This is a genomic window from Variovorax sp. (genome assembly GCF_035634955.1).
In the GTDB taxonomy this organism is placed as follows: Bacteria; Pseudomonadota; Gammaproteobacteria; order Burkholderiales; family Burkholderiaceae_C; genus Variovorax.
This window is the reverse complement of sequence record NZ_DASQBZ010000031.1, coordinates 1-56181: the sequence shown is the minus strand read 5'-3', so window position 1 is coordinate 56181 and position 56181 is coordinate 1. Positions and strand designations below refer to the sequence as shown.

Annotated in this window: 52 protein-coding genes and 2 tRNA genes (1 of these 54 only partly in view); 26 read left to right on the top strand and 28 right to left on the bottom strand. The window is 68.7% G+C overall.

The genetic code is table 11. From position 1 onward, the window contains the following. The 6 genes in view from phoB to pstS are tightly spaced (at most 31 nt apart) and all read right to left on the bottom strand, a layout consistent with a single transcriptional unit that may run on beyond the window. Positions 1-346 carry the start of a phosphate regulon transcriptional regulator PhoB gene (gene phoB, locus VES41_RS20525; protein ID WP_324820872.1) on the bottom strand. 347 nt of this gene lie to the left of the window's left edge, so the window shows 346 of its 693 coding nt (coding positions 1-346); it begins with the start codon at positions 344-346; the stop codon falls past the left edge of the window. Further along, positions 343-1044, bottom strand: a complete 702-nt coding sequence (gene phoU, locus VES41_RS20520; protein ID WP_324820869.1) for a phosphate signaling complex protein PhoU — start codon at positions 1042-1044, stop codon at positions 343-345. The genes phoB and phoU overlap by 4 nt, the downstream gene beginning before the upstream one ends. A 25-nt stretch (positions 1045-1069) precedes the next feature. Next, the gene (gene pstB / locus VES41_RS20515) at positions 1070-1849 is read right to left on the bottom strand and encodes a phosphate ABC transporter ATP-binding protein PstB (RefSeq protein WP_324820867.1); all 780 of its coding nucleotides are present in this window, start codon (positions 1847-1849) and stop codon (positions 1070-1072) included. Between the two features lie 11 nt (positions 1850-1860). Beyond that, on the bottom strand, positions 1861-2754 hold the full coding sequence (pstA, locus tag VES41_RS20510) for a phosphate ABC transporter permease PstA (RefSeq protein WP_324820865.1): 894 nt from the start codon (positions 2752-2754) through the stop codon (positions 1861-1863). After that, on the bottom strand, positions 2751-3821 hold the full coding sequence (gene pstC / locus VES41_RS20505) for a phosphate ABC transporter permease subunit PstC (RefSeq protein WP_324820862.1): 1071 nt from the start codon (positions 3819-3821) through the stop codon (positions 2751-2753). The genes pstA and pstC overlap by 4 nt, the downstream gene beginning before the upstream one ends. Before the next feature lie 31 nt (positions 3822-3852). After that, positions 3853-4890, bottom strand: a complete 1038-nt coding sequence (gene pstS / locus VES41_RS20500) for a phosphate ABC transporter substrate-binding protein PstS (protein WP_324820859.1) — start codon at positions 4888-4890, stop codon at positions 3853-3855. Positions 4891-5102: 212 nt separating this feature from the next. Between pstS and VES41_RS20495 the strand changes: the two genes are divergently transcribed. Beyond that, positions 5103-6620, top strand: a complete 1518-nt coding sequence (locus VES41_RS20495; RefSeq protein WP_324820857.1) for a Ppx/GppA phosphatase family protein — start codon at positions 5103-5105, stop codon at positions 6618-6620. 6 nt (positions 6621-6626) lie between these two features. Here VES41_RS20495 and VES41_RS20490 read toward each other — a convergent pair whose 3' ends face one another. The 3 genes from VES41_RS20490 to VES41_RS20480 form a co-directional block, all read right to left on the bottom strand. After that, positions 6627-7088 carry a SixA phosphatase family protein gene (locus tag VES41_RS20490; RefSeq protein ID WP_324820855.1) on the bottom strand — a complete coding sequence of 154 codons (462 nt, stop codon included), beginning with the start codon at positions 7086-7088 and terminating at the stop codon, positions 6627-6629. A 22-nt stretch (positions 7089-7110) separates the two neighbouring features. Then, a complete protein-coding gene (gene ppk1 / locus VES41_RS20485) occupies positions 7111-9255 on the bottom strand; it encodes a polyphosphate kinase 1 (RefSeq protein ID WP_324820853.1) in 2145 nt (714 codons plus the stop codon). Between the two features lie 105 nt (positions 9256-9360). Next, complete coding sequence (locus VES41_RS20480) at positions 9361-10221, bottom strand: GNAT family N-acetyltransferase (protein ID WP_324820850.1); 861 nt, start codon at positions 10219-10221, stop codon at positions 9361-9363. 113 nt (positions 10222-10334) lie between these two features. Between VES41_RS20480 and VES41_RS20475 the strand changes: the two genes are divergently transcribed. From VES41_RS20475 to VES41_RS20460, 4 genes are all read left to right on the top strand, one after another. Then, positions 10335-12020: an FAD-dependent oxidoreductase gene (locus VES41_RS20475; RefSeq protein ID WP_324820847.1), complete on the top strand. Its 1686-nt coding sequence runs from the start codon at positions 10335-10337 to the stop codon at positions 12018-12020. Positions 12021-12109: 89 nt separating this feature from the next. Continuing rightward, positions 12110-12814 (top strand): glutathione S-transferase C-terminal domain-containing protein, encoded by a 705-nt coding sequence (locus VES41_RS20470; RefSeq protein ID WP_324820845.1) that lies wholly within the window; start codon positions 12110-12112, stop codon positions 12812-12814. Between the two features lie 35 nt (positions 12815-12849). Further along, positions 12850-12926, top strand: a tRNA-Pro gene (locus tag VES41_RS20465). Positions 12927-13403: 477 nt separating this feature from the next. Then, positions 13404-13835 (top strand): hypothetical protein, encoded by a 432-nt coding sequence (locus tag VES41_RS20460; RefSeq protein WP_324820843.1) that lies wholly within the window; start codon positions 13404-13406, stop codon positions 13833-13835. A gap of 344 nt (positions 13836-14179) precedes the next feature. On the opposite strand, the gene VES41_RS20455 is transcribed toward VES41_RS20460, so the two are convergent. Then, entirely contained in the window at positions 14180-15619 is a 1440-nt protein-coding gene (locus tag VES41_RS20455) for a DUF2252 domain-containing protein (RefSeq protein ID WP_324820841.1), read from the bottom strand. 70 nt (positions 15620-15689) lie between these two features. Next, on the bottom strand, positions 15690-16130 hold the full coding sequence (locus VES41_RS20450; protein ID WP_324820839.1) for a DUF1810 domain-containing protein: 441 nt from the start codon (positions 16128-16130) through the stop codon (positions 15690-15692). 84 nt (positions 16131-16214) lie between these two features. Here VES41_RS20450 and VES41_RS20445 point away from each other — a divergent pair. Further along, a tRNA-Arg gene (locus VES41_RS20445) sits at positions 16215-16291 on the top strand. 283 nt (positions 16292-16574) lie between these two features. Here the strand turns inward: VES41_RS20445 and VES41_RS20440 are convergent. Continuing rightward, positions 16575-17087 (bottom strand): DUF2867 domain-containing protein, encoded by a 513-nt coding sequence (locus tag VES41_RS20440; RefSeq protein ID WP_324820837.1) that lies wholly within the window; start codon positions 17085-17087, stop codon positions 16575-16577. A 328-nt stretch (positions 17088-17415) separates the two neighbouring features. On the opposite strand from VES41_RS20440, the gene VES41_RS20435 reads away from it, so the two are divergent. The 3 genes from VES41_RS20435 (at position 17416) to VES41_RS20425 (ending at position 19084) form a co-directional block, all read left to right on the top strand. Beyond that, on the top strand, positions 17416-17751 hold the full coding sequence (locus VES41_RS20435; protein ID WP_324820834.1) for a hypothetical protein: 336 nt from the start codon (positions 17416-17418) through the stop codon (positions 17749-17751). 103 nt (positions 17752-17854) lie between these two features. Continuing rightward, positions 17855-18358, top strand: a complete 504-nt coding sequence (locus VES41_RS20430) for a hypothetical protein (protein WP_324820832.1) — start codon at positions 17855-17857, stop codon at positions 18356-18358. A gap of 93 nt (positions 18359-18451) precedes the next feature. After that, the gene (locus tag VES41_RS20425) at positions 18452-19084 is read left to right on the top strand and encodes an intradiol ring-cleavage dioxygenase (RefSeq protein ID WP_414719200.1); all 633 of its coding nucleotides are present in this window, start codon (positions 18452-18454) and stop codon (positions 19082-19084) included. A 32-nt stretch (positions 19085-19116) separates the two neighbouring features. On the opposite strand, the gene VES41_RS20420 is transcribed toward VES41_RS20425, so the two are convergent. From VES41_RS20420 to VES41_RS20410, 3 genes are all read right to left on the bottom strand, one after another. Next, the gene (locus tag VES41_RS20420) at positions 19117-19266 is read right to left on the bottom strand and encodes a hypothetical protein (protein ID WP_324820830.1); all 150 of its coding nucleotides are present in this window, start codon (positions 19264-19266) and stop codon (positions 19117-19119) included. Positions 19267-19320: 54 nt separating this feature from the next. Beyond that, a complete protein-coding gene (locus VES41_RS20415) occupies positions 19321-19728 on the bottom strand; it encodes a hypothetical protein (RefSeq protein WP_324820828.1) in 408 nt (135 codons plus the stop codon). Between the two features lie 137 nt (positions 19729-19865). Next, positions 19866-20315 carry a PPC domain-containing DNA-binding protein gene (locus VES41_RS20410; RefSeq protein ID WP_324821072.1) on the bottom strand — a complete coding sequence of 150 codons (450 nt, stop codon included), beginning with the start codon at positions 20313-20315 and terminating at the stop codon, positions 19866-19868. A gap of 217 nt (positions 20316-20532) precedes the next feature. On the opposite strand from VES41_RS20410, the gene VES41_RS20405 reads away from it, so the two are divergent. Continuing rightward, entirely contained in the window at positions 20533-21708 is a 1176-nt protein-coding gene (locus VES41_RS20405; RefSeq protein WP_324821069.1) for an acetate/propionate family kinase, read from the top strand. Between the two features lie 24 nt (positions 21709-21732). Here the strand turns inward: VES41_RS20405 and VES41_RS20400 are convergent, their stop codons facing one another. Continuing rightward, the gene (locus VES41_RS20400; protein WP_324820826.1) at positions 21733-22530 is read right to left on the bottom strand and encodes an IclR family transcriptional regulator domain-containing protein; all 798 of its coding nucleotides are present in this window, start codon (positions 22528-22530) and stop codon (positions 21733-21735) included. A 149-nt stretch (positions 22531-22679) separates the two neighbouring features. Between VES41_RS20400 and VES41_RS20395 the strand changes: the two genes are divergently transcribed. The 5 genes from VES41_RS20395 to VES41_RS20375 all read left to right on the top strand — a co-directional run bounded on the left by VES41_RS20395 (position 22680) and on the right by VES41_RS20375 (position 29351). Continuing rightward, positions 22680-23603, top strand: coding sequence for a shikimate dehydrogenase (locus tag VES41_RS20395; protein ID WP_324820824.1), 924 nt, complete (start codon positions 22680-22682; stop codon positions 23601-23603). Positions 23604-23688: 85 nt separating this feature from the next. Beyond that, a complete protein-coding gene (locus VES41_RS20390) occupies positions 23689-25101 on the top strand; it encodes an MFS transporter (RefSeq protein ID WP_324820822.1) in 1413 nt (470 codons plus the stop codon). A 32-nt stretch (positions 25102-25133) separates the two neighbouring features. Next, complete coding sequence (locus VES41_RS20385) at positions 25134-26057, top strand: sugar phosphate isomerase/epimerase family protein (protein WP_324820821.1); 924 nt, start codon at positions 25134-25136, stop codon at positions 26055-26057. After that, positions 26054-26887, top strand: coding sequence for a shikimate dehydrogenase (locus VES41_RS20380; RefSeq protein ID WP_324820818.1), 834 nt, complete (start codon positions 26054-26056; stop codon positions 26885-26887). The genes VES41_RS20385 and VES41_RS20380 overlap by 4 nt, the downstream gene beginning before the upstream one ends. 217 nt (positions 26888-27104) lie before the next feature. Then, on the top strand, positions 27105-29351 hold the full coding sequence (locus VES41_RS20375) for a polysaccharide biosynthesis tyrosine autokinase (RefSeq protein WP_324820815.1): 2247 nt from the start codon (positions 27105-27107) through the stop codon (positions 29349-29351). 10 nt (positions 29352-29361) lie between these two features. Here the strand turns inward: VES41_RS20375 and VES41_RS20370 are convergent, their stop codons facing one another. From VES41_RS20370 to VES41_RS20340, 7 genes are read right to left on the bottom strand one after another with little or no spacing between them, the layout of a single operon-like run. After that, entirely contained in the window at positions 29362-30378 is a 1017-nt protein-coding gene (locus VES41_RS20370; protein WP_324820813.1) for a glycosyltransferase, read from the bottom strand. A 19-nt stretch (positions 30379-30397) separates the two neighbouring features. Next, positions 30398-31297 (bottom strand): glycosyltransferase family 2 protein, encoded by a 900-nt coding sequence (locus tag VES41_RS20365; RefSeq protein ID WP_324820812.1) that lies wholly within the window; start codon positions 31295-31297, stop codon positions 30398-30400. 13 nt (positions 31298-31310) lie between these two features. Next, entirely contained in the window at positions 31311-33461 is a 2151-nt protein-coding gene (locus VES41_RS20360) for a glycosyltransferase (RefSeq protein WP_324820810.1), read from the bottom strand. Beyond that, complete coding sequence (locus tag VES41_RS20355; protein WP_324820807.1) at positions 33451-34986, bottom strand: oligosaccharide flippase family protein; 1536 nt, start codon at positions 34984-34986, stop codon at positions 33451-33453. The genes VES41_RS20360 and VES41_RS20355 overlap by 11 nt, the downstream gene beginning before the upstream one ends. After that, positions 34973-36430, bottom strand: a complete 1458-nt coding sequence (locus VES41_RS20350) for a hypothetical protein (RefSeq protein WP_324820805.1) — start codon at positions 36428-36430, stop codon at positions 34973-34975. Before VES41_RS20350 ends, VES41_RS20355 begins: the two co-directional genes overlap by 14 nt. A gap of 13 nt (positions 36431-36443) precedes the next feature. Beyond that, a complete protein-coding gene (locus VES41_RS20345) occupies positions 36444-37544 on the bottom strand; it encodes a glycosyltransferase (RefSeq protein ID WP_324820803.1) in 1101 nt (366 codons plus the stop codon). A gap of 33 nt (positions 37545-37577) precedes the next feature. Further along, positions 37578-38993, bottom strand: a complete 1416-nt coding sequence (locus VES41_RS20340; protein WP_324820800.1) for an undecaprenyl-phosphate glucose phosphotransferase — start codon at positions 38991-38993, stop codon at positions 37578-37580. Positions 38994-39459: 466 nt separating this feature from the next. Between VES41_RS20340 and VES41_RS20335 the strand changes: the two genes are divergently transcribed. The 5 genes from VES41_RS20335 to VES41_RS20315 all read left to right on the top strand — a co-directional run bounded on the left by VES41_RS20335 (position 39460) and on the right by VES41_RS20315 (position 44697). Continuing rightward, positions 39460-40491, top strand: a complete 1032-nt coding sequence (locus tag VES41_RS20335; RefSeq protein WP_324820798.1) for a LacI family DNA-binding transcriptional regulator — start codon at positions 39460-39462, stop codon at positions 40489-40491. Positions 40492-40627: 136 nt separating this feature from the next. Then, positions 40628-41587 (top strand): tripartite tricarboxylate transporter substrate binding protein, encoded by a 960-nt coding sequence (locus tag VES41_RS20330; protein ID WP_324820795.1) that lies wholly within the window; start codon positions 40628-40630, stop codon positions 41585-41587. Positions 41588-41598: 11 nt separating this feature from the next. Further along, entirely contained in the window at positions 41599-42930 is a 1332-nt protein-coding gene (gudD, locus tag VES41_RS20325; RefSeq protein WP_324820793.1) for a glucarate dehydratase, read from the top strand. A 46-nt stretch (positions 42931-42976) separates the two neighbouring features. Continuing rightward, positions 42977-43768, top strand: a complete 792-nt coding sequence (locus VES41_RS20320; protein WP_324820790.1) for an HpcH/HpaI aldolase family protein — start codon at positions 42977-42979, stop codon at positions 43766-43768. A gap of 32 nt (positions 43769-43800) precedes the next feature. Beyond that, positions 43801-44697, top strand: a complete 897-nt coding sequence (locus tag VES41_RS20315) for a 2-hydroxy-3-oxopropionate reductase (protein WP_324820788.1) — start codon at positions 43801-43803, stop codon at positions 44695-44697. Positions 44698-44707: 10 nt separating this feature from the next. On the opposite strand, the gene VES41_RS20310 is transcribed toward VES41_RS20315, so the two are convergent. Together VES41_RS20310 and VES41_RS20305 are read right to left on the bottom strand one after the other, a co-directional pair. Then, positions 44708-46342: a phage tail sheath family protein gene (locus VES41_RS20310; protein WP_324820786.1), complete on the bottom strand. Its 1635-nt coding sequence runs from the start codon at positions 46340-46342 to the stop codon at positions 44708-44710. A gap of 188 nt (positions 46343-46530) precedes the next feature. Continuing rightward, positions 46531-47385: a crotonase/enoyl-CoA hydratase family protein gene (locus tag VES41_RS20305; protein WP_324820784.1), complete on the bottom strand. Its 855-nt coding sequence runs from the start codon at positions 47383-47385 to the stop codon at positions 46531-46533. A gap of 109 nt (positions 47386-47494) precedes the next feature. Between VES41_RS20305 and VES41_RS20300 the strand changes: the two genes are divergently transcribed. The 5 genes from VES41_RS20300 (at position 47495) to VES41_RS20280 (ending at position 51340) form a co-directional block, all read left to right on the top strand. After that, entirely contained in the window at positions 47495-47881 is a 387-nt protein-coding gene (locus VES41_RS20300) for a DUF488 domain-containing protein (RefSeq protein ID WP_324820781.1), read from the top strand. A 33-nt stretch (positions 47882-47914) separates the two neighbouring features. Continuing rightward, positions 47915-48841, top strand: a complete 927-nt coding sequence (locus VES41_RS20295; RefSeq protein WP_324820779.1) for a CoA transferase — start codon at positions 47915-47917, stop codon at positions 48839-48841. A gap of 6 nt (positions 48842-48847) precedes the next feature. Then, a complete protein-coding gene (locus VES41_RS20290; RefSeq protein ID WP_324820777.1) occupies positions 48848-49351 on the top strand; it encodes a hypothetical protein in 504 nt (167 codons plus the stop codon). After that, positions 49348-50721: a GAF domain-containing protein gene (locus VES41_RS20285; RefSeq protein ID WP_324820773.1), complete on the top strand. Its 1374-nt coding sequence runs from the start codon at positions 49348-49350 to the stop codon at positions 50719-50721. Before VES41_RS20290 ends, VES41_RS20285 begins: the two co-directional genes overlap by 4 nt. Before the next feature lie 205 nt (positions 50722-50926). Beyond that, on the top strand, positions 50927-51340 hold the full coding sequence (locus tag VES41_RS20280) for a hypothetical protein (protein ID WP_324820771.1): 414 nt from the start codon (positions 50927-50929) through the stop codon (positions 51338-51340). Between the two features lie 6 nt (positions 51341-51346). On the opposite strand, the gene VES41_RS20275 is transcribed toward VES41_RS20280, so the two are convergent. Together VES41_RS20275 and VES41_RS20270 are read right to left on the bottom strand one after the other, a co-directional pair. Beyond that, entirely contained in the window at positions 51347-52075 is a 729-nt protein-coding gene (locus VES41_RS20275; protein ID WP_324820769.1) for a hemerythrin domain-containing protein, read from the bottom strand. Between the two features lie 200 nt (positions 52076-52275). Beyond that, positions 52276-54684, bottom strand: coding sequence for a YgiQ family radical SAM protein (locus tag VES41_RS20270; RefSeq protein WP_324820767.1), 2409 nt, complete (start codon positions 54682-54684; stop codon positions 52276-52278). A 200-nt stretch (positions 54685-54884) separates the two neighbouring features. On the opposite strand from VES41_RS20270, the gene VES41_RS20265 reads away from it, so the two are divergent. Beyond that, on the top strand, positions 54885-55856 hold the full coding sequence (locus VES41_RS20265; protein ID WP_324820765.1) for a bifunctional helix-turn-helix transcriptional regulator/GNAT family N-acetyltransferase: 972 nt from the start codon (positions 54885-54887) through the stop codon (positions 55854-55856). 48 nt (positions 55857-55904) lie between these two features. Here VES41_RS20265 and VES41_RS20260 read toward each other — a convergent pair. Continuing rightward, positions 55905-56181 (bottom strand): fimbrial protein (locus VES41_RS20260; RefSeq protein ID WP_324820763.1); only part of this gene is annotated, 277 nt, incomplete at its 5' end.

The window sequence follows — 56181 nt, the reverse complement described above, 5'->3', positions numbered from 1 at the left end:
GCGCCAGCATCTCCTGGGTGGAGAACGGCTTGGTGATGTAGTCGTCGGCACCGGCGTCGAGGCCGGCGATCTTGTCCGGCTCGTCGCCGCGGGCGGTGAGCATGAGGATCGGCACGGCGCGGGTCCGGCTGTCCTTGCGCCACTGCCGCGCCAGGGCCAGGCCGCTCTGCCCGGGCAGCATCCAGTCGAGCAGGATCAGGTCCGGTACCGCGGTGTCGATCTCGCGCTGCGCGGACTCGCCGTCTTCCGACCAGAGCGGGTCGAAGCCGTTGTGGCGCAGGTTGACCGCGATCAGTTCGGCGATCGATGACTCGTCTTCGACGATCAGGACGCGTGGTTTCTTCATTGAACTGCGGATTCGACTTCGGCCACCGAAGTGTGCCGCACATCGGCACCCTTGACGATGTAGATGATGAACTCGGCAATGTTCTTGGCATGGTCGCCGATGCGCTCGATGGCCTTGGCCAGGAACAGCAGGTCGAGGCTGGGCGAAATGGTGCGCGGGTCTTCCATCATGTAGGTGACCAGCTTGCGCACGAAGCCGTCGAACTCGTTGTCGATCAGGTCGTCGTCCTTGAGGATCGACACCGCCGCCTGCACGTCCAGCCGGGCGAAGGCGTCCAATGCCTTGCGCAGCAGTCCGGCGGCCAGGTCGGCCGCCACGCGCAGCTCGTTGGCCGGCAGCTGGCGTGCCGAGCCGCTCTCGATGATCGACATGACCATGCGCGCCATCTTGTGCGCCTCGTCGCCCACGCGCTCGAGATTGGCCGTGGTCTTGGAGATGGCGATCAGCAGGCGCAGGTCGCGCGCGGTCGGCTGGCGCCGCGCGATGATCGACGACAGCTCGCGGTCGATCTCGATTTCCAGCGCATTCACGCGCTGCTCGACGGCGACCACGCGCGCGGCCGACTCGGCATCGAAGTTGGCCAGCGAGTAGATCGCCTGGTGGATCTGCGACTCGACCATGCCGCCGAGTTCCATCACGCGCGACGAGACGCCGTTCAGCTCGCTGTCGAACTGGCTGGAAAGGTGCTTTTCTGTCATGGGATTCCCCTGGTTGCCGTGCCGATCAGCCGAACCGGCCGGTGATGTAGTCCTCGGTCTCCTTGCGCCTGGGCTTGAAGAACATCTGCTCGGTGGCGCCGAACTCGATGAGGTCGCCCAGGTACATGTACGCCGTGTAGTCGCTGCAGCGGGCCGCCTGCTGCATGTTGTGGGTGACGATCACCACCGTGTATTCGCTCTTGAGCTCGGCAATCAGTTCCTCGATCTTGGCGGTCGAGATCGGGTCCAGCGCCGAGCACGGCTCGTCGAGCAGCAGCACCTCGGGCTTGATGGCGATGCCGCGCGCGATGCACAGCCGCTGCTGCTGGCCGCCGGACAGGCCGGAGCCGCTCTGGTGCAGCTTGTCGCGCACCTCCGTCCACAGGGCCGCCTTGCGCAGCGCCCACTCGACGCGGTCGTCCATGTCGGAACTGCTCAGGTCCTCGAACAGGCGCACGCCGAAGGCGATGTTGTCGTAGATCGACATCGGGAACGGCGTCGGCTTCTGGAACACCATGCCCACCTTGGCGCGGATCAGCGCGACGTCCTGCCTGGACGTGAGCAGGTTCTCGCCGTCGAGCTCGATGATGCCCTCGGCGCGCTGCTCCGGGTAGAGCTCGAACATCCGGTTGAAGGTGCGCAGCAACGTCGACTTGCCACACCCGGACGGGCCGATGAAGGCCGTGACCTTGTTCTGCGGAATCTCGAGGTTGATGCCCTTGAGCGCGTGGTACTTGCCGTAGTAGAAGTTCAGGTCTCGCACCGAGATCTTGGCGCGTTCGGCAATGGCGGCGGTAGCGGTCATTTTCTTGTCGGTCAGTTCTTGGCGCGCGTGAGCACGCGCGCGAGGATGTTGAGGGCGAGCACGGCGACGGTGATGAGGAACACGCCGGCCCACGCCAGCTGCTGCCAGTTCTCGTACGGGCTCATCGCGAACTTGAAGATGGTCACGGGCAGGCTGGCCATCGGCTGGGTGACGTCGGCCGTCCAGAACTGGTTGTTCAACGCCGTGAACAGCAGCGGCGCCGTCTCGCCGGCGATGCGCGCGACGGCCAGCAGGATGCCGGTGACGACGCCGGCCCGCGCCGCCCGCAGCGTGATCGCCGTGATCACTTTCCACTTGGGCGCGCCCAGCGCGTAGGCGGCCTCGCGCAGGCCCGGCGGCACCAGTTGCAGCATGTTCTCGGTGGTGCGGATCACCACCGGAATGACGATCAGGGCCAGCGACACGGCGCCCGCGATGCCCGAGAAGCTGCGAAACCGCGCCACCACGATCGCGTAGACGAACAGGCCGATGACGATCGAGGGCGCCGACAGCAAGATGTCGTTGACGAAGCGCGTCACCTTCGACAGCGTACCGGTCGGGTTGTACTCGGCCAGGTAGATGCCGGCGAGGATGCCGATGGGCGTGCCGACGAAGGTGGCCATGAGCACCATCACCAGCGATCCGAAGATGGCGTTGGCGATGCCGCCGGCCTCGTTGGGCGGCGGTGTCATCTCGGTGAAGATCGCCAGCGACAGGCCACCGAGCCCGAGCCGCAGCGTCTCCCACAGGATCCAGATCAGCCAGAACACGCCGAAAGCCATGGCGGCCAGCGACAGGCCCAGGGCGATGGTGTTGACCCGCTTGCGCGAGGCGAAGCGCACCTGCCGGCGCTCGGCCAGGTCGCGCGCTGCCAGCAGCTTGGCGGCGGTGCTGTCGGGGCTCACGACTTGGCTCCTTCGCTTTTCTTCATGCGCGCCAGCAGCAGCTTGGACAGCGTCAGCACGACGAAGGTGATGAAAAACAGTACCAGTCCCAGGTACATCAGTGCCGCCTGGTGCAGACCGGCGCCGGCTTCGGCGAACTCGTTGGCCAATGCGGACGTGATGCTGTTGGCCGCCTGGAACAACGACAGCGAATCGAGCTGGTTCATGTTGCCGATGACGAAAGTCACGGCCATGGTCTCGCCGAGCGCGCGCCCCAGCCCGAGCATGATGCCGCCGATGACGCCGGCCTTTGTGTAGGGCAGCACCACCTTGGAGACCACCTCCCAGGTGGTGGAACCGAGGCCATAGGCCGATTCCTTGAGCAGCGCCGGAGTGACCTCGAACACGTCGCGCATGACCGCGGCGATGAAGGGAATGATCATGATGGCCAGGATGATCCCGGCCGACAGGATGCCGATGCCCACGGGCGGTCCCGCCACGAGCGCGCCGAGGTACGGCACGCCGGCGAGCAGCTTCTGCAGGGGCTGCTGCACCCAGGTCGACAGCACCGGGCCGAACACCAGCAGGCCCCACATGCCGTAGACGATCGACGGCACCGCCGCCAGCAGTTCGATGGCCGTGCCCAGCGGGCGCTTGAGCCACGCCGGAGACAGCTCCGTCAGGAACAGCGCAATGCCGAAGCTGACCGGTACCGCGATCACGAGCGCGATGATCGACGTGGCCAGCGTGCCGTAGATCATCACCAGGCCGCCGAACTCTTCCTGCACTGGGTCCCAGACCGTGCTGGTGAGGAAGCCCAGCCCGTACTTCGTGATGGCCGGCCATGCGCCGATCACCAGCGAAACCAGGATGCCGATCAGAAGCGCCAGCGTCAGCCAGGCGGCGCCGCGCGCGGCCCACGCGAACAGGCGATCCGCCAGCGGACCCGAACGGGCGCGCTTGATCGGCGACGGGCTGGCGGACGTGGAACGGGCACGGTCGACGCCAAGATCGATCGTGCCCGTGGAGTTGGCTGGGTAAGTGGTTGACACTGTGTGCTCCGTGGACGGCGCGCGCCGCGGCGGCATGGATGCCGCCTTCGCGCGCGCCGCTGGTGGCTTACTTGAAGGAGACCGCCTTGCCGGCGCCGTCCTTCACGTCCAGCCATTCCTCGGTGATGGCGGTCTTCACCGACGAGGGCATCGGAACGTAGTCGAGTTCCTCGGCGGTCTTGTCGCCGTTCTTGTAGGCCCAGTCGAAGAACTTCATGACGGCGGCGGCCTGCTCCGGCTTGTCCTGCTTGGTGTGCATCAGGATGAAGGTGGCACCGGTGATCGGCCAGGCGTCCTTGCCGGCCGGGTTGGTCAGCACCTGGTAGAAGGTTTCGTCCCACTTGGCGCCGGCGGCGGCGGCCTTGAAGGCCTTGTCGTCGGGCGACACGAAGGCGCCGTCGGCGTTCTTGAGCTGGGCGTAGACCATCTTGTTCTGCTTGACGTAGGCGTACTCGACATAGCCGATCGAGTTCGGCAGGCGGCCCACGAAGGCGGCCACGCCCTCGTTGCCCTTGCCGCCGGCGCCCGTGGGCCAGTTGACCGCCGTGCCGTCACCCACCTTGGCCTTCCAGTCGGCATTGACCTTGGACAGGTAGTTGGTGAACAGGAAGGTGGTGCCCGAGCCGTCGGCGCGACGCACCGGGGCGATGGCGGCATCCGGCAGCTTGAGCGAGCCGTTCAGCGCCTTGATGGCCGGGTCGTCCCACTTGGTGATCTTGCCCAGGTAGATGTCGCCCAGCACCTGGCCGTCGAGCTTGAGCTCGCCGGGCTTGATGCCTTCGATGTTGACCACCGGCACCACGCCGCCGATCACCGTGGGGAACTGCAGCAGGCCCTTGGACTTCAGGTCGTCGTCCTTGAGCGGCATGTCGGAGGCGCCGAAGTCCACCGTCTTGGCGTCGATCTGCTTGATGCCGGCGCCCGAGCCCACCGACTGGTAGTTGATCTTCACGCCGGTGGCCTTGTTGTACTCGGCAGCCCACTTGGCGTAGAGCGGCGCCGGGAAGCTGGCGCCTGCGCCGGTCACGGACTGGGCGAATGCCGGTGCATGGGCGGCGGCCAGGGCCAGCAGGCCGGAAGCAGCGACGATCGAGAACTTGGTCATATCTGTTGGCTTTCCTTGAGGGTCGGTCAATACCCGCCTCGGCGGGGTTGCTGCGCACTGTAGGAGGCCTATATGACATCGTTGTGACACGCGCCCCAGAGGGGAAAGACGCTCCGCTGACCTTCTGTTTCATGACCTGTCATGGAGCCGTCATATGGGCGGCGCCGCTGTCGCTACCATCCAGGGCAGTACCAGAAACACATTTCCCCCTTATGCAAGACGGCACCCGCCTGGCCGCGGTCGATCTCGGCTCCAACAGCTTCCGCCTCGAGATCGGGCGGGTCGACCATGGCCAGATCCATCGCAGCGAATACCTCAAGGAGACGGTGCGCCTGGGCAATGGACTCGACAGCCAGCGCAATCTCACGCCCGAAGCCATGCAGCGCGGCTGGGAGGCACTGGCCCGTTTCGGGGAGCGCTTGTCCGGTTTCAAGGGTTCGCAGGTTCGCGCTGTCGCAACCCAGACACTGCGCGAGGCCCGCAACCGCGACGAATTCCTCTTGCGGGCGCGCACGGCCCTCGGGTTCGGCATCGACGTGATCCCCGGCCGCGAAGAGGCCCGGCTGATCTACCAGGGCGTGGCCCACATGCTGCCGCACAACGAGCGATCGGACGCCGAGCGCCGGCTGGTGGTCGACATCGGTGGGCGCTCGACCGAGATGATCCTGGGCCAGGCACTGGAGGCCGAGCAGACCGAGTCCTACCGGGTCGGCAGCGTCGCCTGGTCGATGAAGCACTTCTCCGAGGGGCAGTTCACGACCCAGGCGTTCCGCAAGGCGGAGATCGCCGCCAAGGCCGTGCTCGACGACGCCTTGGGCCGCTACACCCGAGACCGCTGGGACGTCGCCTACGGCGCCTCCGGCACCATCGGCGCGGTCGGCGACGTGCTCGAGGCGGCGGGCGGCACGCCGGGCCTGGTCACGCGCGAAGGCATGGACTGGCTGGTGGACCGCCTGGTGCGTGCCGGCAGCGCCGAGAAGGTGCGCCTGGACGGCCTGCGCGACGACCGCAAGCCGGTCGTCGGCGGCGGCCTGGCGGTGCTGCGCGCCGTGTTCGACCTGCTGGACATCGAACAGATGCACGTGGCACAGGGGGCGCTGCGCCATGGCGTGCTGTACGAGCTGCTGTCGCGCGACGACACCGTGGCCGACATGCGCTCGGCCACCGTGCTGCGGCTGGCGTCGCGCTTCGGCACCGAGCCGGCACAGGCCCAGCGCGTGGCGGATGTCGCCAGCGAGCTGTTCGTGCAGCTCGTGCCCGCAGCGCGCGCCGCCGGCACCACGACGCGCCCGGGCCGCGCCCTGCGCAAGCTGCGCTGGGCCGCCCAGCTGCACGAGGTCGGCACGCAGATCTCGCACAGCGAATACCACAAGCACGGCGCCTACATCCTGGACAACACCGATGCCGCCGGCTTCGACGTGAGCGAGATGCACACGCTCAGCCAGCTGGTGCTCGGCCACCACGGCAAGCTGCGCAAGGTCGAGGCGGCGCTGCAGGAGAACACCTTCGCGCTGCAGCTGGCCGCCTTGCGGCTGGCGGTGCTGCTGTGCCATGCCCGGCGCACGCCGGAAAGCGGCGCACTGCGGGTGGCGGTGGCCGGCGAGCGCGAGTTGCGCGTCGACGCCAAGGAAGGCTGGGCCGAGTGCTATCCGCAGTCGGCCCACCTCCTGCGCGAGGAAGCCGTGGCCTGGCAGCGCGCCGGATGGCGCATGCGCCTGACCGGCTGCTGACGGGAATCAGAGCAGTTCGGGCGACTGCACCGTCAGCACCACGCTCTGGCTGTCGCCGTCGCGCTCGCGCGTGCGCAGCCACCACAGCGAGCCCTTGCGCACCGGGCAGCTGTCCTGGCGCAAGCCCAGCAGCAACGAGATCGCCTGGCCGAGCGCCGGCTGGTGGCCCACCACCAGCACCACCGCCTTGCCATTCGGCCAGCCGGTAGCGGCGAGCAACGCGTCCGTCGTCGTGTCGGGGGCGAGCTCGTTGCGCAGCTTGTACTTGCGCCCCAGGGACAGCACGGTCTGCTCGCACCGGCGCGCCGGGCTGCACAGGATGCGCGCGCCGTCGGGCAACTGGCGGTCGAGCCAGCCGGCCATGCGCTTGGCCTGCTTCTCGCCGCGCGGGGTCAGGACGCGCGCCATGTCGTCGCAACCCTCGGTCCAGTCCTCGGCCTCTGCGTGCCGCCAGAAAATCAGGTCCATGCTTGCTGTTTCATGAAGGGATTCAGGCGCGCGGCGCCACGTGCTGCAGCCCGCGCGAGGCATAGCGGCCCATCAGCGCGCTCTGGGCGCCATGGGCCTCGATCGTGCGCGATGCGCCCTCCTCGCCGGCATGCGTGTCCTGCAGCACGCGGCGATAGATGCCGTCGGCGCCCAGGTCCCAGGCGTCGCGGCCATCGTGCAGGTAGGCCACCAGGCATTCGTCGATCAGGCGCTGGCGCAGGCCGGGGTCGGTGACCGGCCAGGCCAGCTCGACGCGGCGCATCATGTTGCGGTTCATCCAGTCGGCGCTGGACAGGTAGAGCGACTCGTCTTCGCCCTCGCGGAAATAGAACACCCGCGAATGCTCCAGGAAGCGCCCGATGACCGAGCGCACTCGGATGTTCTCGGTATACCCCGGCACCTGCGCCGGCAGCATGCAGGCTCCGCGCACGATCAGGTCGATGCGCACGCCCTTCTGGCCGGCGCCGACCAGCGCCTCGATCAGCAGCTCGTCCGTCAGCGCGTTCATCTTGGCCACGATGCGCGTAGGCTCGCCGCGCGCGGCCGCCGCGCCGAGCTGCCCGATGCGCGCCGCCAGGTTGCCATGCAGGTCGAACGGCGCCACCCACATGCGGTGCAGCTTTGGCAGGCGCACCTGGCTGGCCAGGTGCACGAATACGGCCTCCATGTCGGCCGTGAGAAGCGGATCGGCCGTCAGGTGGCTGATGTCGGTGTAGAGCCGCGCGGTGCGCGGGTTGTAGTTGCCGGTGGACAAGTGGCCGTAGCGCACCAGGCGCCGGCCCTCGCGCCGCGTGACGAGCAGCATCTTGGCGTGCGTCTTGAGCCCCACCACGCCGTACAGCACCTGGGCGCCGATGGACTCCAGCCGCTCGGCCCAGTTGATGTTCGCCTCTTCGTCGAAGCGGGCCTTGAGCTCCACCACGACGGTCACTTCCTTGCCGCGGCGTACCGCCTCGCGCAGCAGGTCCATCAGCTCGGACTCGGGGCCGGTGCGGTAGATGGTCTGCTTGATCGCCAGCACCTGCGGGTCGTGAACCGCCTCGCGCAGGAAGGCCAGGACGCCGTCGAAGCTCTCGAACGGCTGGTGGATCAGCACGTCGCCGCGCTGCAGCCGCTCGAAGAAGCCCTGGCTGGGCGACAGCGTGACCGGGTACGACGGAAGGTACGGCGGGAACAGGAGCTTCGGCTCGTCGAGCAGGTCGATCATCTGCGTCAGTCGCGACAGGTTGACCGGCCCGTGGACGCGGAACAGCGACTCCGGCGGCAAGTCGAACTGCGCGAGCAGGAAGTTCGACAGCGGCTCGGCGCAGCTGGCCGACACCTCCAGCCGCACGGCCCGGCCGTAGTGGCGATGCTCCAGCCCCTGGCGCAACGCGGTGCGCAGGTTCCTGACGTCTTCCTCGTCCACCGCCAGGTCGGAATGACGGGTGACCCGGAACTGCGAGAACTCGCCCACCTCGCGCCCCGGGAACATGCTTTGCAGGTGTGCGCGCACGATGCTCGACAAGGCCACGAACAGCGTCTTGCCGCCCGACACCTTGGCCGGCATGCGCACGATGCGCGGCACCACGCGCGGCAGCTTGACGATGGCAATGGGGTTGTCGCGGCCGAACGCGTCCACGCCGCCCAGGCGCACGATGAAGTTGAGCGACTTGTTGGCCACCTGCGGAAACGGGTGCGCCGGATCGAGCCCCACCGGGATCAGCAGCGGGCGAACCTCCCGCTCGAAGTAGTCCTGCACCCACTTGCGCTGCGCCGGATTGCGCTCGCCGTGCGAAATGATCTGGATGCCGTGGCGCGCGAAGGTCGGCATCAGCTCGTCGTTGTAGAGCTGGTACTGGCGCGCCACCAGGGCGTGCGCCGCCTCCGACAGGCGCTGGAACGACTCCACGCTGTAGACGCCCTTCTGGTCGCCCGCACCATGCGCCAGCAGGTGCGGCGCGGCACGCACCTCGAAGAACTCGTCCAGGTTGGACGACACGATGCACAGGTAGCGCAGCCGCTCGACCAGCGGCACGTCCGCGCGCGCCGCCCAGTCGAACACCCGCTCGTTGAAGGCCAGGATGCTGTGGTCGCGATCGAGCAGCAGCGGATTCGCCTCGACCGAGGCGGCAACCGCCCCGAGAGCGGCTGGATGGGCAGGCATGAACACGTTTTCTTGGGGAGCCGCCAGGCTCCATGAAGAAGATTGCAGGATCATGACAGTGTCCGTGTCATTCATGACGGTCTCGTGACATGAACCTTGCTGCCTTCAGGCCTGTCGCGTGGCGCCCTCCTGACCGTCCAGGAAGTGGCGTCGGTAGCGCGGCGGCAAATCGCGCAGGCGCAGCATCAGCGGCAGGTCTGCGGTGTTGAAGTCCGGGTCCCACGCGGGCGGTCCGAGCACCTGGGCGCCCAGGCGCAGGTAGGCCCGCACCAGTGCCGGCACCGGGCCTTCGAGACGCGCCGGCGGCAGCGGCAACCTTGGCTGCACGTGATAGCGCACCGGCGCCATGTGGGCGGCGGCGAGTTCCCGCCAGATGGTGGATGCACCGTCGCCGCCGCGGCTTCGCATCGGAATGCTGGCGCAGCCGATCATCACGTCCAGCCGGTTGCGGTGCATGAAGTCGGCCAGAGCGCCCCACAAGGCCAGGATCACCCCGCCCTGGCGATGCGCCGGATGCACGCAGCTGCGGCCCAGCTCGACCATGCGGTCGCGCAGGTCGCGCAGGCGCGTCAGGTCGAACTCGGTGTCGCTGTAGGTGCTGCCGACCCGGCGCGCCTGCACCGGCGTGAGCACCCGATAGGTGCCGACGACGGCGCCCGAAGCCCGGTCGCGCACGAGCAGGTGCTCGCAGAAGTCGTCGAACAGGTCGACGTCGTGGCCTGCCAGCGGGGTCGACAGGCGCGCGCCCATCTCGCCGGCGAAGACATCATGGCGCAGGCGCTGGGCGGCGCGCACTTCGTCCTGGTGACGCGCCCAACGCACGTCCAGCTGGCCAGCTTCGGCGCGGCCCGGCACCGTCGCGGCCGGAGGTTCGTGAAATTGCGCCAGCCTGGGCGACGGCCCGTGGGTCGCGCGGTGCGCAGCGTGAATGGGAAACGGGCGGATCGACGTTCGCGGTTCTCTCATGCCGCGGCAGTCTCCCGGCCGGGCATGAAGCCCGCGTTTCAGTGGCGTGGCATTTGCATGACGCGGCCGCGCGCCCGCATCATCGGGGAGCCACCGATTTTTGAAAGAACCCCATGGCCAACGAACCGATCGACCTCGACAAGCGCCGCGACCAGATGTTCCCGACCCTGGCACCCGAAGCCGTCGAACGCCTGCGCCGCTTCGGCAGCCCGCGCCGCCATGCCCGGGGCGAGTGCCTGTTCACCGCGGGCGAGGCCGCGCCGGGCATGTTCGTGGTGCTTTCGGGCCAGGTCTCGATCACCCAGCGCGACGGCCTGGGGCACGTGGTGCCGATCGTGCGACAGGGCCCGGGCCAGTTCGTCGCCGAAGTCGGCCAGCTGTCCGGCCGCCCTTCCCTGGTGGACTGCCATGCGGACGAGGACGTCGAGGTGCTACTGATCCCGCCCGAGCAGTTGCGCGCCATGATCATCGCCGAGGCCGACCTGGGCGAGCGCGTGGTGCGCGCACTGATCCTGCGGCGCGTGGCCCTCATCGAGTCCGGCGCCAGCGGCCCGGTGCTGATCGGCCCGCCCGGCTCCGCCGACATCCTGCGCCTGGAGAACTTCCTAGGCCGCAACGGCCATCCCTATCACCTGGTCGACGCCGGCACCGACCCCGATGCCGCCGCGCTGCTGGAGCAATACGGGCAATCGAAGGTGCTGGTGGTCTGCCCGAACGGCTCGGTCCTGGTCAATCCCGGCGAGCTGGCCCTGGCGCGCTGCCTGGGCATGGTCGACTGCGGCGAGCGCGACGAGCTGTTCGACGTGCTGGTGGTCGGCGCCGGGCCGGCCGGCCTGGCCACGGCCGTGTACGCCGCCTCCGAAGGATTGAAGGTGATCGTGCTCGATTGCCGGCACTTTGGCGGCCAGGCAGGCGCGAGCGCCCGCATCGAGAACTACCTGGGCTTTCCCACCGGCATCACCGGCGGCGCGCTGGCCGGGCGCGCCTTCGTGCAGGCGCAGAAGTTCGGCGCCGAAATCCTCATCCCGGCCCAGGTCAAGTCCATGGACTGCGCGGCGGCCGCCAGCGGGGGGCCGCTGGTGGTGACGCTCGACGACGGCCGGCGACTGCGCTCGCGCACGGTGGTGATCGCCAGCGGCGCGCGCTACCGCCGCCCGGCCGTGCCGCGGCTGGCGCAGTTCGAGGGGCGCGGCGTGTGGTTCTGGGCCTCGGCACTCGAGGCCAAACTCTGCGCGCAGCAGGAGGTGGCATTGGTCGGCGGCGGCAACTCGGCCGGGCAGGCCGCGGTCTTCCTGTCGCAGCATGCGGCCAAGGTCAATGTGCTGGTGCGCGGCCCTTCGCTCGCGGCCAGCATGTCGCGCTACCTGATCGACCGGCTGGACGCGACGCCGAACATCACGCTGCACCCGCACACGGAACTCGTCCGCCTGCTGGGCGAACCGGACACGGGCCTGACCGGCGCCACCTGGTTCGACCGCCGGCTGGACGCCGAGCACGACTGCGCGGCGCGCAACATCTTCCTGTTCGTCGGCGCCGAACCGGAGACCGAGTGGCTGCAAGGCTGCGGCGTGGCGGTGGATGCGCACGGCTTCGTGCGCACCGGCAACGCCGCCCTGCCCGACGCCGTGCAACCGCAGGGGCACGTGCCGCATGCGCTGGAAACCAGCGTGCCGGGCGTGTTCGCCGTCGGCGACGTCCGTTCGGGCTCGGTCAAGCGTGTCGGCGGCGCCATCGGCGAAGGCGCGGCCGCCGTCGCGTCGATCCACCAGTGCCTGGCCAGGACGAGCGCGGTGGCCTGAGCGGACGGGGCCTCAACGGGGCGCCGCGCACGAAATCGCATCTCTGGCTATGCTGCGCCCTCTTGTCCTTTGCACGAAGAGAGCGATTCATGCCTGACACGACCATCGACGTCTATTCCTGGCCCACGCCCAATGGCCACAAGGTGCACATCATGCTGGAGGAATGCGCGCTGCCTTACCGCGCGCATCCCATCAACATCGGCAAGGGCGACCAGTTCGACCCGGCCTTCCTGGCAATCAGCCCGAACAACAAGATCCCGGCCATCACCGACCCGCAGGGCCCGGACGGACGGCCGATCTCGCTGTTCGAATCCGGCGCCATCCTGGTCTACCTGGCCGGCAAGACCGGCAAGTTCCTGCCCACCGGCGACCGCGAGCGCTACGCCGTGCTGCAGTGGCTCATGTTCCAGATGGGCAGCGTCGGCCCCATGCTCGGCCAGGCGCACCACTTCCGCCTGTATGCGCCCGAGAAGCTGCCCTACGCCATCGACCGCTACACCAACGAAGCCAGGCGCATCTACGGCGTGATCGACAAGCAGCTTGGCCGCAGCCGCTTCATCGCCGGCGCCGACTACAGCATTGCCGACATTGCCATCTTCCCGTGGTTGCGCAGCTGGAAGAACCAGGGCATCGACCTGGACGACTACCCGAAGCTCAAGCACTGGTTCGAAGGCATCGACGCCCGGCCGGCGGTACAGCGCGGCGTGAAGGTGCTGGCCGATCTGCGCAAGCCGCTGACCGACGACAAGTCGCGCGACATCCTTTTTGGCAAGAGCCAGTTCGAGCGCCGCTGAACCGCCTGCGCGGCAGGCTACAATCGCAGGCTTGTCGGAGCGTAGCGCAGCCTGGTAGCGCATCTGCTTTGGGAGCAGAGGGTCGCGAGTTCGAATCCCGCCGCTCCGACCATAGAAAGTTGAATGAGGACAGTGGCTTAGGCCCCTGTCCTCATTTCATTTCTAGGCCCAGAACTGTCTACGTTCCTTCACAAGCAAAGAACGCTCTGCCATCAACCTGGCAGCGCTCGATGCGGATGTCGGGCTCGGATGCAGGGCAGCGACCGAGGACGCAGGTCGCGATAACTCGACAGGAACGATCTGAAGAACCGGCGCGTTGCCATCGACTGCAGACGCCGCGATGCCCGTGCGCGATGGCCACGGCCGAGATCGACGCACCGCGATGGCGGTACGCACACCGTTCTCCTGCATTTTCGGATAAGTCTCATAGAGCGGGCGCACGCCTGACGCCTAGACTTGCGCTGCAGATGGCGCTTAGATCGTTTGCGCCAAGGGACTGGGTCACATGCGCATCTTTGCAGGATGACGGAGTCATCGCGCGCGCTTCCCGCTTCGTTTGCGAACCGACGAGACAACCTTCCATGACAGCATGAATACCGCAGTCTTTACGCCAGCGGGCGGACTCTATCCGCTCCTTGGATCACTACTGTTTTGCGCGGGGACGATGCTCGGCATTCCTCACGGCCTGACGAAGCGCAGCGGCGACGCGAAGAGAACCGAGCTATGGCGCGTTGCGCACCTTTCGACTTGTGTTGGGGGGACCTCTCTGATCGCGCTGTCGGTAGCGCTGGAGAGGCTGTTTGGAGCCGATGCGACCTACACGCTGGCGCCGTTCAGCGCCGCTGCCTATTGCTTCTTCATCGCCTGCACACTCAGCGGCTGCCTGAACAAGGCATGGGACGACGATCGCACTCAAACCAGCGTTGCGCTGGTGTATCGCCTTCAGTTTCTTGCTTCGGTGCTTTCGGTCGTTGCAGTCGGAGCCTTTCTGTTCACCTTTGTTTTGAAAGTCGTGTCATGACAGCCGCCACATTTGCAGTGCAGTAGCTGATCCTCTCGCCTTGGAACGCTCTACGTATTGCCGGTCGCATTCGTGGCGACGGCGCTCGGGGCCAACCGGGTATCACATGTGTTTCGCGCACCTCGTCGCTGCCCGTAGCGACCCAAGCCGCCAACCTGCTACAATCGCGCACTTGCCTGCAGGCAACGCCGAATCTCACGGCGGCACGTCGGACAAGAGCCACCACGACGAGAAAAACTATAGGTGACTCCTGCATGTGAATGTGCCGTAACGTGGGTCGCGTAAGTGCCCACGACCATCTTTCCAAAGCCCGCCCTGTGCGGGCTTTTCTGATTCTTCCCTCCTCACCCCTTCGCCACCGCCAGCTTGCCCGCGCGCGCCGCGGCGGCCATGGTGGCGTGGTCGCGCTCGGTCTGGTCGGCATAGGCTTGCGCGAATGCCGCCAGTGCCACGTCCAGTTCGTCGGACTTGCCGACGTAGCCGGCGATGCGCGCCGCGTCCCCGGACTTCGCATGCGCCAGCGCCAGTGCCCAGCCGCACAGGCCGCAGTACTCGGCAAGGTGCGTTGCCACGCCCTCGCCCAGTTCGAACTCGGCGCTGCCTTTCATGTCGCGCAGCTGGCGCACGTAGTACTGCACGCCGTCGAGGCTGCCCCACCCTAGGAAGATGTCCGGCGAACCCTGGATCAGCCGCTGGCCCACCACCACGCGCTGGCCTTCGTGCGCAAACGGGCCACGCGGCAGGTAGGGCGTCAGCACCGACGGCTGCGCTTCCTTGACCTGCAGGAACAGCGGATCACCGGCGTCCTGCCCCATCAGGAACAGCACCCAGCAGCGCGTGCCGACGCTGCCCACCCCGACCACCTTGAGCGCGACGTCCACCAGCCGGTAACGGCGCAGCAGCAAACGCCTCTCGGGCGCCACCGATTGAAGATAGGCCTCGAGAAAACGCGCCGCCACCTCGATCGGCGCATCGCCGCCCGGGACGGGGATGCTGTCCGCACGCACCACCAGCGGATGCTGCTCGATGATGCGGTACTGGTCGTCGACCAGGTCGGTCAGCTTGTCCAGCACCTGCAGGTGATCGCGCCGGCGCGCCTTGCGCATGATGGCCCCGGCGCGCTCGCGTGCACCTAGCGAGAGCGAGACCAGCAGTGCGTCGCTGTCGATGGACTGGTACCACAGCTCCAGGTTGCCCATGCGCGCAAAGCGCCGCATGTGGCGCCGGTAGGCCGCCACCACCGCCTGCGCCGCCGCCTGCTGCCCGGCACGGTCGCGCGCCGTGTAGCGCGCCACCAGCACCGCGCTGGCCACAAGGCGCTTGAGATCCCATTCCCAGGGCCCGGGCTGGGTTTCGTCGAAATCGTTGATCGCGAACACCAGTTGTCGCTCGGCCGACGCGAAGACGCCGAAGTTCGACACATGCATGTCGCCGCACGCCTGCACGTCCAGCCCCGTGCGCGGCGAGGCGGCGAGGTCCTGCGCCATCAGGGCGGCACTGCCGCGAAAGAATGCAAAGGGCGACTCCAGCATGCGCGCATGCCGCACCGGCACCAGTTCGCCGATGCGCGTGCGCGCCTGGGCTTGCAGCAGCGCCACCACGTCGCGCCCGGAAGATGCCTCGCCGGGGGTGAACTGCCCGTGCGCCGTACGCACGAACGACTTGCGCAGCGCCTTGCCGGCCGCCATGCGCTGCTCGCTGGTCAGTGCCGGCGCCAGGAATGGTGCGGGCCGGGGTGCCGCCACCGTCCCCAGTTCGGCCTGCAAGCGCATGGAATGGGGCATCGGCGACCTCGGCCAGTGATGAAGTGAAGGCGGATCATAGGCCCGCGCGTCACGTCCGCCGCCGTCGCGGTCAGGGCGCCGCGCCGGCCAGCAATTCCAGCGTGCGCGCGTCGCCCTGGCCGCCGAAGTAGCGCGCCAGCGCCTGGCCGAACAGCGGCTCGGTCGGCATCACCGCGTCGAACAAGGTCATGCAGGAGCGGAACTTCAGGTCGTCTGGCGAGTGGAAGATCTCATCCGCGCTGCGCCCCTGCACGCCCAGCACCAGCCCGGTGCAATGCCGCAACCGGTCGCCGAGCAGCGGATGGGCCAGGTACGCTAGCGCCTCCGCGCGAGAGTGCAGGCCGAACTGCAGCGCTGTGGCGCTACGGCCCAGTGCCGCCAGCTGCGGAAACACGAACCACATCCAATGGCTGCGCTTGTCGCCGGCGGCCAGCTCCGCGCAAACCTGGCCGTACACCGGCCCCTGCGCCAGGACGAAGCGCTGCAGATCGTGGGGGTCGTCGTCAGGCATGGCGTTGTCCCGGACGTTGCGGTCAGCCCGATCATGCGCGCATGGCAGAATCCCCGATCGGCGCGCGCTCGACGCGACGCCCTTCTGCCCGTAGCTCAGTTGGATAGAGCACCTGCCTTCTAAGCAGGTTGTCGGGGGTTCGATCCCCTCCGGGCAGGCCACATCCATGCAAATTCCGAGGGCAGCGCCAATCAGCATTGTTGGCGTGGCGGGCATGATGGTCCGCGAGATGGACCAATTGCATTGCGCACGGGCACAACGAGCCTCTTCGATCCGTCATCACTCGACCAGCGTTCTACCGTGATTGCGCCGCTCCCAGCGTCAGCGGCTTGGGTACGCTGCTGAAGCGCCAAGAGGAGGCGCGCAGGTTTTCTGGTCTTTGATGCCCGCATAGTTCGCCTGCCAGCAAATTCCTGGACCCCAAACGCCTGCCTGGAAGTAGTGTCAAAGGGTTCCTTCGGGACCCGCAACATTGCGCAGTAACCGGCTAACAATTGGCCCATGGGCAAGCCCGACCGGCAAGATGTACAAACGTCCGAATGTATTGAAATGCCGCACTGATGTAGTTACGGTGAGGCTCGTCACGTGCTCACCCGCCGGCATTGAGTCTATGCACATCATCACCGCCAAATGTGTGTCGCGCGCGGTCAGCACCAATTGACGTTCACTCAGCGCTTCAACGGCAAAGAAGTCCAGAAGGTCGCCCACGGCAGGCACGTGATCCGGGTTGCGCGGTGAAAAGCCATGAATTTCGACAACATTGAACGTGCGCGACACCAAATCCCTGATGCGAAAGGCCACAGCCAGCCATGCAGGTACGTCCGATGTCATTGCGCAGTAGGCCTGAAATGCGGTCAACGGACCCGCAACTTTCACTTCATCGCAATGCAAGAAATTTATGTCGGCAAGATCTGCGACCAGTCGCGCATCTCCAGGAACAGGGGCATGTGACATCATGATTGTTTGTTATTCGCCACCAATGCAATAGCTGACAATTCAGCCTTGCGCAGTGGCTTCTATTGTCAGTGGTCTAGGCGGCATTCTCCATTTCGGTGTACAGAGCGTTTGAAGCCGTTGCCGACTTTGACGGACGTTTGCTGCTTGGAGAAACTGAAAATGAAATGGGTTTGCAGCGCCCCATCCACCTCATAGCGGCCACACTGCGGCGTCACTCGCCACGCGCCCCTCAAACTTTCGTCTATCCGCCAAACGTCGTAGGGCAAAACGCGCATATCCGCTGTCGGGCCCGCCACGTATCCTCGTGCCGTGTAACAAACGGCAACGCATGGATCTCGATTTCGTCTACCAGAAGGTGCAAGTGCTCAGCCCCAAGGCGGCCAAGATCGCCCTGCGCATGCTCGACAAGGATCCGCACATCCCGACGGAATGGGTGATCGCCTTGCGGCCCGCTCTGGCGCAGCGCAGCAGCAGTTCGGACGACTTCCGCAGCACCGACTGGATGACCATGGCCGCCATCGAGCGGCCCGGCATCCGCCGTTTTACCGAGCGCTTCGAAAGCCGCGAGCAGCGCCACGCCCGCCTGTGGGTGATGAGCCTGCGCAAGGGCGCACGCGCCGCCGCCAGCCAGAGCGTGCTGCCGGACGACGCTGCGCTCGAATAGTCCCACGGCGGTTTGCCTGACAGCGCAACGGCCCGCCGGCCGACGCGCGCCCTCATCGGCGGGTGACAGCATCGCAGCCCATGCCCGATGCCCCCTCCTTCCGATGAAGCAGATCCTGCGCCTGTATGCCATTGCCCATGCGGTGATGGCGTTGCTGTTCGCCCTGACGGGCATCGCGCTGATGTTCCTGGCGGCCCGTGAAGGCTGGATTGCCCTGCTCGACGCGGAATCGCCCTCGCACATGTCCCTGTCGCTGATCGAGGCGCTGGGCATCCTGGCGGCGGCCGTGGTGGCCATGCAGATTTCCCAGACGGTGGCCGAGGAAGAAGTGGTGCGCGACGCGCACATCAGCGCGCCGACGCGGGTGCGCCGGTTCCTGTCCCGCTTCATGGTGGTGCTGGTGGTCGCGCTGGCGGTCGAGGCGCTGGTGACGACCTTCAAGGCGCGCGAGGACGCCGAACAGATGCTGCATGCCGCCGCCATGGTGGCCGCCGTCGGCCTCCTGCTGGCGGGCTGGGGCTGGTTCATCCGCCTCAACCGCTACGCCGAGGAACTGGAGCCCGAAGCGATGGCCGAGGCCAAGCAGGAAGACCGCAAGCTCAAGTAGGCCGCGGGGGCTTGGCTTGCGCGCCTGGCCGCCCGGCGCCATGCTGCGCCGGTGCCCAGACTACCCACTCCAGCGCCACGCGCGACTTTGCTCGTGCAGGACGGCCGGCGCCGTCTGGCGGCCTCGCTGGTCGTCTTTCCGGCGCTGTGGCTCACGCGCGTGCCCGCCGCGCGGGCGCAGGCCGCTTCCGCACCGCGCTTGCGGCCCACGCCGGCGCAGACGGAAGGCCCCTTCTACCCCGTGCAGATCCCCCCGGACCATGACAACGACCTCTTGCGCAACGGCAGCCTGCGCTACGCCGCGGGCACGCCGGGATGGATCGAAGGTACGTTGTCGAATGCGGAGGGCCGGCCGCTTGCAGGGGCCGAAGTGGAAATCTGGCAGTGCGACGAGACCGGGCACTATCACCACCCGGGCGACGGTGGCCGCGCCGACCCGGCCTTCCAGGGCTTCGGCCGCACCCGCGTCGGCGCCGACGGACAGTGGCGCTTCCGCACGATCCGTCCGGTGCCGTATTCCGGCCGCACGCCGCATATCCACTTGAAAGTCAGGAACGGCAACCGCGAACTGCTGACCACGCAGATCTACGTGGCCGGCGCGCCGGGCAATGCGCGCGATTTCCTGTGGCGCAGCCTGTCCGCCGAGGACCGCGCCGCCCTCACACTGGCCTTCGACTCGACCGGCGACAGCTGGCGCGCCCGGTTTCCGGTCGTCGTGGCTGGCTGAGCGCCCGCGCCGTGCGGCCCGCTCGGCCCTCTTCAGCGCTGCAGCATGAACAGGTTGTAGAGCAGGACCAGCAGCACCAGCGCCACGACCACGGCAATGCCCCAGCGAAATGCGCGCTTGCTGTCGCGCGTGTCGGACCGCGCCTCCGAAATGGATTGCGGTCGTCGATCTTGTGGACTCATGCCTTGCCTCCGTCTTTCTGGTGGTGATGGACCGGGCGCGCCGGCCCGGACGCCTCAGAGATCCTCGATCACCAGCATCCGGTAGCGGCGCGCGATCGAGTATTCGTGATCGCGCACCACGCGCATCATCCGCTCGGCGTCTTCCGAATCGGGCGTGCGCACCAGCAGGCCATGGTGGCCTTCGCGGGCCAGCTTGGTGAAGGCGCGCACGTTGGCGGCATCGGTGCCCGGCGACGGCAGCGGTTCGTCGGCGTCCGACGCCGTCGGTGTGATCTGCGACAGGATGGCCTGCGGTGTCAGCGTCAGCACCTCGAACCCGCCTTCCGGCGCGGCGGCCAGTGCGTCGCCGACCTTGGTGGCGGTGGCGGCGTCCGGAAACATGAGCATCGTGTAGCCGCTGGGATAGAAGGCACCGCCGATGGCGGCCAACATGCTGTCGTCGAGGCTGAAAGGCTGGGTCATGACAAGCGCCGGCAAGAGTCCTGGATGGCCCGACGATGCACCCGGGCCGCTCCGTCGCGTGTAGGAACAGGACGGCCACAGCGCGTCAGCCGAAGGCCAGTACCAGCGGCGCGCCCCGGCGACCGCAGGCGCGGCGGCTACGGCGGTGGCTCGGCGCCCGGGCGTCGCACGACCAGCTCGGCCCAGCCCGTGGCCGCATCCGGCTCGCGCGAGAACTGCCAGCCGGGCAGCAGCGCGAGCAGCACCTCGGCGGTGGTGCGCACGATGCAGCCGTAGCCGGCATGCCCGCCGATGACGTCGCCCCGTTCGTCCGACACGCTCAGGTGCAGGTGCGACCCATTGGCCGCGAGGCTGCCCGAAAGGGTGAGCAGTTCGCAGTCCGCGTCGATGACCCGTTCGGCCTGCGCGCCGGCGAGCCGGATCCGCGCCGGCCCCAGGCTGCCGATGCCGGCCACGACGAATGCCGCCTGCATGCCTTGAGCCGCCACGGCCGCTTCCAGCGCGCGCCGCAGGTCCTGTCCGGGCTGCAGGCGCAGCGCAAGGGGGATCGTCGTCGCTGCGGGCGGTGCGGGCGGCTCGTCGTGCATGGCGCCATCATGCGTCACGCCCGCCGCCGGCGTGCATGGGATGATCCAGGCCATGCGCACGCACCGCCGTATCCGTCTCCAGAGTCCGCTCCAGGCCACCATCGCCCACCCGCATGCCACCGCGTCGGCGGCGGCTTCGGAAGCAGCACCGCTACCGGCGCCCGCGGCGCTGCCCGGCACCGATGCAGCGTCCGCGGCCGCACCGGGCCAGCGTGGGATGATCGCGGTCGCGAATGCCGGCTCGTCGAGCCTCAAGTTCTCGCTGTTCGACAGCACGGAAGACCAGGCGCTGCGGCGCACCATCAGCGGCGCGGTCCAGGGCCTGGACAATGCCCCGCGCTTCGAGGCGCGTGATGCACAGGGCACCGTGCTGGCCCGCCATGCCTGGCCGGACGGCCAGGCCATCGGGCACGACGTGGCGCTGCACCATGTCATGGACACGGTGCGTGCCCTGGTGCCGGGCATTCGCCTGCGCGCGATCGGCCACCGCGTGGTGCATGGCGGCACCGAGTTCAGCGCCCCCGTGCGCGTCACGCCCGACCGCCTGGCGCGGCTGACCGCCCTCACCCCGCTGGCGCCGCTGCACCAGCCGGACAACCTCGCGCCCATCCGGCTGGCCTTCGAGATCCTGCCGCATGTGCCGCAGGTCGCCTGCTTCGACACCGGCTTCCACCGCGGCATGCCGGAGGTGGCGCAGATGTTCGCCCTGCCGTGGGAGCTGCACGAGTCGGGCGTGCGCCGCTACGGCTTCCACGGCCTGTCATACGAGTACATCGCCTCGCGTCTGCCGGAACTGGCGCCGGCGCTGGCGCGTGGCCGCACCGTCGTGATGCACCTGGGCAACGGGGCCAGCCTGTGCGCACTGCAGGCCGGGCGCAGCATCGCCAGCTCCATGGGCTTTTCCGCACTCGACGGCGTGCCCATGGGCACACGCTGCGGCGCGCTCGACCCCGGCGTGCCGCTGTACCTGATGCGCCAGCGCGGCATGAACGCCGAGCAGGTCGAGCGCATGCTGTACCGCGAATCGGGCCTGCTCGGCATCTCCGGCCTGTCGAGCGACATGCGCGTGCTGCTGGCCAGCGATTCGCCCCGCGCCGCGCTGGCAGTGGAGCACTTCGTCTATCGCGTCGTGCGCGAGATCGGCGCTTTCGCGGCTGCCCTGGGCGGGCTCGACGGCGTGGTCTTCACCGGCGGCATCGGCGAGCATGCGGCGCCCGTGCGCGAGCGCGTGGTGCAGGGCCTGGCCTGGCTGGGGTGCGAGCTGGACGCCGCCGCCAACGCCGTCGACGGCCCGCTCATCAGCACCGCGGCCTCGCGCTGCGCGGCCTGGGTGATTCCCACCGACGAGGAACTGATGATCGCGCGCCACACGCGCGAAGCGCTCGGCGATTGAGCGACCGTGCGCCCGCCGGCCGCGTCAGATCAGGTTGCGCATGGCCTGCGCCGTCTCGCGCAGCATGGGCAGCACCCGCGCCACTGCATCCTCGCTGCTCTCCCGCCCGATCGGCATGGTGACGTTCAGCGCGCCGACCAGGTCGCCATGCCGGTCGCGCAGCGGCACCGCGATGCCGCGCGAGTTCAGGTCGAGCTGCTGCTCCGACAACGACCAGCCCTGCGCCTTGATGCGATCCAGCTCCAGCTTCATGCGTTCCTTGCTGGCGATGGTGTGGGACGTGAACGCCTTGAGCGCGTGGTGGGCCAGCCAGTGCTGCAGTTCGGCGTCGGGGCGCAGGGCCAGCATCAGCATGCCGGCGGCGGTGACCTGTGCCGGCACGCGCGCCCCGAGCACGTAGCCGGTATTCATGCTTCGGTTGGGCCCGTTGCGCGCGATGTACACCACCTCGTCGCCGTCGAGCACGCTCAGGTAGGCGGTCTCGTGCGTGCCCGCGGCCACGCGCTGCAGGAACGGCTGGACGATGCGCGGCAGCCGCGCCGACTCCAGGTACGACTGCCCCAGGCGCAGCACCCGCGGCGTCAGCCAGAACAGCTTGCCGTCGCTGGCCACGTAACCCATGTGCTGCAGGGTCAGCAGGTAGCGGCGCGCGGCGGTGCGCGTCATGCCGATGCGCCCGCCGGCTTCCGCGGCGGTCATGCGCGAATGGGCATCGTCGAAGGCCTCGATGACCTGCAGCCCGCGCTGCAGGCCCGCGATCCAGTCGCGGCGGTCGAGGCCGGAACCTTCGTCCGGGCTGTCGGCGGCAGTTTTCGTGGGCATGGCGGATCAGGTAAAACCCGTAGTATGCGCGATGATCGATCATTGTCGATCGATCATCGAACAAGGCCGCCGGGAATCGCTCGCGGCGGCCAAGGGCCTGGCCCTAAAGTCTCCTTCAACGAACCAGTGCCGAGCACACAAGGCGAGACATGACGGACTTCATTCGCGGCAATACCGATCTGTACCTGATCCCCGGAGACCCGGTGACCAACGTGCGCCTGCCGCGGATGTTCAACGCCGTGTTCGACCGCTGCGGCATCGCCGCGCGCATGCTCCCCGCACAGGTGCGGGCCCGCGATTTCGCCGTCTGGCTCAAGGCGAGCTTCCTGGCGCACAACGTCAAGGGCATGGTGATCGCGCCGCCGCACAAGCCGCTGGCGGTAGACCTGCTCGACGGCTGCGGCCTTTTCGCGCGCATCGCGGGTTCCGTCAACGTGGTGCGCCGCACGTCCTCGGGCGAGCTCGAGGGCGACCTGTTCGACGGCGAGGGCATCGTCGGCGCGCTCGACCACTTCGGCATTCCCTTCCGCGGCAAGCGCGTGCTCATCCTGGGCGCGGGTGTCAGCGGTGCCGCCATCGGCGTGTCGCTGGCCGAAGGCGGCGGCAGCGACAGCGCGGCGCACATCGCCTTCCACGACCCGCAGCCGGGCAAGTCGGCCGGCGTGGCCGCGCGCATCGACAACGCCTTCGACGCTCGCGTCGTCTCTGTGCCCGACGCCGACCCGCAGGGCTACGATCTCGTCGTCAACGCCACGATGCTCGGCCTGCGCGAGGGCGATGCCCTTCCGGTGGACGTGGCGCGCCTGCCGGCGCATGCCGCCGTATTCGACATCCTGCTGCGCAACCAGCCCACGCCGCTGGTGCGTGCGGCGCGCGCACGCGGGCTGCATGCCCAGGCCGGCTTCGAAATGCTGATCCAGCAGATGGCCTGCTACTTCGACTACTTTTCGCTGCCGCAGGCGGCGGCCCTGGTGCGCCGGGATGCCGACTTCCTGCGTGAACTGGTGTACCCGCCGGCGCTCGCCGGCGAGATCGCCCGACCACTGCGCTATCCGGACGCGGAACTGCGCTGAGTAGCGGGCGCGGCCGGCCCGTTCGAGGGCCCGCCTGCACCCGACCCTTTCGTCACCTTTCCACAGACCAGCAGGGAGACAACCCATGCACGCACACGCACGCCCCGAGCACGAGAAAGCCGGCGGTTCCCAGTCCCGCAAGGCCGCCGCCAGCGGCTGGATCGGCTCGGCGCTCGAGTACTACGACTTCTTCATCTACGCCACCGCCGCCGCGCTGGTGTTCCCGCAGATCTTCTTTCCCCATGGCGATCCGGCCATCGCCATCATCGCCTCGCTGGCCACCTACGGCGTGGGCTACGTGGCGCGACCGATCGGCGCCTTCGTGCTGGGCCACCTGGGGGACACGCACGGCCGCAAGCAGGTGCTGGTGTGGTGCATGTTCCTGATGGGCTTCTCCACCATCGCAGTCGGCCTGCTGCCCACCTACGACCAGGTCGGCCTGCTGGCGCCGGCGCTGCTGGTGCTGCTGCGCCTGGTGCAGGGGTTCGCGGTGGCCGGCGAGATCTCCGGCGCCAGCTCCATGATCCTGGAGCACGCGCCGTTCGGCCGCCGCGGCTTCTTCGCCAGCTTCACGCTGCAGGGTGTGCAGGCCGGTCAGATCCTGGCCGCCGCCGTATTCCTGCCGCTGGCGCACTTCATGCCGGCCGAGCAGTTCAACACCTGGGGCTGGCGCATTCCGTTCATCCTGAGCTTCGTGGTGATCGTCGCCGGCTGGATCATCCGCCGCGAGGTGGCCGAGACGCCCGCGTTCACCGACAAGACGGCCCAGGCGAGCCGCTCGCGCTCGCCCGTCATCGATGCCTTCAAGTACAGCACGCCGGACATGCTGCGCGTGGTGTGCATGGCGCTGATGAACGTCATCCCGGTCGTGGCCACGATCTTCGGCGCGGCCTACGCGGTGCAGCCGGCCTACGGCATCGGCTTCGCCAAGGACGTCTACCTCTGGATTCCGGTGCTCGGCAACATCCTGGCGGTGCTGGTCATTCCCTACGTGGGCAACCTGTCGGACCGCATCGGCCGCAAGCCGCCCATCGTCATCGGCGCGCTGCTGTCCGGCCTGCTGGCCTTCGGCTACCTCTACGCCATCAGCATCCGCAACGTACCGCTCGCGGTGTGCATGTCGCTGCTGATGTGGGGCGTCGTGTACCAGGGCTACAACGCGGTGTTCCCGAGCTTCTACCCGGAGCTGTTCCCCACGCGCACCCGCGTCTCGGCCATGGCCATCTCGCAGAACATCGGCACCGCCATCACGGCCATGCTGCCCGCGCTGTTCACCTTCGTGGCGCCGCCCGGCTCCGCGAACATCTGGCTGACCGTCGGCGCCATCGCGTTCGGCATCTGCGTCATCGCCGCCGTCGCGGCGCTCAGCGCCCGCGAGACCTACCGCGTCCGCATGAACGACCTGGGCCGCGCGGACGCCGAACCGGTCGACCGGCAGGACTACGAGCGCCTGCGCGCCGAGTCCATCGCCGCGCCGCTGCATCGCGCCACGGCCTGACGGGCCTCCATCCTCGACCCCGGAGCACAGCCATGTCCATCGACCTCGATCGCTTCGCCTTCAACACCGTCACCATGGGCGGCGCGCTCGCGCACAAGCTCGCCTGCATGAAGTCGGCCGGGTTCGCGGCGGTGGAGTTGTGGGCGCGCGACCTGATCGGCCACCCCGAGGGCGTGGACGCCGCGGCGCGCGTCGTGCGCGAATGCGGTCTCGCGGTGAGCGACTTCCAGCCGCTGCGCGATTTCGAGTGCGCCCCCGATGCGATGCGGGCGCACCGCATGGAGATGGCCCGCGAGCAGTTGCGCCAGATGACGCTGGTGGGCGCCGACCTGCTGCTCGTGTGCTCCACCACGAGCCCGCTGGCCATCGACGATCCCGACCGCGCCGCGCAGGACCTGCGCGCGCTCGCCGACGAGGCGGCGCTCCTGGGCATCCGCATCTGCTACGAAGCACTGTCCTGGGGCCGGCACGTCAATCGCTGGCACCAGGCTTGGGACATCGTGCGCCGCTGCGCGCACCCGGGCGTGGGCCTGAACCTGGACAGCTTCCACATGGCGGTGCGCGGCGACGATGGCTCCGAGACGCTGGCGCAACTCGCCCGGGTCCCGGCCGACAAGGTGTTCCTGGTGCAGCTGGCCGACTATTTCTTCGATCACGGGCCCTCGCAGGCCGACATGATCGACCTGGCGCGCCACCAGCGCCTGTTCCCCGGCGAAGGCCTGCACGACGTGCGCCCGCTGGTGCGCCTGCTCGAATCGAACGGTTACCGCGGAAGCTACACCTTCGAGGTCTTCAACGACGACTACGTCAATTCCGACCCCGTCGTCATCGCCCGGCGCGCCATGCAGTCCGCGCGCTGGGTGGCCGAGGCGCCAGTGCCGGCCGGCACGGCGCGCGCGGCCGGGGCCCGTTCGGGGCGACATTCTTCCAGGCGCCCTTGCGCCATCCAGACATGATTTCCGGCAAGACCACGCTCATCGCGCATCTCGGCTATCCGACCGAGACCTTCAAGGCGCCGATGATCTACAACCCCTGGTTCGAACAGCAGGGCATCGACGCGGTCGTCGTGCCCATGGGCGTGAAGCCCGAGGACTACGCCGCGACGCTGCCGCTGCTGTTTCGCATGAGCAACCTGCGCGGCGCGCTGGTGACCATGCCGCACAAGGTCTCGACCCTGGCGCTGGTCGACGACCTGACGCCGACCGCGCGCATCGCGGGCGCCTGCAACGCCGTGCTCAAGCGGCCCGACGGCACGCTGCTGGGCGACCTGTTCGACGGCGCCGGGTTCGTGCGCGGCGTGCAGCGCAAGGGCCGCTCGATAGCTGGCGCACGCGTGCTGGTGGCCGGCGCCGGCGGTGTGGGCTCGGCCATCGCGGCCTCGATCGCCGCCGCGGGGGCGGCCGAACTGATGCTGTTCGATGCCCGCGCCGAATCGGCCGAGGCGCTGGCGCAGCGGCTGCGCGCGCACTATCCGCGGCTCGTCGCGCGCACCGGCTCGAACGATCCGGCGGGCTTCGACGTGATCGTCAACGCCACCCCGCTGGGCATGAAGGAAGGCGACGCCCTGCCCTTCGACGTCCGCCGCATCGAGCCGGGCGCTTTCGTGGGCGAAGTCGTCATGAAGTCGCAATACACGCCGCTGCTGACGGCCGCGATCGAGCGCGGTTGCGAAGTGCAGGTCGGCACCGACATGCTGTTCGAGCAGATTCCCGCGTATCTCGAGTTCTTCGGCTTCGGCACCACCACCGCCGAGGCGTTGCGCGCCGTGGCACGCCTGCAATACTGAAGCTGAACCGCCGCTGAACGCGCAAGCCGGCGCGTGCGGCCTTGGCCTACAGCGCCTTCGGCCGCGCGGTGACAAACTACGCGGGTTACGACACGCAGGTTTTTCCCCGCCGATCAGGCACGAAATCTGCACGCCTTTCCACCACCATGGTGTGCCGGGCGCAGGGCATTTCCATGACAACTTGCACCGGCACGCTGAACATGGCAATTTTCCGCCCATGAGCTCAACACTCGTCGCACAGACACCGGATGCGCGCCAGCGCGCATTCATGACGACCGCCAGCGGCGCGCCGATCGTCGACGCGGAAGAAGAGCCGCGCCTGTCGGACTACAAGGACATCGTCCTCGACCACAAGTGGCTGATCCTCGGCATCCTTGCCGTCTCGCTGCTGGCCGGCTACATCTACACGACCCTTGCCACGCCCATCTACCGCGCCGGCCTGCTGGTGCAGATCGAGGACACGTCGCCCGACAGCAAGAACGCGCTGAACGAGGCCTCCGGCCTGTTCGAGGTCAAGACGCCCGCCACCGGCGAAGTGCAGGTGATCACCTCGCGCATGGTGCTCGATTCGGCAGTCCAGCAGACCAACCTGCAGGTCGACGCGCGGCCGCACTACCTTCCGGTGGTAGGCGGCTGGCTGGCGCGCAACGCCACCGGCCTGTCCGACCCGGGTTTCCTGGGCATGGGCGGCTTCGTCTCGGGCACCGAGCGCATCAAGGTCGGCCGCTTCAAGGTGCCGCCGTCGCTGGAGGACACCAAGCCCTTCATCGTCACCGCGCGCGGCGGCAACCGCTTTACCGTGCACCACGAAATGCTTTCCGCACCACTGGAGGGCATGGTCGGACAGACGCTGCGGCAGTCCACCCCCGACGGCGAGATCGAAATCGAGCTGAATGCGCTCGACGGCAAGCCCGGCGCCGAATTCGAAGTCTCGGTGGCCTCGCCCCTGCGCGCCGTCGAGCGGCTGCAGGACCGCCTGCAACTGGGCGAACAGGGCCGCCAGTCCAACGTCATCGGCGTGACGCTCGAAGACAGCGACCGCGTGCGTCTGACCCAGGTGCTCAACGCCATCGGCGAGCAGTACGTGCGGCAGAACATCGAGCGCCGTTCGGCCGAGGCGGCACGGACTCTGTCTTTCCTGGAGTCGCAGCTGCCCGTCTTCCAGCAGCAGTTGCAGGCATCCGAGAACGCCTATGCGAAGTTCCGCAACAAGAACGGCACCGTCGACTTCTCCGAGGAAGCCCGGGTCTGGCTCAAGAGAAGCGCCGACCTTCAGGGCAGCCTGCTCGACCTCGAGCAGAAGCGCCGCGAAGCCGAGCCCAACTTCACCGATCAAAGCCAGCGCATGCAGATCCTCAACGGCCAGATCGCCGCGGTGAAGAGCGACCTGAACGAACTCAACACCCGCATCGCCGGCATGCCGAACCTGCAGCGCGATGCCTTGCGGCTCGAGCGCGACGTCACCGTCAACAGCACGCTCTACCAGTCGATGCAGAACAACGCCCTGCAGATGCGGCTGGTGAAGGAAGGAAAGATCAGCAACGTCCGGTTGCTCGACAAGGCCGCCATGCCGAAGTTTCCGGCGAAGCCGCAGCGCTCGCTCATCCTGGCCTTCGCCGGCCTGGTCGGGCTGATGCTGGGCCTGGGGCTGGCCATCTTCCGCGCACGCTCGCGCATGGGCATCCACAACCCGGCCGAAATCGAGGACTACACCGGGCTGGACGTCTACGCAGTGGTGCCGCACAGCCCCGAGCAACTGCGCCATGGCCGCGCCGGCGACGCCGTCGCGCTGGCCGACGCGCATCCGCGCAGCGAAGCGGTCGAGGCCCTGCGCGGCCTGCGGGTGGGCCTCAAGCCCGTGCTCGCCGAAGCGTCGAACAACCGCATCCTGATCACCGGCGCGACGCCGGGCATCGGCAAGAGCTTCGTGGCCACCAACCTGGCGACCCTGCTGTCGCAGTCCGGCAAGCGCGTGCTGCTGATCAACGCCGACCTGCGCAAGGACAGCGCCAACGCCGCGCTCGGCGTGCCGCGCGACAGCGCCGGACTGTCCGAACTGGTGGCGGGCAAGCTCACTGCCGAGCAGGCCATCCACGCCAACGTTCGCCCCAACCTCGACGTGCTCACCACCGGCAAGCTCCCTGCGCTGCCGACCGAGATGCTCGAGTCCGAGGAATTCGCCCTCGTGCTCGACCGGCTGTCGCTGCGCTATGACCTCGTCGTCATCGACACCGCCCCGGTGCTGGTGGCCGCCGATGCGGCTGCCGTCGCGCCGGCCTGCGGCAACGTGCTGCTGGTGGCCCGCGCCGGCAAGAGCCAGCTTGGCGAACTCAACGAGAGCGTGCGGCGCCTCACGCAGGCCGGTGCCCAGATCAACGGCGTGCTGCTCAACGGCATCGACGTCAGCCGCCGCTACCACGGCAGCGGCAGCTACCGGTACGGCGCGTACAGGTACGGCACCTGAGCCGGCAGGCTCAGCGCCGGGCCAGCGACATGCTCATGTCGCGCATGAAGGAACGCCAGCGCAGCGAATTGTCCTGCGCGTTGCGGTAGTCGCCGCATGCGAGCATCGCCAGGCTTCTGACCAGCGCCGACGCCCGCCCGCCGGCGTAGATCGCGCCGCGCTTCTCCAGCTGGCGCAGTGCGCGCCGATAGGTCGTCACCGCCCGCTCCCGGTCGAAGGCAGGAAACCGGCGCTCGCAGTCCGGCGGCAGCGCCTCGACGATCTCGAGCATGCGCCGCGTCGCTTGCACGTAGACGGCGTTCTCGGCCTTGAGGGTTGCGACCGACTTCTTCCTGGAGCGGCCGTCGGTCTTGCCGAAGAGGTTGTTGCCGTGCTGCCGGTAACCGGCCAGCGGCTGGGCGATCTCCACCGTGTTGCCCAGCGTCTGCGCCAGGAAGAACGCCCAGCGGTCGTGCGCGATCAGGTGGCGCGGGTCGATGTAGTCGACGAAGCGCTCATCGGGATTGACCAGCTCCAGCACCCGCCGGTCGACGAGCATCGAGAAGCCCCAGAACGTGCCCCAGATGTCATAGGCCAGCTGCGGCCGGGTGCCGCCTTGCGTGATGCCCTGGTCGAACGCGCCGATCGTCCGATCTTCGCCGTCGATCAGCGTGGCCTGGTGCGCGATCTGCGTGACGCCCGGCACGCGCATGTGGGCCGCGCAGATCTCGAGCTTGTCGTGGCGCCAGACGTCGTCCTGGTCGCAGAAGGCGATCCAGTCGCCGTTGGCCAGCCGCGCCGCACCGAGAAAGTTGTCGCGGAAACCTTGTGCGGCGGCATTCCTGCGATGGAAGACCGGGAACGGCGCCGCCTTGCGAAAGGCTTCGACGATGTCATGGGTCCGGTCGGTCGAGCCGTCGTCCGAGACGATCAGTTCATACGGCAGATGGGTCTGCCCCGCCAGGCTGGCCAGCTGCCGTTCCAGGAACGCCTGGCCATTGAAAGTGGCGAGTACGACCGATATGGTGCGAGCGGTGGTCGATGTCATTGCGGCAGCCCTTTCGCCATCAGGCTTCCGACTTGAAGATGGTCCGCCCGGGTTGGCGCCGCGTGGAGTCGAGGCACACGCCCGCGTAGCCTTCGGCGCGGCCGAGCGCCACGTTCAGATAGTAGGCGGCACGGGCGAAGTTGGCCTTGGCCAGCGCGATGCACGCGCCGCCGAACGGGCGGACCAGGTAGTTCGCCAGGAACATCAGCCCGTAGCCGTGCTTCCTGATCACGTGGCCCATGCCGCGCGCATAGCGGCGCCCCTTGGCGCGCGAAGCCTCGTTCGGGTTGCGCGTGTCGAACTCGGGATGGCGGGCATTCAGGTCCGGGTCGTAGTGGACGGAGTATCCGGCCCGGAGGGCACGGATGGTGATGTCCGGCCCTTCGCACGACTGCCATGGCGTCGATGCCCCCACGCCGATGTCCTCGTCGTAGCCGCCGATCGCGTCGAACACGCGCCGCTTGAAGAACACCACCCACTCGATCTGCGTCGTGAACACGTTGCGCAGCGTCACCCCCTGCGCGGTCTTCTCGAACCGGCCATTGATCGATCGGCCGTCGGGCGTTGCCGCGCGGCCGCACAGGATGTCGGCGCCGGTTTCGTCGAAGCGCCGCAGCACCTTGCCGATGAGGTCCGGCGGATAGAGGCAGTCGTCGTCCGGGAAGCACAGCACGTCGCCGCTGGCCTGCGCGATGCCGAGATTGCGGCCGCGGCTGAGGCCCTTGACCAGCGGGCTGCGCAAGTAGTGCAGCGTGAAGCGTACCGGCTCGGCCTCGCAGGCCAGGCGCACGCGCTCGTCGGGGTTCTGGTCGACGATGATCAATTCGAAGTCGTCATGATCGAGGTGTGCCAGCGAGCGGACGAACTCGACGACTTCGTCGAGGCGGCCAAACGTCGACATGATCAGCGAGACTTTCATGGCAAGCCACCTGTCAGAAGCGCAGGATCCGCTCGGGGTCCACGCGGCCCCGGGCCCAGTCCCACAGTGCAAGCATGTTGCCGGCCAGCCGCCCGCGCCGGTCGACCCAGGGCTCCGGCCGCAGGCTGCGCAGGAGGTTCGCCGTCACGTTCCTCAGGTTGCCGTCGAGCGCCTGCCAGGCCGACATGTGGCCCTTGCGCATGATGTAGATGCGGTTGGCCACCTGCGAGTAGCCCAGGCGCTTGCCCGGGCTGCGGCCGGACTTCGTGCCCAGGTGCACGCCCCGGAGGCTCGTGTACTTGACGATGCGCCCGTGCGGGGCCAGTTGTCGGCAGAAGTCCACGTCCTCCAACCAGGCGTACAGCGGCAGCCGTTCGTCGAAGCGGTACTTGTGCTGGCGCACCGGCGCCATGCGGATCGCCATGTTGCATCCGTACGCGTTGTAGGTCGGCGTCAGCGACGGCGGCTGGGAACCGCGCCCGGCATTTGCCAGCAGCTCGACGCCTTGCTCGTATGCCAGCCCGGGGCCGAGGATCCCGTCCGCCAGAACCTGGCCCGTGGCCACGAGCACTTCCGGGCGTCCGAGGAACAGGCGCTCGGCCTCTTCGAGGAAATCGTCGGCCGGCAGGAAGTCGTCGTCGAAGAAAACGACGAGGTCCGCCTGCGTGGCGTCGATCAGCGCATTGCGCTGCGCCGGCAATCCGATCGGGCCGGACACCACGCGCGTCGGGCACGGAAAGCCCTCCAGGCAGGCGGGGTCCAGGTCCTCGGGCCGGGCCGGGCAGATCAGCAGCTCGTCGGCCTGGCGCGTCTGCCGGGCCAGGAAGCGAATGGTGTCCGCCAGCACGTCGCGGCGGCCTGCGGTGGCAATGGCAACGGCAATCTTCAGCTGCATGGATGGATACCCGGCCGTTAGGCCACTGTGATGAATCGGTTGCGGTGCGTCGCGGAGCACCGGCGCTGCGGCCCCGGCCCGTCCGGCCGGCTCGGCCGCCTCGGCCAGCGGCTCGCCCAGCACGGTGTCGAGCAGGCGGCGCGCGGCCCGCTCCCACGTGAATTGCGCGGCATGCGCGCGCCCGCGCCGCTGCATGTCCTGGCGCAGGGCGTCGTCGTCGCACAGCCGGAGGATCTGGCGCTGCCACTGCGCAGCGTCCTGCGAATCGGCCCACAGCACGGCGTCGCCGCAGACCTCGGGCAGCGCACCACAGGGCGCGGCGATGGTCGGACAGCCGAGCAGCATCGCCTCCAGCGGCGGCAGGCCGAACCCCTCGGTCGTGGACGGAAAAGCCAGCGCGCTCGCCTGCCCCAACAAGCCTGCCAGCTCCTCGTCGCTGACGAAGCCAAGAAACGCGACGTTGGGCGGAACCGCATGGCCCTGGCGCTCGAAGTCTTCGCGCCGGGCGGGCCCGAACAGCGCCAGCGTGACGCCGCGCAGCGCCTCCGACTGGAACGCCTTCAACAGCACCTGAACGTTCTTGTGCGGCTGCGTGTTGGCCAGTGCCAGCACATAACGCTTGCCCGACAGCCCGGCCGATTCCACCGTCCCCGCGTCCGGCGTGAGCCGCAGCACGTGGTCGCACCCGTTGTGGATCACCTGGATGCGCCGGGCGTCGGCCACGCCGAAGTGCGCCAGCTGCCGCCGCGAGAAATCCGACACCGTCAGCAGCGACCTGTTGCGCCTGCCAAGCCGCGGCAGCACCAGCTGGTACCAGCTGCGGAAGGCGCGCGAGTAGGACTCGGGGCTGCTGTAGACCTGCGCATCGTGGACCAGCGTGAAGGCGTTGCCATAGCCCATGGGGCCGATGTTGCACAGGCTCACGAGCGTGTCGCCCCGGGCCAGCCGGGGCAGCGCGAACTGTTCCCAGAGAACGCCCCTGAGGCGCCGGCGCAACTGGCCGACGCCGGGCGCCAGTTCGTCGGTCTCGATCTGGATATGCGACAGGCGCAGTCCTGGATCCGGCGCGCTCGGAATGATCACGCGGCACGGCATGGCGGCGGCCAGCGCCGGGTTGTTGGCCAGCACGCTGTCCAGCGCGACCAGCAGTTCGCGCGCGACGCGATAGACGCCCGAGCGACTGGTCGACGGTTGCAGGAACTTGCCGTTGATGACCAGGCCGCGGCCGGATGCCGCGCTCGGCGGAGAATCGATCGGATTACTTTGCATGGGTTCCCATCGCGCGGCCCGGGGGCCGCGTTCGCGCCTCGGCGCGGGTCCGCGCGAAGCGTGCGCGGACCTTGTCGAAGACATGCTGCTCGAGGCCCGCCGGGCGGCCGGCCAGGTGCCAGGCGACCCAGGCCGACAGCGCGAACAGCAGCAGGTAGAGCAGCCCGATGAACACGCTCCATGCCAGCAGCCCGACCAGGCCGGGCGCGGCCATCACCACGGGCTTGGTCAGCCACAACAAGGCGCCGGCCGGCAAGGTCGCCAGCAAGGGCCGCAGCAGCGTCATGAGCTGCGCCGCAAGGCTGACGGCGATCAGGCGACGCACGATGAACAGCGTGCTGACCATGCCCGCCAGCGTGGCCACCGCACTGCCCGCGATGGCACCGGGAATGCCGAACTGCGCGGCGCCGAGCCAGACGAGCGGCGCCCGGACCAGCAGTTCGATCAGCGTCCGGACGGCGACCCAGCGCGTGCGGTCGAGCGTCATGGCCAATGCGCCCATCAGCACGGTGGGCAGCGACAGCAAGGCCACCGCGCTGATCCAGCGCAGCCATTGGGCGGCCTCGTGCCAGGCCGGGCCGAGCGCCACGCGCACCATCACCTCCGGCCACAGCAGCAGCAGCCCGAGGACCGGCGCCATCACCAGCGAGATGGCATGCGAGAACTGCAGGTAGCGCGACGCACGCGCGGCGCCGGCCGACGCAAGCGCCGGCATGGCCGGGCGGCTCAGGGGCTGGAGCAAGGCCTGCATCGGGATTTCCGACACCTGCTTGCCCATGGCGTACTGGCCGAACGCCGGCGCGGTCGTGAAGCGCGGCAGCAGCAGGCGGTCGATCTGCCAGTTGAGCGCCGCGCACAGCTGCGACACGAAGTTCCAGCCGATCAGGCTCGAGAAGTAGTGCCACCGCGCGAGCGTCAGCCGCGGCCGCAGCGGCGCCATGACATAGGACATCAGCGTCGCCACAAGCGGCGCGCAGACGGTGGCCGCGGCGATCGCCCAGTAGCTGCGCGTCGTCGCCGCGATGGAAACCGAAACCACGAACGCGACTGCCTTGCCCGACAGTTCCGTCACCGCGTCGGGGCGGAAGTTGAAGGCCCGCGCAAACTCCACCATGCGCGGGCTGACCAGGCCTCGCATCGCCGGCGCCAGCGCCAGCACGGCCAGCAAGGAGACCAAACGCGGCTCGTCGTTGAAAGCCGCCAGCGGCCACGCCGCCCCGATCAGCAGCAGCGCCACCAGCAGGCCCCGCAGCAGGCTCAGCGTGAAGGCCGTGTGCAGCATGTCGGCCGTCAGTTCCGGTACCCGGATCAGGGCCGCGGCCATGGGCAGGTCGAACAGCGCCTCGATGATGAAGACTGCCGCCATGGCCATGGCCACCAGGCCGAACTCGGCCGGCCCGAGGAAGCGGGCAAGGCACAGCAGCATGGCCAGGTCGATCAGCTTGGCGGTCAGGCGCGAACCGACGGTCCAGGCGCCGGCGCCGACCGCCCGGCTGGCAAGGCTCGGCGACTCAGGTCTGGGCATGCGCGCTCCTTACCGGCAGGGCGCGCCTGCTGCTCACGCCGGCCTGCACCGCCGCGCGCTGCACACCCTTGTGCGTGATCGCCACGGCAAAGCCGTAGAAGAATGCGTTGAACAGCCCGAAATCCGGCGTCGTGCCGATCGTCAGGCTGGTGAAGAACGCCGGCAGGTACGACCAGCGGATGGCCGACAGCAATGCCTGCCCCTGCACGTCGCCCACCGTCGGCCGCCGCAGCGCCAGGCACTGGAGCACGAACAGGAAATAGCACGCCGCGCCCAGCACGCCCGCGCTGCTGGCCAGCGCCACCACGAAGTTGGACGAACGCGTGCTGCCAAGCCCGACGCCGAGCCCGTCGGTGGCCAGTAGCGCCTGCAGCGACACGCGGGTCCACATGTTGCGCTCCTCGAACGAATCGCTGTTGGACTTCTGCAGCACCATCATGTCGAACATCTCGCGCACCGGGTTGAGCAGGCGCGGCGCCGCCATGACGATGAGCGCGACGACGCAGATGGCGGCCGCGCCGAGCCAGAACTCGGTCGCCAGGCCGCGGCGCAGCGGGTGGCGCGGGCTCGTGCCGGCCATGCGCCAGCACCAGTCGGCTACCGCGGCCGCACCGAGCAGGCCGAAGCCCAGGTAGGCAGCCGACGAGGTCGACAGGAACACCATGGCGACCAGCAGGGCCATCAGACCCGGCACGACGGTCTGCCGCATGCGGCCGCGCGGCATGGCGCGACGGAAGAAATAGAGCACGGCGAGGAACCCCAGCGCCAGGCTGCCGAAGGACGAGGCCTCCGGCATCAGCCCGACCACGCGCTTGGCGTCGAGTATCTCCACGTCGGTCAGCAACGCGTAGCTGGCGGTGCGGAAGAGCTCCAGCATCGGCCCGATCGGCAGGTGCTGCGACGCCAGGTCCACCGCGCCCGTGAACACCGTCATCGCCGCCCCGAGGCACAGGGCCGCCAGCGCGTGCCGGCGCATGTCCGCCGGGCGCAGCAGGCGCGCGAAGGTGAACACCGCCAGCACCGAGATGCTGACGTACACGAGTTGCGAAAGGTTCTGCGTGGTGGGCACCAGCGGCGCGGTGTCGGACAAGGCCCCTGCCCGCACCGGCACGATGGTCACCGCGCCGGCGAAGAAGCGCGGCATGAACAAGGTGGTGACGCCGGCCACCACCCAGAACAGGAACAGCGTGAGGAGCCCGGAGGCCTTGAGCGCCGCATCGACGGTCCAGGTCAGGCCGCCCGCGCCGAGCACGTGGCGGGCGATCAGCAGCACGGCGACGATGGGCGTCGGCGTCAGCGTCAGCCCGCCGGTGATCTGCGTGGGAATGACGGCGAACGAGCCGAACGGCATGGACGCGAAGAACAGGTACAGCAACGCATGCTTGCGCTGGAACATGCACCACAGGGCGATGCTCCAGAACAATGCGATGGGGATGGCTTCCATGCTGCTGCGCCGCTCAGGCGACCATCTGCTCGTTGCCCGCGACCAGCGAGTCGATGAGTTCGGCCATTCGCGACCGGAACACCGCCGTGTCGAACGTGCGCGCGTGGGCCTGCAGCACATCCGGACGGATCGGCTCCTTGGCCGCCTCGAAGCGCTCGATCGCCTCCATCAGGCCTTCGGCGGACTGGTCGTTGAAGAACAGCCCGGTGCTGCCGTCGACCACGGTCTCCAGCGCGCCGCCCTTGGCGAAGGCGATCACGGGCCGGCCGCTGGCCATCACCTCCAGCGGCACGATGCCGAAGTCCTCCACGCCGGGGAACAGCAACGCCTTGCAATGCGCGAAGTGGTGCGCCATGGTCTTGTCGTCGACCCGGCCGAGAAACTCCACCGTCGGGCCGGCAAGGCGCTGCAGCGCGGGGCTGGCACCGCTGCCGATGACGATCAGGCGCCGCCCCATGCGGCTGCAGGCCTCCACCGCGATCTCGATCTTCTTGTAGGGGGTGATCTGGCCGGCGCACAGGTAGTAGTCGCCGGCCTGCTCTGCCGCGGCGAAGCGTGGCAGGTTCACCGGCGGGTGCACGACATGCGCCGAGCGGCGGTAGTAGCGCTCGATGCGCTGGGCGACGTACGCCGAGTTGGCAATGAAATGATCCACCCGGTGCGAGGTGCTGACGTCCCACTGGCGCAGCGACGGCGCCGTCAGCGACATCACCGCGCGCGTCAGCGGCCCGGCCGCCGCCCGGTACTGCGGGTACAGGTCCCAGATGTAGCGCATCGGCGAGTTGCAGTAGCAGATGTGCATGGCGCCCGGCGCCGGAATGACACCCTTGGCCGGGCCGGCCTCGTTGGAGATGATCAGGTCGTAGCCGGTCAGGTCGAACGACTCGAGCGCATAGGGCATCAGGGGCAGCATCTTCTGGTAGTGCCGCACGCCGCCGATCTTCTGAAGGAACGATGTGGTGATGCGATGGCGCCGCAGCTTCTCCGAGATGGCCTCCGGATCGCACACCAGCGTGAAGATGTCCGCCTGCGGATACAGGTCGCACAGCACCTCGAGGACCTTCTCGCCCCCGCGCATGCCGACGAGCCAGTAATGGACCAACGCAACCTTCATGGAAATACCTTCCCTTGCCTGCGACGCGATGCGTCAGTAGGCGTTCTTGTTGACGAAACCCTTGAACAGCGTGAGCGCGATGATCTTCAGGTCGAAGACGAGCGACCAGTTCTCGATGTAGTAGATGTCGCACTCGATGCGCTTGGACAGGTCGGTGGAGCCGCGCCAGCCGTTGACTTGCGCCCAACCCGTGATTCCAGCCTTGACCATGTGTTTCTTCATGTAGTCCGGGATCTCGTTCTTGAACTGCTCCACGAACACCGGCCGCTCGGGACGCGGCCCGACGATCGACATGTCGCCGATCAGGACGTTGAAGAACTGGGGCAGTTCGTCGAGGCTGGTCTTGCGCAGGAAGGCGCCGACACGCGTCGATCGCGATTCGCCCGGCTTGGCCCACACGGCGCCGGACTTCTGCTCCGCGTCCACCGGCATCGAGCGGAACTTGTACATCCAGAAGCGTTTGTTGTTCCAGCTCACGCGCTCCTGCCGGTAGAACACCGGCCCGGGCGAGCTGAGCTTGACCGCGATGGCGACCGCCAGCATCAGCGGCGAGATCAGCAGCAGGATCGCGAGCGACAGCAGCCGATCCTCCACCGCCTTGGTCAGGCGCGCGGCGCCTTGCAGCGGCGTCTGCTGCAGCGTGATCACCGGCAGGCCCGCCACTTCCTCGACCGAGTGGTTGAGCAGGTGCAGGCCGAACAGGTCGGGCACCAGCTTGATGTCGGCCGTCGAATGCCTGAGCTGGCTGAGGGCGAACGAGATCTTCGCCTGGTCGCGCATCGGCAATGCCAGCCAGACCAGGTCGACCGGACGCGACTCGACGTAGTCGGCCAGGTTGTCGAGCCGGCCCAGCATGGGTGCGCCGGTCAGTTCGCCGCGATCCGCGTGGGTGGAGAACCAGCCGCGCACGTTGATGCCGCACAGGTCGTCGCTGCGGATCGCGTCGACCAGGCGTTGCGCCTCGGGATTGGCGCCGACGACGACCGACTGGCGCACGTCCACCTGCCCGGCCCGCGTCCACCGCGCACGCACCGCCGCGCGCAGAAGCACCGAGCCCGTGATGCTGAACAGCATCCAGCAAGCCCACCACAGGCGCGAGGTGTCCTGTCCGTCGCGCATGGCCAGCGCATACACGGCCATCATGCAGAACATGAACGGCCACAAGGTGAGGACCTTGAGCAGTTCCGCCGCGACCGTGCGACCGCGCCAGTGGCGATAGAGAGAACTGCCGTTGAGGATGATCAACGCGAACAGCACGCCGCGGCTGATCGCATGCGCATATTCGGGGCTCAGCTGCTCTGTGCCGAACCGCGCCGCATAGGCCAGGATGCCGGCGACCACGAAGAAGACCAGATCGCCCGTGCGCAGAACCAGGCCCAGAAGAGGGTTGAGCTTTCCGAGCGCTGGCAGTGAGGACTCACGGAAGCCAGTAGCAGAACCAGACAGCATTCATTAGCTCCCGAGGATCTATTCGATTCACATGTAACCGACCGTAGCCGGGGCGTATGTCTCCTCACTTTCTCTTGGTACCGGGCAAAGGCAACTTCGATGCCAATCGACCTTTTGAATGCTTAGGGATTCATCTTTCCACTGCGCTGCGCGAGTGGCGGACCCCGTCGGCAATTCCATTAAAGAGGCCGAAATTGACAAGGAGGTGACGAATCGTAGAGGTCGCCGATGCGCTCAAATGGTCCGAAAAGCGCACCGCAACCGCGCCCGACGCCACTCTGGACGCACCGTAATTACGCATTCGGATCGGCCGAATGGCCGATGGCGCGAACATGCGGGATACCTAAGCTTTCAAACAACCACAAGTTGTTAAGCAAAACGTTGCAGACAACAAACCGGTCTGTTGTTCATTGGCCACTGGTAGCGCTGTCTCCTGTTTTTCCGGCACTCTCTACAATGCGACGCCATGTCCGACGGAGTCTTTCGCCCCCGGCGCGCCCGTCGCGGCAGCGGTGCCGTCACCCTTCACGACGTCGCCCGCATGGCCGGCGTCGCGCCGATCACGGCGTCGCGCGCAGTCAATACGCCGGCGCTGGTGTCGCCCGACGTCCTCAAGCGCGTCCAGGAAGCCATTGCCCGCACCGGCTACGTGCCCAATCGCATGGCCGGCGCGCTGGCGTCGGCGCGCAGCCGGCTGGTGGCGGCGGTGGTGCCTACCATCGCCGGCCCGGTGTTCCTTCAGACCATCGAGGCACTGACCCAGGCCCTGGCCGACGCGGGCTATCACCTGATGCTCGGACAGACGGGCTACGCCGACAACCGCGAAGGCGCCCTGCTCGAGGCGATCATCGGCCGCCGCCCCGACGGCATCGTCGTCACCGGGGTGATGCATTCGCCGTCGGCCCGCAAGCTGCTCGTGGCCTCCGGTATTCCCGTGGTCGAGACCTGGGACCTGACCCCCACGCCCATCGACATGCTGGTCGGGTTCTCACACCCCGAGGTGGGCCGGCGGGTGGCCGGGTTCTTCCATGCCAAGGGGCGCCGGCGCCTGGGCATCGTGGTGGGCGACGACGAACGGGCCGCGCGACGGCTGCAGGCGTTCCAGGGCGAGGCGCTGGCGCTCGGCCTCGACCCCGCACTGGCCGAGGTGGTGCCCGCCCCGACGACGCTGCGCAGCGGGCGCGAAGCCCTGGGCCGCCTGCTGGCGCGCGCGCCGCAGGTCGACGCGATCTTCTGCAGCTCCGACCTGCTGGCCCTGGGCGTGCTCACCGAGGCGCAGGCACGCGGCATCGACGTGCCGCGGCAGCTCGCCATCGTCGGCTTCGGCGACCTCGAATTCGCTGCCGACGTGCACCCCGCCCTGACTTCCGTGCACATCAAGGGCGCGGAGATCGGCCGCCAGGCCGCGCGCTTCATCCTGGACCGGGTGGATGGCCGCGCCGAGGGGCCGCCGGTGGTCGACATCGGCTTTTCCATCATCGAGCGCCAGACGACCTGAGCCGCGCAAGGACCGGGTAAACCCGCTATCTCCGCCCAATTCGGTAGCGCTACCATGCGTGCGTGCCTGGTAGCGCTACCAGCCGCACCTGGCCCCCATTCAATGCCGCGTGCCTGCGGCCCCCAAGGAGACCTTCATGAAGCGACTTCTGTGCACCTTCGCACTCGGCGTGGCCGCCGTCGCGGCCAACGCCCAGGCCTGGACCGACAAGCAGGTCACGCTGCTCGTCCCCTTCCCGCCCGGCGGCTCCACCGACATGGTGGCCCGCACTCTCTCGACCCAGGTGGGCGCCAAGCTCGGCACCACCATCGTGGTGGACAACAAGGCCGGCGCCACCGGTACCATCGGCGCGGCCATGGTCAAGCGCGCCGCGCCGGACGGCACCACGTTCCTGGTCACGTCCCTCGGGCCGCTGGTCATCGCGCCGCACCTGATCAAGGGCCTGCCGTACGACCCGATCAAGGATTTCGACACCATCACCGTGGCCGTGCAGGCGCCGAACCTGCTCGTCGTGCCCGAAGCCTCGCCCTTCAAGACCGTGGCCGACGTCATCGCCGCGGAAAAGAAGAACCCGGGCAAGCTGACCTTCGCCTCGTCCGGCAACGGCTCGAGCGACCACCTGACGGTGGAGCTGTTCTGGCAACAGACCGGCACCACCGGCGTTCACGTGCCCTACAAGGGCGGCGCGCCGGCCATCTCCGACCTGCTGGGTGGCCAGGTGGACGCCTCGTTCCAGAACATCAACGCCGTCATCACACACGTCAAGGCCGGCAAGCTGCGCGCCCTGGCCGTCACCGGCGACAAGCGCTCGCCCGCGCTGCCGGACGTGCCCACCATGGCCGAAGCCGGCGTCAAGGGCGTCGACGTCTATTCCTGGCAAGGAGTCGTCGCGCCCAAGGGCCTGCCGGCGGACGTGCGCAGGAAGGCGCACGACGCAATGGTCGCCGCGCTCAACCAGCCCGAGGTGCGCAAGCAGTTCGACGCGCTGGGCTTCGAGATCGTCGCCAACACGCCCGAGCAGTTCGCCGCCTTCGAGAAAAGCGAGTACGAGCGCTGGAAAAAGGTGATCGAGACCGGCAACATCACGGCCAACTGACAAGAACCCCCATGCCAACCTCCACGCCCGTCATCACGGCGCTGCGCGCCATCCCGGTCGCCGGCCGCGACAGCATGCTGCTGAACCTCAGCGGCGCGCACGCCCCGTTCTTCACCCGCAACCTGCTCGTGCTGACCGATTCGTCGGGCCGCACCGGCGTGGGCGAGGTGCCCGGCGGAGAGAAGATCCGCCAGACGCTCGACGACGCCGCCGCGCTGGTGGTGGGCCAGCCCATCGGGGCGCATCAGCGCGTGCTCCAACAGGTGCAGCGCGCCTTCGCCGACCGAGACGCCGGCGGCCGCGGCCTGCAGACCTTCGACCTGCGCACTGCCATCCATGCGGTGACCGCCATCGAGTCCGCGCTGCTCGACCTGCTCGGCCAGCACCTGGACGTGCCGGTGGCGGCCCTGCTCGGCGAAGGCCAGCAGCGCGACGCGGTGGAAATGCTCGGCTACCTGTTCTACGTGGGCGACCGCAGCAAGAGCGACCTGCCCTACGCCAGCGAACCCGGCGCCGACAATGCCTGGTCGCGCCTGCGCCACGAAGAGGCCATGACACCCGAGGCCATCGTGCGCCTGGCCGAGGCGGCGCGCGAGCGCTACGGCTTCAACGATTTCAAGCTCAAGGGCGGCGTGCTGCGCGGCGACGAGGAAGTCGACGCCGTCGTGGCGCTGCACGAGCGCTTTCCGCAAGCACGCGTGACGCTCGACCCCAACGGCGGCTGGCTGCTCAAGGACGCGATCCGGCTGGGCCAGCGCATGCGCGGCGTGGTGGCCTACGCCGAGGACCCGTGCGGAGCGGAAGATGGATTCTCGGGGCGCGAGGTCATGGCCGAGTTCCGCCGCGCCACCGGCCTGCCCACCGCCACCAACATGATCGCCACCGACTGGCGCCAGATGGTGCATGCGCTGTCGCTGCAGTCGGTCGACATCCCGCTGGCCGATCCGCACTTCTGGACCATGGCCGGCTCGGTGCGCGTGGCGCAGACCTGCCGCGACTGGGGCCTGACCTGGGGCTCGCACTCGAACAACCATTTCGACGTGTCGCTCGCCATGTTCACGCACGTGGGCGCCGCCGCGCCCGGCAAGGTCACGGCGATCGACACGCACTGGATCTGGCAGGACGGCCAGCGCCTGACGAAGGAGCCGCTGCGCATCGAAGGCGGCATGGTGCAGGTGCCCGGCAAGCCGGGCCTGGGCGTCGAGCTCGACATGGTCGAGGTCGAGAAGGCGCACCAGTTGTACAAGCAGCACGGCCTGGGGGCGCGCGACGACGCCATCGCCATGCAGGCCCTGCTGCCCGGCTGGACCTTCGACCCAAAGCGGCCCGCCTTCGTGCGCTGAACCGAACCGGCGCATCATCGCCATTCCACCCTCAGGAGAAACGTCCATGCGAGCGAACCGATTGCGCGAAATGTGGAAGGCCGACCAGGCGGCCGTGAACGGCTGGCTGGCCATACCCAACAGCTTCTCGGCCGAGACCATGGCCCATCAGGGCTGGGACACGCTCACCATCGACATGCAGCACGGGGTGATCGACTACCCGGCCATGGTCACCATGCTGCAGGCCATCTCCACCACGCCCACGGTGCCGATCGTGCGCGTGCCGTGGCTCGAGCCCGGCGTGCTCATGAAGACGCTGGACGCCGGCGCCTACGGCGTGATCTGCCCGATGGTCAACACCCGCGAGGACGCGCAGAAGCTGGTCGCCTGGACCCACTACGCCCCGCGCGGCACGCGCAGCTTCGGCCCCATCCGCGCCCTGCTCTACGGCGGCGCGGACTATCCCGCGCATGCCAACGACACCATCGTGACCTTCGCCATGATCGAGACCGCGCAGGCATTGGACAACCTCGACGACATCCTGTCGGTGGAAGGCCTGGACGCGGTCTACATCGGGCCGTCCGACCTGTCGCTGGCGCTGGGTTGCCGCCCGGTGTTCGACGACTGCGACCCGCCCGTGCAGCAGGCCATCGACCACATTCTCGAGCGCGCCCGCGCCCACGGCCTGGTGGCCGGCATCCACAATGGCGATCCGGCAGTGGCCACCGCGCGCGTGGCCAAGGGCTTTCGCTTCGTCACCGTCGGCTCCGACGCCCGCCTGATGGCGGCCGGCGCGCAGCAGGCCCTGGCACGCATGCGCGCCACGCCGGCGCCGGCGGCCGGCGGCGCCAGCTACTGAACCAACCTCCAACCCCCGACAAGGAGAACCGAATGAACATCGGCTTTATTGGCCTCGGCATCATGGGCACGCCCATGGCAATGCATCTGGTCGACGCCGGCCACCAGCTGTTCGTCAAGACGCGCAGCAAGGTGCCGGACGTCGTGGCCCAGTCGGGCGCGACGGCCTGCGCCAGCGCCGAGGAAGTGGCCCGCCAGGCCGAGGTGATCTTCCTCATGGTGCCCGACACGCCGGACGTCGAGGCGGTGCTGTTCGGCGCCCAGGGCGTGGCCGCCGGACTCGCCGGCGCCGGCGGGCCGCGCAAGGTGGTGGTGGACATGAGTTCCATCTCGCCGATTGCCACCAAGGAATTCGCGCGCCGCATCAACGAGGCCGGCGCGGACTACGTCGATGCCCCCGTCTCCGGCGGCGAAGTGGGCGCCAAGGCGGCCAGCCTGACCATCATGTGCGGCGCCGAGCCGGACGTGTTCGAGCGGGTGCGCCCGCTGCTGGAAAAGATGGGCAAGAACATCACGCTGGTCGGCGGCGTCAGCGCCGGGCAGGTGACCAAGGTCGCCAACCAGATCATCGTGGCGCTGAACATCGCGGCCGTGGGCGAGGCGCTGGTGTTCGCCTCCAAGGCCGGGGCCGATCCGGCCAAGGTGCGCCAGGCGCTCATGGGCGGCTTTGCCTCCAGCCGCATCCTGGAGGTGCACGGCGAGCGGATGATCAAGCGCACCTTCGACCCGGGCTTCCGCATCAAGCTGCACCAGAAGGACCTGAATCTCGCGCTGCAGGGGGCGAAGGAACTCGGCGTGGCCCTGCCGCAGACCTCCGGCGCCGCGCAACTGATGAATGCCTGCGCCGCCAACGGCCTGGGCGACAAGGACCACTCGGCACTGGTCCAGGCGCTGGAGCTGATGGCGAACCATCCGGTCGCCAAGGGCTGAAGGCCCGGGCTCAGGCGTCCGGGCGCCGCCCGTGCAGGCCGATCCGGATGATCACGAATTCGGCCGGCTTCACGGGCGCGAAGCCCACCAGGATGACGAGCCTGCCGGCATCGATGTCGGCCTGGGTCATGGTCGTGGCATCGCACCGCACGAACCAGGCTTCCGCCGCGCTGCCGCCCTGGAACGCGCCCTGGCGGAACAGGTCCTGCATGAATGCGCCGACGGCCTGGCGCAGCCGGGCCCACAGCGCCTCGCCACCGGGCTCCAGCGTCGCCCAGCGCGTGCCCTGCTCGATGCTCTGCTCCAGGAACAGCGCCAGTCGCCGCACGGGCAGGTATTTGTAGTCGTCGGCCAGTTCGTCGGCGCCGCGCAGGGTGCGCGCGCCCCAGATCACCCGGTCGCCGGCGCCCAGGATGCGCAGGCAGTTCACGCCGACCTCGCCGAGCCTGTCGCTCTCGCTGTCGCCCAGCTCGATCTGCAGGTCCTGCACGCCGGCCAGCACGGCCTCCATGCCGGCCGGCGCCTTCCACACCCCGACGCGCGCATCGGTGCGGGCAATGACGCCCGCCACCGCGCCGCTCGGTACGAAGGTGTCCACGCGGTCCTCGCGCAGCGGATCGACCTGGCGCAGGCAGGGAAAGTAGAGCGCCGCATTGCGCATCTGCGCGCCGCCCGAGCGCAGCGCCGCGCAGCTGTCGATGGTGCGCACCACCGAACGCCCGGCGGAGGCGCTCCAGCGCGGATCGGGGTCCACCAGCAGAATCGCGCGCCGCTGCACGCACAGGGCGAGCGCGGCTTCCAGCACGGGCAGCGGCACCGGCGCGTAGTCCGATGGCAGGGTGTTGGCGTCGCGCACCGGCGGCGGGATGCACAGCAGGTTGAACGCGGTACCCGCGCGTGCCAGCGCATGCAGGCCGGTCCCGGCGGCCGGGTCGCCCAGCAGGTCCGCCTCCTCCAGGGCGCCGCCGTCGGATCCGGAGCCGGCGTCGGCGCGCAGCCAGGCGACCTCGCGGCGGCCGTCCAGCCGGCGCACGGTGCTGGCCGGCCGCTGGGCCGGCATGCGCCCGCGCACCTGCACCAGCGTGGACTCGCGCGCCAGTACGTCGGGCAGGTACCGCTCGTCCCCAGGCGCGGTCGAGACTGCGTGGAACACTTCCTCCACGGCATCGCCGGCGGCGCGTTGCCAGCGCAGGTGCAGGTCGAATCGCGGCCCGCGCCTGGATGGCGCCGGCCCGGGCCCCGGTACGGCGCGGCCGGGCTCGTGCTCGATGGCGGCGCTCAGCCCCAGGCCCCAGGCGCCGGCGCTGCGTGCCTGCAGCACCAGCGATTCGACGCGGTGCCCATTGCACGGGAGCGTGACGGTGGCCGCCCGCGCGTCGGCATGCGCGAGGCGCAACACCACGGCACGGGTTCCGCCGTTGCGGAAGAAATCGCGCACCGCGTAGGCCATGGTGCAGTCGACATGCAGGCCCCCGAACAGGAGCTCGAAGGCGGCGAAGTCGCCCAGGGCGACAGGCTGGTTCAGCGGGCCCAGCGCGGCGCGGCCGACGAAGGCGGTGACGGCTGTCGGCGCGGCTTCGATCGTGTCCGCTGGCTGGCGCACTTCCTCGACGTAGACGCCCGGGTGAGCCGGTGCCCATGGCATGGAGAGTCTTCCCTTTTTCTGGGCCGGCAACCGGCTGGCATCCGGCCGCACCAGCGCGTCCGGTGCCGCGAAGTCTGCGCCGGGCGCCGCGTGGGCCGATATCAGCCAGAAGTACACACGGCCGGCCAAAAGCCATAGGCAGTCCGCGCCCGGACCGCCGGCACGATGCCGCCCCGCCCCGTCCCGTCCTAGTGCGGCGCGGCGCCGGCCGGTGCGAACCGTGGCGCGCGCTTTTCCATGTTGGCGCGAACCGCCTCGGCCTGGTTGGGGCTGCCGATGAGCGCCTTCTGCTCGACCGATTCGCGCAGCAGCAGGCCGGCGGCATCCAGGCTGGCCGCGGCGGCCAGAAGGCGCTTGCCGGCACGGATGGCGTCCGGGCTGCGCTGCGCGATCGCGGCGGCCATCTGCAAGGCCTCCGCCCGCGGGTCGGGCGACACGCGGGTGCCCAGGCCGATGCGCACCGCCTCCTCGGCCCCGACGATGCGTCCGCTGAAGGTCAGCTCGCGCATCACGTCGTCGCGCAGCAGGCCGCGCATCAGCACCATGCCGCCCATGTCCGGCACCAGGCCCCACTTGATCTCCATGACGGACATCTGCGCGTCCGGCGCCAACAGGCGGAAGTCGGCGCCCAGCGCCACCTGCAGGCCGCCGCCGAAGGCCGCGCCGTGCACCGCCGCGATCACCGGCACCGGCACGTCGCGCCAGACCATGGCGACCTGCTGCGCGGCATTGGACATGCCGTGCGTGCGCACCAGGATGTCGGCAGCGCGCGTCGATTCTCCCAGCAGCCCGGCCGCGCCGGCGGCATCGTCCGCCATGCGTGCGAACGACTGCATGTCGAGCCCCGCGCAGAACGCCTTGCCCTGGCCGGAAATGACCACGGCGCGCACGTCGCCGTCGGACTTGAGCCGCTCCCCGGCCTCGATCAGCCCGTCGAACATGGCTGGGTCGAGCGCGTTCATCTTCTCCGGGCGGGCCAGCTGCAGCTCCACCACGCCGTCGGCATGCTGCGTTCGTTCGATACGGGTATTGGCGGTAGGCATGGTGGCGGGTCTCCTGTCGAATGCGGATCGCGAGTATCGTCGCCCCCGCGGCGCCGCCGGATCACCAAGGCGACCCGCGCCGCATCATCGACTCAGGAAACGCAGCGTCATGCCCATCCGAATCGTCCGCCTGGGAAGCCCGCGCGCGCCAGGCGAAGGCCTGCGCATCGGCACGGTACGCCGGCCGCCGCGCGGGGTGCCCAAGTCGCAGTTCGCCGCCCAGGACTACTACGACGTCTGGTACCCCAACCTCGCGCCATCCGCACAGGCCGTCAAGCAGGCCCAGGCGGCCGCCACGCCGGCTGAATGGAAGGCCTTCGTGCGCGCCTACCGCCGCGAGATGGGCGAGCCGGACGCCAGCCACAGCCTGGACCTGCTGGCCGCCCTGTCGCACCAGGCGGCCTTGTCGGTCGGCTGCTATTGCGAGGACGAGTCGCATTGCCACCGCTCGGTCCTGCGCGAGCTGCTTGCCGAGCGTGGCGCGGAGATTGCATAGTCCGCGCGCGTGCAAAGGCTGCAGAATCGTCCGATGCCTTCCTCATCCCCCGACTCCCGCCCCGGCGTTCTGGCCGGCATCCACGTCCTGAGCCTGGCGTTGAACCTGCCCGGCCCGGCCGCGCTGATGCGCTGCCGCCGCATGGGCGCGCGCTGCACCAAACTGGAGGCGCCCGCCCCTGCCGGCATGTCCGGCAGCGACCCGATGCACAGCTACAACCCGCGCGCCTATGCCGAGATGCACGATGGCGTCGAAGTGGTCCGCGCCAACCTCAAGACGCCCGAAGGCCAGGCCAGCCTGCACGAACTGCTGGCCGGCACCGACGTGCTGCTGACCTCGTTCCGTCCCTCCGCGTCCGCGAAGCTCGGCGTGGACTGGGCAGCCCTGGGCGAACGCCACCCCCGCCTGTCGCTGGTCGAGATCGTCGGCGCACCCGGCGCGCGCGCCGACGAGCCCGGGCACGACCTGACCTACCAGGCCGAGTCCGGGCTGGTCACGGGCCTCGCGCTGCCGCCTTCGCTGTTTGCCGACATGGCCGGCTCGGTCATGGCCAGCGAGGCGGTGCTGCAGGCGCTGCTGCAGCGCGCCGCCACCGGCCGCGGAGTGCACCTGCAGGTGGCCCTGTCCGAGGCCGCGGACTACCTGGCGCTGCCGCACACGTGGGGCCTGACCCGCCCGAGCGGCGCCGTCGGCGGCGCACATGCGGGCTACCGCGTCTATCCCTGCGCCGACGGGCGCGTGGCAATCGCGGCGCTGGAGCCGCATTTCGCCATGCGCCTGTGCGAGGCCGCCGGCGTGCCGGCCGAGCCGGGCCGCGAACCCATGTTCGACGCGGCCACCCACGCCGCCGTGGCCGCCTTCCTCGGCGGGCGCACCCGCGCCGAAGTCGACGCGCTGGCGCGCAGCCGGGACATTCCCCTGCACACCCTGCCGCCGGCAGAAGACGACGCCGCCGCCTGACCCGACATGCCACCGCCACCTCTGCTCACGCCCGAACTGGTCGGCATGATCGACAAGGGGGTGTCCACCATCGTGGCCTCCTGCGATGCGGCGCAGCGGCCCAGCTTGATGCGCGCGGTGGGCAGCGGCATTACGCCCGACGGCGGCGAGATCACCGTCTTCCTGGCGCGCAGCCAGTCGCGGCAATTGCTGCAGGACATGGCGTCCAGCGGCCGGATCGCGGTCGTGTTCAGCTCGCCGAGCACCCATCGCACGGTGCAGGTCAAGGCGCACGGCGTCACCGGCCGGCCCGCCGGCCCCGACGACCTGCCTCTGCTGTCGCGCTACATGCAGGCGATGGAGTGGGAGATCTGCTCGATCGGCTACAAGGCGCAGGTGGTGCGCACCATGCTGGCCTTCGAGCTGGACGACCTGGTGGCCATCAGCTTCCGGCCGGAAGCCGCGTTCGACCAGACGCCCGGCCCGAAGGCAGGCGCCGCCTTGCCGCCGTTGCCCGGCGCCGCGCCATGACCGACGAAAGCGCGGGCGCCACGCTGCAGTCGATCCGCGCCTGCTTCGACGGCGCGATCCCGGCCATGATGGCCACCTGCGCCGCGGACGGCACGCCGAACGTGGCGTATCTCTCGCAGGTCTACTACGTCGACGCGCGCCACGTGGCGCTGTCGTTCCAGTTCTTCAACAAGACCCGGGCCAACATCCTGGCCCACCCCTTCGGCACGGTGCTGGTGATGGATCCGATCACCATCGGCTTCTACCGGCTGCACCTGCGCTACCTGCGCACCGAGACGAGCGGGCCCCTTTTCGAAGGCATGAAGGCGCAGCTGGCGGGCATCGCCTCGTACAGCGGAATGGCCGACGTGTTCCGCCTGCTGGGCTCGGACGTCTACGAGGTGCTGCGCATCGACAGCGTGCCGGGCGCACGGCTGCCCGAGCCGGCGCCGCGGCTGGACCGGCTGGCCGGCCTGCGCCGCATGGCCGAGCGGCTGTCGCGCTGCACCGCTACCGATGAGGCACTGCAGGCGGCGTTGGCAGAACTGGGCCAGCAGATGGACGTGCGCCATGCGATGGTGCTGATGCACGACGCGGCCACGCAGCGCCTGTACACGGTGGCCAGTTGCGGCTATGCGCAGTCGGGCATCGGCGCCGAGATCGAGATGGGTCACGGCGTGATCGGCGTGGCGGCGCGCGAGCGCACGCCGGTGCGCATCAGCCACATGACGCACGCCGCCAGCTACAGCCACGCGGTCAGGGCCAGCATGCAGGAGATCGAGCCCGGGCTGTGCCTGCAGACCGACATCGCGTTCCCGGGACTGGCGCAGCCGCGCAGCCAGCTGGCGGTGCCGCTGCTGTCGTCCAACCGCCTGCTGGGCGTGCTGTTCGTCGAAAGCGAAGAAGACCTGCGCTTCGGCTTCGCCGACGAGGACGCGCTGGTGGCCGCCGCCGGGCAGTTGGGTGCCACGCTGGAACTCCTGCAGCAGACCGATGCCGGGCCGGACGCCGACACCGCGGCGCCGGCAAAGGCGGCGCCCGCGCCGCCGCGCGTGCCGGCCGGCCCGCCCCTGCTGGTGCGGCACTACGACGCCAACGACAGCATCTTCATCGACCAGAACTACCTCATCAAGGGCGTGGCCGGCGCCATTCTCTGGAAGCTGCTGCGCGAATACACGCAGGAAGGGCGCAGCGAATTCAGCAACCGCGAGTTGCGCCTGGACCCTGCCATCGGCCTGCCGGACGTGGCCGACAACCTCGAGGCGCGCCTGGTGCTGCTGCAGCGTCGGCTGCAGGAAACGCGGCCCGGGCTGGCGATAGAAAAGACTGGCCGCGGGCGCTTCAGGCTCAGCGTGGAACGGCCCGTCAAGCTCGCGGAAATCGCCGCCTGAGGCGTTTCGGCGCCCCCTTCGATCGCGCCTATTCCCGAGCCTTTTGCAGGGGCTTCGGAAGAACTAATCCTAAGGAATTAATTCAATTAAATCGAAGGATTTAAGTTGAACACCGCGTCTATTAACAAGCGATGAATACGTTGAATTGTCGTGATGTTGCGACTTGAAACATTTATCCTTGGCGGTACCAGACAGGAATTTCCAGATGACTTCTTTGCGCGAAGAATGCATCCAGGCCGTACGCGAGCACGAGGCGGCCTACGTTGCCGACAAGCTCGCCTACATCGACCTGAATCGTCGCAGCAAGGACTTCTGGGCGTTGCAGCCGGTCAAGTCCTGGCCGACCACGCCCGACTTTGCCGCGTGGGCGCGAGCCCGGCAGCGCCTGCTCACCGCCGAACAGAAAGTGCACGCGCTGCTGCGTGCGCGCTGCGAGCGGGCCGTGGCGCAACGCCTGCAGCGGCAGAAGGCACGCGAACTGGCGTGCCGCCCCTACCTGGAGCAGTTGCCCGCCGAGACCGTGCCGGACGACCTGGCGCCGTTGAGCAACTTCCTGACGCTCGGCCACTTCGAGCCGCCCACGCTGGCGCCGTTCCTGCGCGTGCAGCCGGCGCACTGAAGCCGCTCAGGCGGCCGGGGCCAACGCGAGCGCGGCGGCCAGCTTTTCCCATTCGCGCGCATCGAGGTGCGGCCGGGCGACCGCGAGCACGGCCGCGAATGCCGGCGCCGGCGCATGCATCCGCATGCCGCCGAGCAGGCCCGCCCGCTCGCCGGGATTCATGAACGGCACCATCCAGCGCATGACCTGCATCATCTCCTCGGGTGCGATGGAAGCGACCAGCGCACCATGCAGGGCCATGAGTTCAGCGTCGCTGTAGTTCGCCCACAGGACTTCGTTGTGCCGGGTTTCCTCGACGTGCATGTGCTCGAAGTTGTGGGCGACGAAAAGCGCAAGCCGCTGGTACAGCGCGTGGGCGGCCGCGTCGCGTTGCGCGGCGTCCGTGTCGAGCAGCGCGCGGCCCTGGCCGGCAAGGGCCTCGATCTCGGCGACGTGCCCTTCATGGTCCTCGCCGATTGCTTCGCTGGAGCCCGGCGCGCAGGCCTCCATCGCGGGATGGACGAACGCGTTCTCGTGCTGCAGGTGCGAGCGCATCAGGTCGAGCATCTGCAGCATGCGCTGCATGGTCTGCGCCAGTTCCAGCGCATCGTGTGCATCCATGCGGCCCACGGCCGTGAGGGTGTCCGACAGCAGCGCGCGCAGCGCCTTGTGGATGCCGGCGTAGAGGTTCTCGCGTGGGACGGCGAGCGTGGCGGCGTTCCGGACTTCGGCCAGTTCGCGGGAATCTTGCTTCATGAGGGTCCTTCCGACTTCTTTCTGCCTGTGTAGTGGCGTCTGCATCGACAAAGCGCCCCGTGCGCTCGCCGATGGAGATGAAGTCTAGGAACGGGCCCGTCGCCGCGTCTTTAAGAAACGCTTAGGAAAATACGAACAAATTCTTAAATGCGCGCATGCGCCGCGAAAAGCGCGCCGGCCCTCCTCCACATGGAGGAGATTCAGCGGCGCTTGCCGGTGCTGCGCGCTGCGGTGCCGCTGCCTTGCGGCGGCTTGCGCGCCGGGCCTCGTGCGCTGCCGGTGTCGCGCGGGGGCAAGCCGGTGTGCTGGGTCAGCAGGCGGCCCTTGCGCGGCTGGGCGCCAGTGGCCTTGTTGTCGCGGGTCGCGTCGGCCGCGACACTGGAGTTCTTGCGGCGCGCACTCTGGTAGCTGCCGTCGGTCAGCGGCTGCCAGGTCGGGATCAGGTGCTGCTTGCCGTTGCCGATCAGGTCGGCACGCCCCATGGCCTTGAGCGCCTCGCGCAGCACCGGCCAGTTGTTGGCGTCGTGATAGCGCAGGAAGGCCTTGTGCAGGCGCCGGCGACGCTCGCCACGGACGATGTCGACCGATTCGCTGTCGCGCGTGATCTTGCGCAGCGGATTGCGGTTGCTGTGGTACATGGCCGTGGCGGTGGCCATGGGCGACGGGTAGAAGGTCTGGACCTGGTCTGCCCGGAAGCCGTTCTTCTTGAGCCACAGCGCCAGGTTCATCATGTCCTCGTCGCTGGTGCCCGGGTGCGCGGCGATGAAGTACGGAATGAGGTATTGCTTCTTGCCGGCCTCCTCGCTGTACTTCTCGAACATGCGCTTGAACTTGTCATAGCTGCCGATGCCCGGCTTCATCATCTTCGTCAGCGGGCCCTGCTCGGTGTGCTCGGGCGCGATCTTGAGGTAGCCGCCGACGTGGTGCTGCACCAGTTCCTTGACGTACTCGGGGCTTTGCACCGCCAGGTCGTAGCGCAGGCCGGAGCCGATCAGGATCTTCTTGATGCCCTTGAGCGCGCGCGCCCGGCGGTAGATCCTGATCAGGGGATCGTGGCTGGTGGCAAGGTTCTGGCAGATGCCCGGATAGACGCAGCTGGGCTTGCGGCACGCCGCCTCGATCTCGGGCGACTTGCAGCCGATGCGGTACATGTTGGCGGTCGGCCCGCCGAGGTCGGAGATGGTGCCGGTGAAGCCCTTGACCTTGTCGCGGATCTCCTCGACCTCTCGGATGATCGACTCCTCGGAGCGGCTCTGGATGATGCGGCCTTCGTGCTCGGTGATCGAGCAGAAGGTGCAGCCGCCGAAGCAGCCGCGCATGATGTTCACCGAGAAGCGGATCATCTCCCAGGCGGGGATCTTGGTCTGCCCGTCGTGGCCGCCCTGCTCGTCGGCATAGCGCGGATGCGGGCTGCGCGCGTACGGCAGGTCGAACACGTGGTCCATCTCGGCCGTGGTGAGCGGGATCGGCGGCGGGGTGATCCACACGTCGCGCGCCGTCACGCCCTCGCCGTGCGCCTGCACCAGCGCACGGGCGTTGCCGGGATTGGTCTCGAGATGCAGCACGCGGTTGGCGTGCGCATAGAGCACCGGGTCGGCGCGCACCTGCTCGAACGACGGCAGCCGGATCACCGAGCGGTCGCGCGGTGGCACCTTGTGGGTGCCCTTGCCGCGCAGCGCGGGGTTGGGCACGAACTGCAGGGGCTGCACCGCCATGCCGGCGGCAAGGGCCTTGTCGCCCGGCTGCGCGTTCGCCGCATCGGCCACGGCCTGCGCCTCGTCGTCGCGCGCGCAAGTGGCGCCGGCCGCGCGGGCCTGCTCCGACACCAGCAGGTACGGATTGACGTGCGCATCGACGCGCCCGGGTGCGTCGACGTCGGTCGAATCGATCTCGAACCAGCCCCCGGGCGTGTCGCGCCGCACGAAGGCGGTGCCGCGCACGTCGGTGATCGCATGCACCGGCTCGCGCGCGGCCAGCCGGTGCGCCACCTCGACGATGGCGCGCTCGGCGTTGCCGTAGAGCAGCAGGTCGCATTTCGAATCGACGACGATCGAGCGGCGCACCTTGTCCTGCCAGTAGTCGTAGTGGGCGATACGGCGCAGCGATCCCTCGATGCCGCCGAGCACGATCGGCACGTCGTTCCAGGCCTCGCGGCAGCGCTGCGAATAGACGACGGCGGCGCGGTCGGGCCGCGCACCGCCGACGTTGCCGGGCGTGTAGGCGTCGTCGCTGCGGATCTTCCGGTCGGCCGTGTACCGGTTGATCATCGAATCCATGTTGCCGGCGGTCACGCCGAAGAACAGGTTGGGCTTGCCCAGCGCCTTGAACGGCTCGGCGCTGTGCCAGTCGGGCTGCGCGATGATGCCGACCCGAAAGCCCTGCGCCTCCAGCATGCGGCCGATCACCGCCATGCCGAAGCTGGGGTGGTCCACGTAGGCGTCGCCGCTGATGATGACGACGTCGCAGCTGTCCCAGCCGAGCGCATCCATCTCGGCCCGCGTGGTGGGCAGGAACTTTGCCGTGCCGAAGCGCGCCGCCCAGTACTTTCGGTAGCTGGTCAGCGGCTTGGCGTCGCGTGCAAAGAAGGAGACGTCGAGCGGGGCGTTCATGGATGAGGGGAAAGGCTGCGGCGCGCCGGTACTGCAGGCAAGGAGGTACGACACGGGTACCGAAGGCGCGCGCCGCGAATGGGCAACCCCTGATTTTAAGGTTTTGCACCGTCCTTGTCCCGTGAAGGCCATTCCTCCTGGCCAGCACCGGCAAGCCATTTATTTGCTTTTGGCAAGTACTTTATATGACAATGGCAAGCATGAATGCCATCGTCGCCGAACCCGCCGCCGTCGCCCCGCCCGCCCCTGCCGATCCGGCGGTCAAGGCCATGCGGCGCTTCAACCGCTTCTACACCCGCGAGATCGGCGTGCTCGAACCGTACCTGGGCAGTTCCCTGTCGCTCACCGAGGTGCGGGTGCTGTACGAACTGGCGCACCGCCAGGACCTCGTCGCCAACGACCTGGTGCGCGAACTGGGCCTGGACGCCGGCTACATCAGCCGCCTGATCGGCCGCTTCGAGCAGCGCGGCTGGGTGCAGCGCAGCACCCACGCCGGCGACGGCCGGCAAAGCGTGCTGGCGTTGACGGCGGCCGGCCGCGACACCTTCGAGCCGCTGCAGCAGAAGTCGCGCGAGCAGACCGCCGCCCAGCTTGCCCACCTGGCGGCGCCTGAACGCCAGCGGCTGGTGCAGGCCATGGAGACCATGCAGACGCTGCTGGCGCCGCCGGCGGCCGGCGCCGCTGCCGCGACGCGCACGGTGGTGCTGCGCGACCCTGTGCCGGGCGACATCGGCTGGGTGGTGCAGCAGCACGGCGAGCTGTATGCGCGCGAGTACGGGTGGAACATGGACTTCGAAGCGCTGGTGGCCGACATCGCTGCGCGGTTCGTGCGCAAGTTCCAGCCCGACTGGGAAAAGTGCTGGATCGCCGAACTCGAAGGCGAGCGCGTCGGGTCGGTCTTCCTGGCACGCAAGTCGGCCACCACCGCGCAGCTGCGCCTGCTGCTGCTGGCGCCCAACGCGCGCGGCCTCGGCCTCGGCGGCCGGCTGACCGACGAATGCATCGCCTATGCCCGCGCCAGGGGATACCGCAAGATCGTGCTGTGGACCAACAGCGTGCTGGCCGCCGCGAGGCACATCTATGCTGCGCGCGGCTTCACGCTCGAAAAGGCCGAGCCGTACGAGGGCTTCGGCAGGCAGCTGGTCGGGGAAACCTGGTCGCTGCGGCTGTGACGCAGATGCGCGGCAGGCTCGGCGCGGCCACGCCCAGGTTTCCTATGGTCAGTTGTACGAGATATTGACCAGCGAACGCGCCTGAACGGACCCTGGGGTGACGCTCGAGCCGGTCTGGACGTACTGTGCGCTGAAGGGGATCTGTTTGAGGGCTGCGGTGGCGGCGGTGTTCTGCAGTGCCAGCTCGGTGCCGCCGCTGTGGAAGGCCTCGTTGGGCGAGAGGGCCACGGGCGTGCCCTCGACCATCAGGCGCACGCCCACGCCGGTGGCCGTGGAGCCGCCCAGCAGCTTGAGCGTGTCGCCTGCGTTGGCCGGGTCGGTCGCG

Coding starts and splice junctions, on each gene's coding strand:
- phoU (WP_324820869.1), bottom strand. CDS start 1,044: ATGACAGAAAAGCACCTTTCCAGCCAGTTCGACAGCGAGCTGAACGGC.
- pstB (WP_324820867.1), bottom strand. CDS start 1,849: ATGACCGCTACCGCCGCCATTGCCGAACGCGCCAAGATCTCGGTGCGA.
- pstC (WP_324820862.1), bottom strand. CDS start 3,821: ATGCCGCCGCGGCGCGCGCCGTCCACGGAGCACACAGTGTCAACCACT.
- pstS (WP_324820859.1), bottom strand. CDS start 4,890: ATGACCAAGTTCTCGATCGTCGCTGCTTCCGGCCTGCTGGCCCTGGCC.
- VES41_RS20495 (WP_324820857.1), top strand. CDS start 5,103: ATGCAAGACGGCACCCGCCTGGCCGCGGTCGATCTCGGCTCCAACAGC.
- VES41_RS20490 (WP_324820855.1), bottom strand. CDS start 7,088: ATGGACCTGATTTTCTGGCGGCACGCAGAGGCCGAGGACTGGACCGAG.
- ppk1 (WP_324820853.1), bottom strand. CDS start 9,255: ATGCCTGCCCATCCAGCCGCTCTCGGGGCGGTTGCCGCCTCGGTCGAG.
- VES41_RS20480 (WP_324820850.1), bottom strand. CDS start 10,221: ATGAGAGAACCGCGAACGTCGATCCGCCCGTTTCCCATTCACGCTGCG.
- VES41_RS20475 (WP_324820847.1), top strand. CDS start 10,335: ATGGCCAACGAACCGATCGACCTCGACAAGCGCCGCGACCAGATGTTC.
- VES41_RS20470 (WP_324820845.1), top strand. CDS start 12,110: ATGCCTGACACGACCATCGACGTCTATTCCTGGCCCACGCCCAATGGC.
- VES41_RS20460 (WP_324820843.1), top strand. CDS start 13,404: ATGAATACCGCAGTCTTTACGCCAGCGGGCGGACTCTATCCGCTCCTT.
- VES41_RS20455 (WP_324820841.1), bottom strand. CDS start 15,619: ATGCCCCATTCCATGCGCTTGCAGGCCGAACTGGGGACGGTGGCGGCA.
- VES41_RS20450 (WP_324820839.1), bottom strand. CDS start 16,130: ATGCCTGACGACGACCCCCACGATCTGCAGCGCTTCGTCCTGGCGCAG.
- VES41_RS20440 (WP_324820837.1), bottom strand. CDS start 17,087: ATGATGTCACATGCCCCTGTTCCTGGAGATGCGCGACTGGTCGCAGAT.
- VES41_RS20435 (WP_324820834.1), top strand. CDS start 17,416: ATGGATCTCGATTTCGTCTACCAGAAGGTGCAAGTGCTCAGCCCCAAG.
- VES41_RS20430 (WP_324820832.1), top strand. CDS start 17,855: ATGAAGCAGATCCTGCGCCTGTATGCCATTGCCCATGCGGTGATGGCG.
- VES41_RS20420 (WP_324820830.1), bottom strand. CDS start 19,266: ATGAGTCCACAAGATCGACGACCGCAATCCATTTCGGAGGCGCGGTCC.
- VES41_RS20415 (WP_324820828.1), bottom strand. CDS start 19,728: ATGACCCAGCCTTTCAGCCTCGACGACAGCATGTTGGCCGCCATCGGC.
- VES41_RS20410 (WP_324821072.1), bottom strand. CDS start 20,315: ATGCACGACGAGCCGCCCGCACCGCCCGCAGCGACGACGATCCCCCTT.
- VES41_RS20405 (WP_324821069.1), top strand. CDS start 20,533: ATGATCGCGGTCGCGAATGCCGGCTCGTCGAGCCTCAAGTTCTCGCTG.
- VES41_RS20400 (WP_324820826.1), bottom strand. CDS start 22,530: ATGCCCACGAAAACTGCCGCCGACAGCCCGGACGAAGGTTCCGGCCTC.
- VES41_RS20395 (WP_324820824.1), top strand. CDS start 22,680: ATGACGGACTTCATTCGCGGCAATACCGATCTGTACCTGATCCCCGGA.
- VES41_RS20390 (WP_324820822.1), top strand. CDS start 23,689: ATGCACGCACACGCACGCCCCGAGCACGAGAAAGCCGGCGGTTCCCAG.
- VES41_RS20385 (WP_324820821.1), top strand. CDS start 25,134: ATGTCCATCGACCTCGATCGCTTCGCCTTCAACACCGTCACCATGGGC.
- VES41_RS20380 (WP_324820818.1), top strand. CDS start 26,054: ATGATTTCCGGCAAGACCACGCTCATCGCGCATCTCGGCTATCCGACC.
- VES41_RS20375 (WP_324820815.1), top strand. CDS start 27,105: ATGAGCTCAACACTCGTCGCACAGACACCGGATGCGCGCCAGCGCGCA.
- VES41_RS20370 (WP_324820813.1), bottom strand. CDS start 30,378: ATGACATCGACCACCGCTCGCACCATATCGGTCGTACTCGCCACTTTC.
- VES41_RS20365 (WP_324820812.1), bottom strand. CDS start 31,297: ATGAAAGTCTCGCTGATCATGTCGACGTTTGGCCGCCTCGACGAAGTC.
- VES41_RS20360 (WP_324820810.1), bottom strand. CDS start 33,461: ATGCAAAGTAATCCGATCGATTCTCCGCCGAGCGCGGCATCCGGCCGC.
- VES41_RS20355 (WP_324820807.1), bottom strand. CDS start 34,986: ATGCCCAGACCTGAGTCGCCGAGCCTTGCCAGCCGGGCGGTCGGCGCC.
- VES41_RS20350 (WP_324820805.1), bottom strand. CDS start 36,430: ATGGAAGCCATCCCCATCGCATTGTTCTGGAGCATCGCCCTGTGGTGC.
- VES41_RS20345 (WP_324820803.1), bottom strand. CDS start 37,544: ATGAAGGTTGCGTTGGTCCATTACTGGCTCGTCGGCATGCGCGGGGGC.
- VES41_RS20340 (WP_324820800.1), bottom strand. CDS start 38,993: ATGCTGTCTGGTTCTGCTACTGGCTTCCGTGAGTCCTCACTGCCAGCG.
- VES41_RS20335 (WP_324820798.1), top strand. CDS start 39,460: ATGTCCGACGGAGTCTTTCGCCCCCGGCGCGCCCGTCGCGGCAGCGGT.
- VES41_RS20330 (WP_324820795.1), top strand. CDS start 40,628: ATGAAGCGACTTCTGTGCACCTTCGCACTCGGCGTGGCCGCCGTCGCG.
- gudD (WP_324820793.1), top strand. CDS start 41,599: ATGCCAACCTCCACGCCCGTCATCACGGCGCTGCGCGCCATCCCGGTC.
- VES41_RS20320 (WP_324820790.1), top strand. CDS start 42,977: ATGCGAGCGAACCGATTGCGCGAAATGTGGAAGGCCGACCAGGCGGCC.
- VES41_RS20315 (WP_324820788.1), top strand. CDS start 43,801: ATGAACATCGGCTTTATTGGCCTCGGCATCATGGGCACGCCCATGGCA.
- VES41_RS20310 (WP_324820786.1), bottom strand. CDS start 46,342: ATGCCATGGGCACCGGCTCACCCGGGCGTCTACGTCGAGGAAGTGCGC.
- VES41_RS20305 (WP_324820784.1), bottom strand. CDS start 47,385: ATGCCTACCGCCAATACCCGTATCGAACGAACGCAGCATGCCGACGGC.
- VES41_RS20300 (WP_324820781.1), top strand. CDS start 47,495: ATGCCCATCCGAATCGTCCGCCTGGGAAGCCCGCGCGCGCCAGGCGAA.
- VES41_RS20295 (WP_324820779.1), top strand. CDS start 47,915: ATGCCTTCCTCATCCCCCGACTCCCGCCCCGGCGTTCTGGCCGGCATC.
- VES41_RS20290 (WP_324820777.1), top strand. CDS start 48,848: ATGCCACCGCCACCTCTGCTCACGCCCGAACTGGTCGGCATGATCGAC.
- VES41_RS20285 (WP_324820773.1), top strand. CDS start 49,348: ATGACCGACGAAAGCGCGGGCGCCACGCTGCAGTCGATCCGCGCCTGC.
- VES41_RS20280 (WP_324820771.1), top strand. CDS start 50,927: ATGACTTCTTTGCGCGAAGAATGCATCCAGGCCGTACGCGAGCACGAG.
- VES41_RS20275 (WP_324820769.1), bottom strand. CDS start 52,075: ATGAAGCAAGATTCCCGCGAACTGGCCGAAGTCCGGAACGCCGCCACG.
- VES41_RS20270 (WP_324820767.1), bottom strand. CDS start 54,684: ATGAACGCCCCGCTCGACGTCTCCTTCTTTGCACGCGACGCCAAGCCG.
- VES41_RS20265 (WP_324820765.1), top strand. CDS start 54,885: ATGAATGCCATCGTCGCCGAACCCGCCGCCGTCGCCCCGCCCGCCCCT.